Source organism: Desulfovibrio sp. 3_1_syn3, from assembly GCF_000145315.2.
Taxonomy (GTDB): domain Bacteria; phylum Desulfobacterota; class Desulfovibrionia; order Desulfovibrionales; family Desulfovibrionaceae; genus Desulfovibrio; species Desulfovibrio fairfieldensis.
In genome coordinates this window covers 1540093-1597763 of the sequence record NZ_ADDR02000001.1, presented here as the reverse complement: position 1 = coordinate 1597763, position 57671 = coordinate 1540093, and the positions used below count along the sequence as shown (strand labels likewise).

At 61.8% G+C, this 57671-nt stretch carries 43 protein-coding genes and 1 pseudogene (2 of these 44 only partly in view); 29 read left to right on the top strand and 15 right to left on the bottom strand.

All coding sequences use genetic code 11. The features are described from left to right. On the top strand, positions 1 to 882 hold the 3' portion of the coding sequence (locus tag HMPREF0326_RS06765; RefSeq protein WP_020990350.1) for a lysophospholipid acyltransferase family protein. Its footprint begins 873 nt before the window's first position; the window shows 882 of its 1755 coding nt (coding positions 874–1755); its start codon lies off the left edge, out of view; the stop codon is at positions 880 to 882. A gap of 123 nt (positions 883 to 1005) precedes the next feature. On the opposite strand, the gene HMPREF0326_RS06760 is transcribed toward HMPREF0326_RS06765, so the two are convergent. Next, positions 1006 to 1926 carry an SPL family radical SAM protein gene (locus HMPREF0326_RS06760; protein WP_035072843.1) on the bottom strand — a complete coding sequence of 307 codons (921 nt, stop codon included), beginning with the start codon at positions 1924 to 1926 and terminating at the stop codon, positions 1006 to 1008. 471 nt (positions 1927 to 2397) lie between these two features. Beyond that, positions 2398 to 4074: a bacteriohemerythrin gene (locus HMPREF0326_RS06755; protein WP_008685296.1), complete on the bottom strand. Its 1677-nt coding sequence runs from the start codon at positions 4072 to 4074 to the stop codon at positions 2398 to 2400. A gap of 107 nt (positions 4075 to 4181) precedes the next feature. Between HMPREF0326_RS06755 and yedF the strand changes: the two genes are divergently transcribed. Beyond that, on the top strand, positions 4182 to 4790 hold the full coding sequence (yedF, locus tag HMPREF0326_RS06750; RefSeq protein WP_020990348.1) for a sulfurtransferase-like selenium metabolism protein YedF: 609 nt from the start codon (positions 4182 to 4184) through the stop codon (positions 4788 to 4790). Positions 4791 to 4890: 100 nt separating this feature from the next. Here yedF and HMPREF0326_RS06745 read toward each other — a convergent pair whose 3' ends face one another. The 3 genes from HMPREF0326_RS06745 to hydG (HMPREF0326_RS06735) all read right to left on the bottom strand — a co-directional run bounded on the left by HMPREF0326_RS06745 (position 4891) and on the right by hydG (HMPREF0326_RS06735) (position 11999). Continuing rightward, positions 4891 to 6090: an iron-containing alcohol dehydrogenase gene (locus tag HMPREF0326_RS06745; RefSeq protein WP_008685294.1), complete on the bottom strand. Its 1200-nt coding sequence runs from the start codon at positions 6088 to 6090 to the stop codon at positions 4891 to 4893. Between the two features lie 316 nt (positions 6091 to 6406). Then, complete coding sequence (locus tag HMPREF0326_RS06740; RefSeq protein ID WP_008685293.1) at positions 6407 to 9412, bottom strand: hypothetical protein; 3006 nt, start codon at positions 9410 to 9412, stop codon at positions 6407 to 6409. A gap of 1195 nt (positions 9413 to 10607) precedes the next feature. Further along, the gene (hydG, locus tag HMPREF0326_RS06735) at positions 10608 to 11999 is read right to left on the bottom strand and encodes a [FeFe] hydrogenase H-cluster radical SAM maturase HydG (protein WP_008685292.1); all 1392 of its coding nucleotides are present in this window, start codon (positions 11997 to 11999) and stop codon (positions 10608 to 10610) included. A gap of 259 nt (positions 12000 to 12258) precedes the next feature. Between hydG (HMPREF0326_RS06735) and HMPREF0326_RS06730 the strand changes: the two genes are divergently transcribed. The 11 genes from HMPREF0326_RS06730 (at position 12259) to HMPREF0326_RS06680 (ending at position 25743) form a co-directional block, all read left to right on the top strand. After that, positions 12259 to 13353: a BMP family lipoprotein gene (locus tag HMPREF0326_RS06730; RefSeq protein ID WP_020990347.1), complete on the top strand. Its 1095-nt coding sequence runs from the start codon at positions 12259 to 12261 to the stop codon at positions 13351 to 13353. A 728-nt stretch (positions 13354 to 14081) separates the two neighbouring features. Further along, positions 14082 to 15458, top strand: coding sequence for a taurine--pyruvate aminotransferase (tpa, locus tag HMPREF0326_RS06725; protein WP_008685288.1), 1377 nt, complete (start codon positions 14082 to 14084; stop codon positions 15456 to 15458). A gap of 288 nt (positions 15459 to 15746) precedes the next feature. Further along, on the top strand, positions 15747 to 16916 hold the full coding sequence (locus HMPREF0326_RS06720) for an NAD(P) transhydrogenase subunit alpha (RefSeq protein ID WP_008685286.1): 1170 nt from the start codon (positions 15747 to 15749) through the stop codon (positions 16914 to 16916). A 94-nt stretch (positions 16917 to 17010) separates the two neighbouring features. Further along, positions 17011 to 17286, top strand: a complete 276-nt coding sequence (locus HMPREF0326_RS06715; RefSeq protein ID WP_020990346.1) for an NAD(P) transhydrogenase subunit alpha — start codon at positions 17011 to 17013, stop codon at positions 17284 to 17286. Positions 17287 to 17344: 58 nt separating this feature from the next. Next, positions 17345 to 20431 carry an NAD(P)(+) transhydrogenase (Re/Si-specific) subunit beta gene (locus tag HMPREF0326_RS06710; protein WP_020990345.1) on the top strand — a complete coding sequence of 1029 codons (3087 nt, stop codon included), beginning with the start codon at positions 17345 to 17347 and terminating at the stop codon, positions 20429 to 20431. Positions 20432 to 20802: 371 nt separating this feature from the next. Then, complete coding sequence (locus HMPREF0326_RS06705) at positions 20803 to 21558, top strand: ABC transporter ATP-binding protein (protein WP_008685278.1); 756 nt, start codon at positions 20803 to 20805, stop codon at positions 21556 to 21558. A gap of 40 nt (positions 21559 to 21598) precedes the next feature. After that, positions 21599 to 22393 (top strand): ABC transporter permease, encoded by a 795-nt coding sequence (locus tag HMPREF0326_RS06700; RefSeq protein WP_008685277.1) that lies wholly within the window; start codon positions 21599 to 21601, stop codon positions 22391 to 22393. A gap of 3 nt (positions 22394 to 22396) precedes the next feature. Further along, positions 22397 to 23242: an ABC transporter permease gene (locus tag HMPREF0326_RS06695; RefSeq protein WP_008685276.1), complete on the top strand. Its 846-nt coding sequence runs from the start codon at positions 22397 to 22399 to the stop codon at positions 23240 to 23242. Between the two features lie 19 nt (positions 23243 to 23261). Beyond that, a complete protein-coding gene (locus HMPREF0326_RS06690; RefSeq protein WP_008685275.1) occupies positions 23262 to 24047 on the top strand; it encodes an ABC transporter ATP-binding protein in 786 nt (261 codons plus the stop codon). A gap of 10 nt (positions 24048 to 24057) precedes the next feature. Further along, the gene (locus HMPREF0326_RS06685; protein ID WP_020990344.1) at positions 24058 to 24576 is read left to right on the top strand and encodes a hypothetical protein; all 519 of its coding nucleotides are present in this window, start codon (positions 24058 to 24060) and stop codon (positions 24574 to 24576) included. 87 nt (positions 24577 to 24663) lie between these two features. Continuing rightward, positions 24664 to 25743 carry an ABC transporter substrate-binding protein gene (locus HMPREF0326_RS06680; protein ID WP_008685273.1) on the top strand — a complete coding sequence of 360 codons (1080 nt, stop codon included), beginning with the start codon at positions 24664 to 24666 and terminating at the stop codon, positions 25741 to 25743. A gap of 347 nt (positions 25744 to 26090) precedes the next feature. Here the strand turns inward: HMPREF0326_RS06680 and brnA are convergent, their stop codons facing one another. Together brnA and HMPREF0326_RS15930 are read right to left on the bottom strand one after the other, a co-directional pair. Next, entirely contained in the window at positions 26091 to 26378 is a 288-nt protein-coding gene (gene brnA / locus HMPREF0326_RS15935; RefSeq protein WP_020990343.1) for a type II toxin-antitoxin system BrnA family antitoxin, read from the bottom strand. Beyond that, the gene (locus HMPREF0326_RS15930; RefSeq protein ID WP_232221613.1) at positions 26365 to 26661 is read right to left on the bottom strand and encodes a BrnT family toxin; all 297 of its coding nucleotides are present in this window, start codon (positions 26659 to 26661) and stop codon (positions 26365 to 26367) included. The genes brnA and HMPREF0326_RS15930 overlap by 14 nt, the downstream gene beginning before the upstream one ends. A 1468-nt stretch (positions 26662 to 28129) precedes the next feature. Here HMPREF0326_RS15930 and HMPREF0326_RS06665 point away from each other — a divergent pair. After that, complete coding sequence (locus tag HMPREF0326_RS06665) at positions 28130 to 28342, top strand: hypothetical protein (RefSeq protein ID WP_232224914.1); 213 nt, start codon at positions 28130 to 28132, stop codon at positions 28340 to 28342. Positions 28343 to 28428: 86 nt separating this feature from the next. Here the strand turns inward: HMPREF0326_RS06665 and HMPREF0326_RS06660 are convergent, their stop codons facing one another. Further along, on the bottom strand, positions 28429 to 29469 hold the full coding sequence (locus HMPREF0326_RS06660; RefSeq protein WP_020990342.1) for a bifunctional methionine sulfoxide reductase B/A protein: 1041 nt from the start codon (positions 29467 to 29469) through the stop codon (positions 28429 to 28431). Positions 29470 to 30105: 636 nt separating this feature from the next. Between HMPREF0326_RS06660 and HMPREF0326_RS06650 the strand changes: the two genes are divergently transcribed. The 10 genes from HMPREF0326_RS06650 (at position 30106) to hydF (ending at position 43773) form a co-directional block, all read left to right on the top strand. After that, on the top strand, positions 30106 to 31416 hold the full coding sequence (locus tag HMPREF0326_RS06650) for an MFS transporter (RefSeq protein ID WP_020990340.1): 1311 nt from the start codon (positions 30106 to 30108) through the stop codon (positions 31414 to 31416). A 41-nt stretch (positions 31417 to 31457) separates the two neighbouring features. Beyond that, entirely contained in the window at positions 31458 to 32609 is a 1152-nt protein-coding gene (locus HMPREF0326_RS06645; RefSeq protein WP_008685265.1) for an iron-containing alcohol dehydrogenase, read from the top strand. 69 nt (positions 32610 to 32678) lie between these two features. Then, a complete protein-coding gene (locus HMPREF0326_RS06640) occupies positions 32679 to 34211 on the top strand; it encodes an aldehyde dehydrogenase family protein (RefSeq protein ID WP_008685264.1) in 1533 nt (510 codons plus the stop codon). A 232-nt stretch (positions 34212 to 34443) separates the two neighbouring features. Continuing rightward, positions 34444 to 35145, top strand: coding sequence for a Crp/Fnr family transcriptional regulator (locus HMPREF0326_RS06635; protein WP_020990339.1), 702 nt, complete (start codon positions 34444 to 34446; stop codon positions 35143 to 35145). A gap of 513 nt (positions 35146 to 35658) precedes the next feature. Further along, a complete protein-coding gene (locus HMPREF0326_RS06630; RefSeq protein ID WP_008685262.1) occupies positions 35659 to 37731 on the top strand; it encodes a methyl-accepting chemotaxis protein in 2073 nt (690 codons plus the stop codon). 507 nt (positions 37732 to 38238) lie between these two features. Then, positions 38239 to 39648 (top strand): [FeFe] hydrogenase H-cluster radical SAM maturase HydG, encoded by a 1410-nt coding sequence (gene hydG / locus HMPREF0326_RS06625; protein ID WP_008685260.1) that lies wholly within the window; start codon positions 38239 to 38241, stop codon positions 39646 to 39648. Positions 39649 to 39650: 2 nt separating this feature from the next. Beyond that, positions 39651 to 40709 carry a [FeFe] hydrogenase H-cluster radical SAM maturase HydE gene (gene hydE, locus HMPREF0326_RS06620; RefSeq protein WP_020990338.1) on the top strand — a complete coding sequence of 353 codons (1059 nt, stop codon included), beginning with the start codon at positions 39651 to 39653 and terminating at the stop codon, positions 40707 to 40709. A 27-nt stretch (positions 40710 to 40736) separates the two neighbouring features. Then, on the top strand, positions 40737 to 41993 hold the full coding sequence (locus tag HMPREF0326_RS06615) for a [FeFe] hydrogenase, group A (protein WP_008685258.1): 1257 nt from the start codon (positions 40737 to 40739) through the stop codon (positions 41991 to 41993). 8 nt (positions 41994 to 42001) lie between these two features. Further along, positions 42002 to 42376, top strand: a complete 375-nt coding sequence (locus HMPREF0326_RS06610; protein WP_008685257.1) for an iron hydrogenase small subunit — start codon at positions 42002 to 42004, stop codon at positions 42374 to 42376. A 146-nt stretch (positions 42377 to 42522) separates the two neighbouring features. Next, positions 42523 to 43773: a [FeFe] hydrogenase H-cluster maturation GTPase HydF gene (gene hydF / locus HMPREF0326_RS06605; RefSeq protein ID WP_008685256.1), complete on the top strand. Its 1251-nt coding sequence runs from the start codon at positions 42523 to 42525 to the stop codon at positions 43771 to 43773. 1 nt (position 43774) lies between these two features. On the opposite strand, the gene galE is transcribed toward hydF, so the two are convergent. The 4 genes from galE to HMPREF0326_RS06585 form a co-directional block, all read right to left on the bottom strand. Then, entirely contained in the window at positions 43775 to 44761 is a 987-nt protein-coding gene (gene galE / locus HMPREF0326_RS06600; RefSeq protein WP_009303525.1) for a UDP-glucose 4-epimerase GalE, read from the bottom strand. 401 nt (positions 44762 to 45162) lie between these two features. Further along, on the bottom strand, positions 45163 to 47484 hold the full coding sequence (locus HMPREF0326_RS06595) for a sensor domain-containing diguanylate cyclase (protein WP_009303524.1): 2322 nt from the start codon (positions 47482 to 47484) through the stop codon (positions 45163 to 45165). 267 nt (positions 47485 to 47751) lie between these two features. Then, on the bottom strand, positions 47752 to 48423 hold the full coding sequence (locus HMPREF0326_RS06590) for an adenylate kinase (RefSeq protein WP_008685253.1): 672 nt from the start codon (positions 48421 to 48423) through the stop codon (positions 47752 to 47754). Positions 48424 to 48758: 335 nt separating this feature from the next. Beyond that, positions 48759 to 51953 (bottom strand): AsmA family protein, encoded by a 3195-nt coding sequence (locus HMPREF0326_RS06585; protein ID WP_009303523.1) that lies wholly within the window; start codon positions 51951 to 51953, stop codon positions 48759 to 48761. 168 nt (positions 51954 to 52121) lie between these two features. On the opposite strand from HMPREF0326_RS06585, the gene HMPREF0326_RS06580 reads away from it, so the two are divergent. Beyond that, complete coding sequence (locus HMPREF0326_RS06580) at positions 52122 to 53171, top strand: glycosyltransferase (RefSeq protein ID WP_008685251.1); 1050 nt, start codon at positions 52122 to 52124, stop codon at positions 53169 to 53171. A gap of 37 nt (positions 53172 to 53208) precedes the next feature. Here HMPREF0326_RS06580 and HMPREF0326_RS06575 read toward each other — a convergent pair whose 3' ends face one another. After that, positions 53209 to 53562 carry a hypothetical protein gene (locus tag HMPREF0326_RS06575; RefSeq protein WP_232224913.1) on the bottom strand — a complete coding sequence of 118 codons (354 nt, stop codon included), beginning with the start codon at positions 53560 to 53562 and terminating at the stop codon, positions 53209 to 53211. A gap of 119 nt (positions 53563 to 53681) precedes the next feature. Here HMPREF0326_RS06575 and HMPREF0326_RS06570 point away from each other — a divergent pair, with 119 nt between their 5' ends. The 3 genes and pseudogenes from HMPREF0326_RS06570 (at position 53682) to HMPREF0326_RS17585 (ending at position 55823) form a co-directional block, all read left to right on the top strand. Then, a complete protein-coding gene (locus HMPREF0326_RS06570) occupies positions 53682 to 55082 on the top strand; it encodes a radical SAM protein (protein ID WP_008685249.1) in 1401 nt (466 codons plus the stop codon). A gap of 185 nt (positions 55083 to 55267) precedes the next feature. Next, positions 55268 to 55636 (top strand): annotated as a pseudogene (locus HMPREF0326_RS17590) (AraC family transcriptional regulator); the annotation flags it as partial. A 13-nt stretch (positions 55637 to 55649) separates the two neighbouring features. After that, complete coding sequence (locus HMPREF0326_RS17585) at positions 55650 to 55823, top strand: helix-turn-helix domain-containing protein (protein WP_083823316.1); 174 nt, start codon at positions 55650 to 55652, stop codon at positions 55821 to 55823. Here the strand turns inward: HMPREF0326_RS17585 and HMPREF0326_RS06560 are convergent. Beyond that, the gene (locus tag HMPREF0326_RS06560; RefSeq protein WP_020990337.1) at positions 55807 to 56196 is read right to left on the bottom strand and encodes a cupin domain-containing protein; all 390 of its coding nucleotides are present in this window, start codon (positions 56194 to 56196) and stop codon (positions 55807 to 55809) included. The two genes, HMPREF0326_RS17585 and HMPREF0326_RS06560, sit on opposite strands and share 17 nt — an antisense overlap. A gap of 211 nt (positions 56197 to 56407) precedes the next feature. Here HMPREF0326_RS06560 and HMPREF0326_RS06555 point away from each other — a divergent pair, with 211 nt between their 5' ends. Further along, a complete protein-coding gene (locus HMPREF0326_RS06555) occupies positions 56408 to 56854 on the top strand; it encodes a flavodoxin (RefSeq protein ID WP_008685247.1) in 447 nt (148 codons plus the stop codon). A 487-nt stretch (positions 56855 to 57341) separates the two neighbouring features. Here HMPREF0326_RS06555 and tnpA read toward each other — a convergent pair whose 3' ends face one another. Further along, positions 57342 to 57671: the 3' portion of an IS200/IS605 family transposase gene (gene tnpA / locus HMPREF0326_RS06545; protein ID WP_008686514.1), read on the bottom strand. 126 nt of this gene lie beyond the right edge of the window; 330 of the gene's 456 nt are visible here — the last part of the coding sequence; its start codon lies beyond the right edge, outside the window — the gene reads right to left on this strand; the stop codon is at positions 57342 to 57344.

The following is a 57671-nucleotide window of genomic DNA, read 5'->3' as shown; positions in this document are numbered from 1 at the left end:
GGCCCGGCGGCATTCATGGCCGCATTGGCCGCCCTGCCCTCCAACCGCCGACTGACGGACGACGGGCGCTACGGCGTATATCTTTTGCAGGGACACGAATCGCCGCCGCTCCTGGACGTTCTGACCCGGCGGCGCGAGGAAGCCTTCCGCGCTCTGGGCGAAGGCTGCGGCCGGGAGCGGGATCAGGACCGCTACGATGCTCAATACGAGCATCTTCTGCTGGTGGACGAGAAGAGGCAGGCTCTGGCCGGAGCTTACCGCACGCGCCTGGTGCGGCCGGAGCAAGCGCGGACCTGCACGCAAGACACGCTCTACACGGCCTCGCTTTTCCGCTTCAAAGCGGAATTTTTCCGCCAGTGCGGCACTGCCCTGGAATTGGGCCGGGCCTTTGTGAGCAATGAATATCAGCGCGACTACGCGCCCCTGCTTCTGCTCTGGAAAGGCATCGGACAGCTGGTCCTGCGCTACGGCGTGCGGACGCTCTTCGGGCCGTCCAGCATAGGCCTCAACTACCGGCCCCAATCCGTGGACCTGCTCTGGCGGCATCTGCGCCTGCGCCACTGGCACGCCCCACTAGCGGACCTGGTGGAGGGACGGCGGCCCCGCGCCCTGCGTGAAGAGCTGCCCTTCGCGCGCGGCCTGGACTACGCCGCGGTGAACAACCTGGTGCGCCAGATGGAGGGCGGACGCGCCCTGCCCATTCTCTTCAAACACTATCTTCAACTCGGCGGGCGCATCGCGGCCTTTCATGAAGACCGGCGCTTCGGCACTCTGGACGCCCTGTTGGTGGTGGATCTGCTCAACGCCCCGGACAAACTGCTGCGCCGCTACGTGGGCGATGAGGGCCTGCAACGCCTGCGTGACCGCATGTGGTACGCATAAGCGGCGATTCTCCGGCAGACCGCCATGCCCCGGCGGTCTGCCGGGCCGCGCGAAAAAATCGCCTTGCCGAAAATGCGAGCCTGCCTGCGGCCGGATTGGGAGAGCCGCCCGTGCAGGACGTTTTTATTTCCCTCCGGTGGGCAAGGCCGTACCCGGGAAAGTCGCGTTCAGCATACTGTACAGGCTTAGTTGCGCATTGCCTTGTTTTTCCTCAAACGCATTCAGATATTCAAATATCTTCTTATTATCATGCACAATGCCGTTTTTTTCGCAAACCTGATGAAACAATTGCATCAGAATTTTACTATCAGGGCTGGTAAGTACATATCGCGTGCCGTACTCCTGTATATATTTTTCTTTCATACACGGAAACAGCCGGTCCAATTGACTGTAAAAATATTCCCGGCTTCCCTCACGGAGCGTCATCCCCATACCAAAGCAAATAATGCCGTAAACCTTTGCCTCGATACAATACTCTAAAATACCTGTTATATTTTCTTCAGTGTCATTGATGAAGGGAAGAACAGGGCAAAGCCATACAACCGTCGGGATACCAGCATTGCGTAGCCGCTTTAGCACTTCAAAGCGTTCTCGCGTCGTACTGACGTTTGGTTCAAGTTTTTTGCACAATTCCTCATCATAGGTAGTTAAGGTCATCTGAACAACGCATTTTGTTCTTTCATTTATACCTGTCAGCAGGTCTAAATCTCTCAAAACGCGATTTGATTTTGTTATCAGTGTGAATCCGAAACCATATTGATAGGCCAATGACAAGGCTTCTCTGACATTTCCGAGTTCATTTTCAAGCGGAATATAGGGGTCTGTCATGGAGCCGGTAGCCAGCATGCATTTTGAACGTTTCCGTTTAAGAGAATTTTCTAATAATTCAAGGGCATTTGACTTGACTTCAATATCTGCAAAATCATGTTCCAGATGGTAGCATTTGCTCCTTGAGTCGCAGTATATGCAGCCATGAGAGCAACCACGATACAGATTCATCCCGTTTTTTGCCGACAGAATCCCCTTGGCAGCAACAAAATGCATTGCGTATCCCCAGCTGATGAATATTCCGCAAAACACGTAACAGCTTGTTAAGACAGACTTTTTCCATTTAGAGCATTTCAATTTTGAAATGCTCCAACACCGAACAAGGTGAGGTGCGCCGCGAAGACCGACCCGACGGGCGGCCCGCAGGGCCGTGCCTGTAGCCCAAAGAGCGTACAGGCATCGAGAGCAACGCGGCGTGGATTCCGGCGATAACCGCGTTTTTCGCCGGAATGAACCTTTTGAGGCGCATGGCGTTTCAAAGGTAATTTGCTCTAGCCGACGGTATTCAGCTCTGCCTGTCCGTGACAATTTTCGATATGTTTCAGGCCCGCTTACCGGCAATCCGCCTCCCTTTTCTTACAAGAATCAGGCGCGGTAACAACCGCGCCTGCCGACACGTCGAAGCGCCCGAATCCATATCCGGGCGCTTCGACGTGTTCCTGAAAGATTCCGAGGGGGCGCAGGCGCCTAGCTGTCCTTTTCGACCATATCCTGAATATAGGGCAGATAGGTGGGATCCGTGCCCGCGATGTGGTTGATGAGCCAGTCCTTGAGGAAACTCAGCAGATCCATGCTCACCGTGGCGGTGCCGTTCTTGAGCTGGGCCTCGAACTCGTCCAGCTTTGCCACGAACTTCCGGTGGATGGCCTTGTGTTCCTTGGTGCCGGGGTACTGCGAAGGCACGAAAATCTTTTCCTCGTCGCTGAAATGCGACGCCGTGTAGTCCCGCAATTTCTTTACAATGGCCTGAAGCTCCACGCCGGTGCGGTTGTTCTTCATGGCCCGGTACAAATCATTGATGTAGTCGCAGAGGCGGCGGTGCTGGCGGTCAATGGCCGGTACGCGCAGATCCAGCTTGGGCGTCCACTGCACGAATTTGTCCGAGGCGGCGGCCTGGGCGTAATCGCCCGTTACCAGGGCATTGACGATCATATCCAGCTCTTCCATGCCGCTCTTGAAAGAAAGCAGGGCCGCCGTGAATGTTTCCATGTTGGCCGCCGTGCGTTCGGCCACGTGGCGGATCTCTTCCAGGGCCTCGTTGGTTTGGGTGCTGCTTTCGGACTGTTCAGCCGCGCCCTGGGCGATGATTTTCAGATGTCCGGCGGTCTCTTCCATGCCGCCCACGATCTCGCGCATGAAATCCCCGGCGCGGGAGGCCCGCTCCGCGCTCTCTACGGTCAGCCGGGCGGCCTCGTCCACGGTTTCCACATTGAGGCGGGTTTCTTCCTGAATGGCGTGGACCGCCTCTTCCACTTCCTTGGTGGCGCCCATGGTCTTTTCGGCCAGCTTGCGCACCTCGTCAGCCACCACGGCAAAGCCGCGCCCGGCCTCGCCCGCGCGGGCGGCCTCAATGGCCGCATTGAGCGCCAGAAGGTTGGTCTGGTCCGCCACTTCGTTGATGACGTTCATGACCTGGCCGATGTCACGGGCCTTTTCGCCCAGTCCGGCCATGGCCTCCTTGAGATGCAGAATGGTGCCCTTGACCGTTTCGATGGAATCCACGGCGCCGTGCACTTCCTTTTCACCGGTGACGGCCTGGCCGCGCGAGGTCTCGGCATTGTCGGAGACTTCGCGCACGCGGCTGGAGGATTCCCGCGCGGCTTCGGCCACGCGCTCCATGGCGCCGCCGGTTTCGCCCAAACGCACGCGTTGCACTTCCACGCCCTTGTCCACATCGGAAACCAGTTGCGAAAGATGCCCCACATCCGTGGACAATTTGGCGCAGACGCTGTGGGCCTTGTCCAGCACAGGAGCGCTCTGGGCCAGCTGGTCGGCCAGTTCGCGCTCATGCCCGCGCGCGGCATCCAGCTCGGCCCGCAGGGCCTCCGCTGCCTCGCCCAAGGTCCGGGCCTCGCTTGCCGCGGCTTCCCGCTCCTTGTGGCGGGCCTCGTTCATCTCCTCCAAGGCCCGGTGCACGCGTTCCAGGTCGTTTCCTTGCGGCACCGGGCTTCCCGCGTCGCGCAGGCTGTCGGCAAACGCGGACAAAGCGGCCTGTTTTCGCCCGGCGGCCAGCCAGAGCCCCAGGTCCGCCGCGGCGCATGCGGCCAGAATCGCCAGCAATATCCAGAACAATGCGCCTTCCGGCCGCGCAGCGGCCAGCCCCCCCGCCAGCAGAAGAATCACGGCTTGCAGCAGAATCCCCATACGCCCACCATCCTCTCCAAGTTTACCTTGCTTATCGACTGCTTTGAAAATAGGCTTAGCCTTATTTTTCTTAAATGGCAATAATTCCCAACAATATGGAGAACGCTATGAAATTGCTGAATTGCCGGGGCATGGCCTGCCCGCAGCCGGTCATCCGCAGCCGGGAGCTTGTGGATGCCGGGACAGCGGAACTGGAAGTTCTGGTGGACAACGAACCGGCCGCGGAAAACGTGGAACGTTTTCTGCGCGGCCGGGGTTATGCCGTGGACCGGGCGAAAGAAGGCGACGGCCTCTGGCGGCTTACGGCCCGCGCCGGAGAGGGAACCGCTGTGGGAGCGAATCCCGTAAGGGCGGAAACGGCTTCCGGCTTGGGGCGCGAGGCCGGAACTCTGGTACTGATCACCACGGAAAGCCTGGGGCGGGGCGACGAGGGCCTGGGGGAAAAATTGATGACCAATTTCCTCGCCACCCTGCCGGAACTGGGATCGCGCCTCTGGCGTCTGGTCCTGCTCAACGGCGGCGTAAAGCTGGCGGCGCGGCCGGGCCCGGCCCTGGAGGCGCTGCAAAGCCTGGCCCAAAGCGGCGTTTCGGTGCTGGTCTGCGGTACCTGCCTGGCCCACTACGGCCTGCTGGAGGCCAAGGCCGTGGGCGAAACCTCCAATATGCTGGATATCGTCACCAGCCTGGACCTGGCGGACAAGATCATCCGGCCCTGAGCACTCCTTTTGCGGCGCGGGGCGCGGGTACGAAAAAACGGCATAGCTCACAGAGCTATGCCGTTTTGTTATTCAAGGTCAGGCGTTACCGCCGGAAACGCTACAGGGCGGCCTTGTAAATGGCGGCCACAGCCTCGTCGGTCATGATGCGCGGGTTGGTCAGGGTGCAGGCGTCCTTCTGCGCGTTGCCGGTCATGATCGGGATATCTTCCTCGCGCACGTCCTTGCCGTATTTCTTGCCCAAAGCCACGAGGCCTTCGGGAATGCCCACGTCCTTGGACAGGATGTTGATGGCGGTGATGGCTTTCTGCGAAGCGTCCGTGGAACTGAGGCCGTCGGTGCGCTCGCCCAGCAGGCGCGCCACACGCGCGAAACGGCGGCGGCTGGAGATCAGGTTGTACTGGCAGACATGGGGCAGCAGAATGGCGTTGCATTCGCCGTGCGGCAGGTCGTAGAAACCGCCCAGCTGGTGGGCCATGGCATGCACATGGCCGAGACTGGCGTTGTTGAAGGCCATACCGGCCAGATACTGGGCATAACACATGCCTTCGCGGGCTTCCTTGTCTCTGCCGTTGGCCACGGCGCGGCGCAGATAGCGGTTGATGTATTCAATGGCTTTTTCCGCGCAGGCGTCGGTCATGGGCGTGGCGGCGGTGGAGACGTAGGCTTCCACGGCGTGGGTCAGCGCGTCCATGCCGGTGGAGGCGGTCAGGGCCGGGGGCATGCCCATCATCAGCAGCGGGTCGTCAATGGCGACGCTGGGGGTGCAGCGCCAGTCGACGATGCACATTTTCACCTTGCGGGAGGTATCGGTAATAATGCAGAAGCGCGTCATTTCCGAAGCCGTTCCGGCGGTGGTGTTCACGGCCACATAGGGGGGGAAGGGCTTGGTGGATTTGTCCACGCCTTCATAGTCATGGATTCTGCCGCCATTGCCGGCCAGGAAGCCCACGCCCTTGCCGCAGTCGTGCGAGCTGCCGCCGCCCAGGGTGATCAGGCTGTCGCACTTTTCCTTTTTATACACTTCAAAGGCCGCATCCACGTTTTTATCCTGCGGATTCGGCACGGTCTGGTCGAAAACGGCGTAGGGCATCTTCGCATTGTCAAGAATATCCGTGATCTGCTTCAGAATACCGGCTTTAACGATGCCCTGGTCAGTGACGATCAGCGGTTTGGTACCGCCGATGCTTTTCAGGCGCGCGGGAATTTCCTTGGAACAGCCTTCGCCCACCAGGGTGACGTTAGGGATGAAGAAGGAGGTAATCTGCCCCATGTGCATGCTTTTGACATCGGTGCTCATCTACGACTCCTTAATGTTGCGCGGCTCTCCCACACTGGGAAAACCTGTAATAATAAGAAAGATATCTTGTAAGAAGAATACCTCATGCAAAACAACGTGGCAAGGCGTCTCTTGCGAAAAAGTCGTGTTCTTTTTGGTACAAGCATGGAATGTTCAAACAAACAATAAATTGTTTCAACAAAGCTGACGTGTTGGCGTAACAGGGAGAAAGAATTTTTTTTCACGTAAAAGCCGGAGACCGGAACAAAGCGTCCCGGTCTCCGGCCGAGTAACGTCCGCGCGCCGTTGCGGCGCCGCGCGATTCAGGCGGATGTAATCAATGGAAGCAGCCGGGCTCGCGCATCCTGCCCGGACGGCAGAGCCTGGTCAGGCTGCGCAGATACTGCTTGCGTTTGTCCAGAAAAAAGGCCAAAGGCCGCGAAAAATTGCGTCCCAACAGGCCGTCCACCAGCATCTGGCTGATCTCGCGCTCACGGGTGAGCACCAGTTGGGCGCGGGCCAGCACATTGCGGTCGGCTTCGGGCATATTGCGCACCATCAGGCGGAAGGCGTCCTGCGCGCGCGGCTGGTAAAACCAGAAATACATGAGATCCAGGGCATTGATGATGAAAGCCCTCTCCAGCTCCCTGCCTCTCGCCCCGCCGCGCCCCTCAAGGCCGCCGGGCCGGGCCAGCTTGATCAGGGCCTCTTCCTGGGGAAAGAGCAGCTCCAGCCGGGTATAGCAGGCAAAGACATTGCTCACCTTGCTCTTGTAGTCCCAGCGGCGCATGCGCAGGTTGACCTGACTGTCGGCATAGCCTTCGATCAGTGCCGCCACCGTATCCGAAGCCATCTTGGAAATCACGGCCGCGCTGGGCACCAGATAGAGTTCGGGATTTTCCACCCCGATGCCCAGCATGCCTTCATACATCAGAAAGTCGTAAAGCGAGGAAACCGGAATGGCCAGAGCGCTGCGGAACAGATTGCCGATGGCCGCTTCCTTGGGGAAGCCCCGGAACACATTATGGGCAAAGATATAAAAGCCGTTGACGATGTTCAGCACGGTGAAGACCAGGGTGGGATTGCCGTCCACGGTCACGCCCAGACCGTCCTCCAGCAGCCAGACGCGCACCATCACTTCCAGCAGCAGCACGGAAATGCCGGTATACATCAGCGAATCACACAAGCGGCTGATGCTGACCTGCTCCTTCCAGTGGATGAGCGTGCCGCGCGTGGCCCCCTTGGCCGCCAGGACCATCTGGACCACATTGCGCACGCCGGTGATGCCGAACCAGATGAAGGTGCCGAACCAGGCCAGAAACCACCAGTCCTGGGTATAGAGAAAGGAAAAAAACGCCGGAATGAAGCCCAGCAGCACCTTGAGCCAATTGCTGACCGCGCTGTTCAGATAGGCGAATCCGGGCCGGGCCGTATCGCAGGCCCCGTTTTTACCCAGCAGGTTGTTGCCCGTGACCAGGTTCAGGCCGCCCAGATTGGCAACATTGCCGTTGGCGCAGACCCGGCAGTCCTCGCTGGCGGTCTTCCACTCACGGCGCCGTTCCATGCCCAGGTGGCGGCAGCCCGGCAGACGGCGCAGGCGCGCGCCCAGGCGCTGCCAGAACGTGGGGTTCTCCGGCGCGCGGAAGGTCAGGCGCTCCTCCACCGGCGAACAGATGGGAATGGGCCGCGTGTGCCGCTGTTTGCGTTTCAGTTCGGCCAGCGAGCGCCGGGGCAGGGTTTCCTTGAGCACCAGGCCCATGCCGAAGGAGCGGCGGCTGGCCGAACTGGTGCCCAGGCGCGACTTGAGCGGGTTATGGCGGTAGTGCTCCCACAGCTTGGGCAGATTGCGCAGAATCTCCCGGAGTTTCACGGCGCGGGCGTCGTCGCCCCGCTGCTCCGTATGCCGGATCATCTGGCGCACCATCTGCTTGACGCGCGGCCCCAGACCCAGATTAAGGGCCCGCTGCAATTCGCCGATGGCCCCGATGTCGGTCATCTTGCCTTCCATCCAGCCCTTCATATTGAAGATTTCCAGATGGGTGACGGCACCCCGGCAATCCCAGAGCAGTTCGGCCACATCCTCGACGTTCAGACCGGCGGTGCCGAGCACCAGGCGGTAGCCGGGATTGAGCTCCTGAAGTTCGCGCGTCAGCTCATAGGGCGAAAGACGCAGCAGCGCGGGCATCTCCTCCGGCGGCGCGGGCCGGTTCAGGTCCGGCAGCTCCGGATGCTTGGCGGGCGAGAGCCAGTTGTCGGTAATCGCGTCCGGGCCCAGGTTTTCCAGAGTCTCCAGTTCGGCGCGGACGACTTCGCCCTCCTGCCCGGCCAGCTTGGCGGCGCGCTCTCTGGCCGAGGGCAGCACATGCCGGTGCAGGCATTCGGCCAGATGCAGGGCGGACGGCTGGCCCCGGCCCACAAAATGCAGGAAATCCTCCACCGTGAGTTCCGGCACGGGCACGCCCCAGGCCTCGGCCAGTTGGGGACGCTGGAGCTCGTTCCAGGCGGCCAGCACCCGCAGCACACGCTCCCGCCGCCAGCGCAGCACTTCCCGCCCCTGCGCCATCATGGCGGCCACCTTGGGACTGTGCAGGAATTCCAGAAAGTCCTCATTGGAACTGAAGCCGCGCGGAATCCAGAACAGGCTGGCGAAGCGGTCGTAAAACGGCACCTGGAATTCCAGGCCGATACGCACGGCAATGCCGGTGATTTCCGCCGCACGCAGGATTTCCCTGGCCGCCTCCGGGTCCACCCAGTACTCATAGGCCACGGTGAGGGTCCGCAGGCCCTTGATCCAGGCGTCCATGATCAGGTGGGTAGGGGTTTTGCGGCCCTTGGTGTTGGCGTCGTAAACGTGGTCGTCAAAAGCGAGCTGGTTCCAGGTTTCGGGCATTTCCGGCAAATGGTAGCGGGCCAGCATGCGCCGCACCACCCGGGGCGTGCCCTGAACCACGCGGCGGAAATCATGCGCCAGCTTGAGCTGGGCCAGCCGCTGGCCGTGAGCGCGCACCATGCTTTTCATGATCTGCATGAGCACGCGGGCCGTATTGCGGCGCAGGGCCGAATGCGCGCTGTTGAGCACCTCGTCATAGAGGGTCTGCAAGGCCAGCAGACGATCCCTGGCCTGGGTGCCCCCGGCCTCCAGGTTGCGTAGCAGGTTGATGACCGCGTAGGCCATGCGCGACACCGGCGTGGCGACCATTTCCTTGATGCCGTGCGGATGCAGATTGGGATCAAACAGGCAATCCTCGGAAGCTCCGCAATGGGATTCCAGAATCCGGTTGACCAGAGCCAGGATATCCCTGTCCTGTTTGTCGAAATATATGTCGCTCCATCGTTCCGCCACGCGTTGCTCCCTTCAGGCTGGTGTCGCTTGACGCGACACATGTCGCAAACCCGCAAGGGGTTGCGCGCCGCCGCAGGCGGCGTAAGCACAGCAAAAACCACGTTTTTTGCTGTGTTATCTTCACGCTGAACCGACAGGTGAGGCGTGATATCTCACCAGGGGGCTGTTTCTAAATTGTCCTTTCACCCTCTGCCTGTGTCAGGCTCGCCCCGTGCGAAGGTCGAATATGTTGAATATACTCCCTCCGCCCAAGACTCGCCTTGCCTTAGTCGTTGCGACGAAGGAGCTTTAGCCGTAGGCGAACCTTGTGAGCCGTACGGATCAAGCAAGCCGCCAGCGCGCCAACGGCCAGCGCCCTTGGCAGAGGATGAAAATCCTAATTTAGAAACAGCCCCCAGGGCATTTCCACTGAAATGCTCGTTTACGGCGGGCAAAGCCCGCCTGCCCGCATTTCGCGGCAAGGATTTGTCTGCAAACTCTTGCAGAGCGGTTGACGCATTTCATGCGTGAACCGCTCCAGGTCAATGCTGTGACCCCACATCCGCAACGCTGACGCTCGGCGGGCCCGCCCCGGCCGGAGACGCGGAAGCGGCACTCCACTGTTGCACGGCACCGCTCCAACCCCTCTCGGCCATGTAAGATCTTCCCCCGCGCGGGTCATTTTTCTGGGAGTTACCCCGCGCGCGGCCCGGCGTCAAATCCCCCGGCGTCCTCTCCCGGAAATCCGGATATCGCCGTTTCTCCGAACGTCGCCGCCGCCGCGGCTCCGGACGAATTTTCCGTGGAGGCAGCGGCGGCGGTTGTCGAAAGCAGTGTGAAAAGCTCCAGGGAAGCGCTGAGCAATACGTTTTTTGTCGTTGCCGAGGGCGCCGACCGATGCCGCGCCTATGGCTGACGCCCCTTCGTGAACCGCCCCAGAGCAGATTACGTTTGAAGCGCGACCCGTTTCAAAGGGGTCATTCCGGTAAAAAACGCGGTTCTCGCTGCTGTCGATCCCCGTATGGCTCCGTTGTCGCCAACGGGGACGGCCCTCCGGGCTTCCTTTGGTCGCTTTGCCGGAATCCACGCCGCGTTGCTCTCGATACCCTTACGCCCTTTGGACTACAGGCACGGCCCTAAGGGCCGCCCGTCGGGTCGGTCTTCGCGGCGCGCCGCATTGTGTGCGGCGTTAGAGCAATTTCACTTTGAAATTACTCTAAATAAACTCGTCCATGCGTCCGGACCTGACCTTCTGCAACAGGCGTTCCGCAGCGCCGCGCTCATGCTCCGGCAGGCCGTCCAGCTTTTCGGAAATCAGCTTTTCCCCCATCCGGCGGGTATAGGGCGTGGCGTAATTGAGCAGGAACTCCATGAACGAGGCCATGGAATTGGGCCCGCACTGGCTCTTCATGCCGCATTCCTGCACCATGGAGAGGAATTCATGGCCGCTGCGGCCCAGACGCGGACAGGCCGTACAGAAGGAAGGCAGGTGCCGGGCCTCTTCCAGCAGGAAGCGCACCACCTCGTCCACATGGCAATCCTCGCCGATGGGAAAGGGCGTTTTTTCGCCCGGCGCTTCAACCCAGCTCTCATACGGGTTGGCCACGCTGCCGGTGAGCAGTTGCGAGCAACCCGCGTTGCAGCCGTCGCGCCAGAGCCCGGCGGGCTCCTTGGTGGTCAACACGATGCCGGTATACGGCACGGCCAGACGGGTGATGGCCACGCAACGCAGATATTCCCCGTCGCTGAGCGGATAGGGCGTCTTGAACCGGCCGCCGGGCGTGGGGCGCAGGCGGTGCATGCTCACGGTGCGGCTGCCCGCGTCATAGACCCGCGTGAGATGCGCGGCGTGCAGCATGACGGCCAGCAGGTCGTACCGCCAGGGCCCCAGGCCCAGCAACAGGCCCAGGCCGACATCCCCTACCCCGGCCTGAAAAGCCGTGTCCGGGGCGTGCAGGCGGGCCAGGTAATCGCTCTTGGGGCCGCTCACATGCGCGGCGCGATAACTCGCCTCATGGTAGGTGTCCTGATAAATCAGCACCGTGCCCACGTCCGCGGCCTGCAGGAGGGCATACTCCTCAGCCTTCAGCGGGCCCACATTGATGTTGACCCGGCGGATCTCGCCCACGCCGTCAAAGGCGGTGTACAGCACGCTGACGGCTTCCTCAAGATATTCAACGTCCGCATTGGGCAGCTGGCCGCTGACCAGAAAAACCCGCTTGTGTCCCTGGCGGATCAGCTTGCGCCCGGCCTCGCGCATTTCCGGCGGGGTCATATATTTGCGCTCCACCGCCGTATTGCCGCGACGGTTGGCGCAATAGAGACACTCGCTGCCGCAGTAGTTGGAAATGTGCAGCGGCGCGGAAAGCACAATGCGGTCGCCGTAGACTTTCTGTTTGACCTGATCCGCCGTATGCAGCAGCAGCGCCAGATGTTCGGCGTCGCTGACCCGCATCAGGGCGACGGCTTCCTGGATGCCCAGGGACTCCAGGGCCAGCGATTTATCCAGGATATCCCGCAGCTCGGCGCTGTCCGGCGCGCTTTCTCGGCTCAGGGCTTTTTCAATCGCTTGTGTGTCCAACCAGGGGGGCAACGTATCCGTGGGCATGCTGACCATCCTTACAGGCAGAAATAACAACAGGCGGCGCGGCCTTTATGGCCGGCCTTCCTCGCGTACGATGATATCTAGCATGGGGCGGGAAAAAATACTAGTTATTTATTTCACAGCCCATGCCCTCTGCATCTGGAGGCTTGCCGGACGCGCCGCGCGGTCCTACACTACATCCGTTGCCATAGGGCGCGCCGGGCGGCACGTCCGGCACGATGCCGCCGTGCCCGCTATTTCCGGCCGCCGAGGAGAATAGACTATGCCGCGTTTTTACCAGCACCGGACCGTTGCCCACCTGTTCGGACTGTTGCTTGCCGTCCTTGTTTTTGCCGCCGGAACGGCCCTGGCCGGGGCGCCCGCGCAACCTGCGCAGTCCGGCGAGAACGCGTCCGCGGCCTCTCCCCTGCGCGTGACCCTGCTGCTGGAACACGACGGCGGCCAACCCTGGACGGATTTGCTGCGCGCCGGTCTGGCCAAAGCGGAGCGTGATTTCCCTCTCCGGACCAAGGTGCTTGTCGCCCCGCCGGAAAGCGACCAGCAGGAAACCTTCCGCCAGGCCGCGCGGGAGTCGGATCTGGTCCTGGTGGCGTCCGACCGACTGCACGAAATTCTGCGTAACAATGCCGCCAACTTCCGCAAGACCATGTTCGGCTGCATTGACGCGGGCATACGCGCGCCCAACATCATGTCCGTCACCTTTGCCGACGAGCAGGCAGCCTATCTGGCAGGGGCCGCGGCGGCCATGCTGACCGGCCGGACCGGCCTGCCCGGCATCAATCGGGACAAGACCGTGGGCTGGCTTTCCGGCGAGGACACGCCCGCGCTGCGCTCCCTGTTCAGCGGCTTCAGCGGGGGCGCGCAACTCATTGATCCGGAAATCCGGGTCATCAACGCCCTGGCCGGTTCCTTCACCGATGCCGGGACCGCCCGCAGGGAGGCGCGCCGCCTGCTGGACCAGGGCGCGGACGTGCTGGCGCTGGCCGCCGGCGCGGGCAACGAGGGGGCGCTGGCGGAAGCGCGGGAGCGCGGCATATATATTGTAGGCCTGGATACGGACCAGGCCCAAGTTCTGCCCGGCCATGTGCTGACCTCCATCCTGAAACGGGCGGACAGGGCCGTGTACGAAATCGTGGCCGCCGCGTCCCGTGGCAACTTTCAGGGCAAAAAAATCATCACCTACGACCTGAGCAACGATGGCGTGGGAATTACGGACCCGCGCGCCTTCACTGCCGCGGCGGGCCAGAACGCGCCGCCAGACCTGGAACGCCGCCTCAAGGAATTGCGCGCGGAGCTGCTGAGCGGCTCCATCCGCCTCAAATCCCTGCGGGCCCGCACCCTCTGCGATTGCCTCTGAAAATACGGGGCGGCGCTTTGGGAAAAAAGCCACACACGCCAGGCACAGGCCCGCCCATCGCGAGAAGAGGAGCGGACAGAGCCGTAACGCCAGGCCATATCACGACCGACGTATTTCCAAAGCCGCTATAGGGGCACACGGACGAAGAAAAAAACGTCTGGTGCGGCTTTCTGGGCGTATTTATAGACATCCCTCCCCAGGCCGCCCCCGGTAACAAGTCACTTATGCATCATAAGTCGATATGGACTTACATGAAAACGGGAGGTTGAACGGACACAAGTCACAATCGACTTACTCTTGACTGAAGAACTTTGCGCGCCGCGCGGGCCCGGCGGAATAACCCGCTGCTATTGCACGGCATCCGGTTCACGTTCGATTTGGCACAAGGATTGCTTATATAGAAATGCAAGTGGCCGCCGTCAGACCCTCATTGCCAGTTCCGGCAGCATTCCGGGAGGTCGCCATGAGTTCCGGCCCTGCCAAAGAAAACGAAAAAACCGAATGCCGCGCGAGGCGCATGCCCGCCGGCTTCAGGGTTCTTCCCGGCCGCGGGAGCACGAAGACCGGCGCAAGCGGTTTCGGCCCCGGCGGCACAGCCGCGCGGATATTCCCGCAAGCGGCGTCCCCGGTCGCATGGCCGCCGGGGTGTTGAGCTGACCGTCGCCCTTCTTCGCCGCGTCGCGGAGGGGAAGGCAACCATTCCGGAAACCTTTTCTTTGGAGGAAATCATGGCCCAGTCCTTTAATGCCGCTGAACTGATCGCCGACGACAAAAAATACGTCTGGCATCACCTCACCCAGCACAAAGTCTTTGAAAAATCCGATCCCACTGTTTTTGTCGAAGGCAAGGGCATGCGGATCAAGGACATCTACGGCAAAGAGTATCTGGATGCCGTTTCCGGCGGCGTCTGGACGGTCAACCTCGGTTACGGCAACGAAACCCTGGTCAAGGCCGTGAGCGACCAGCTCATGCAGCTCTGCTACTTTGCCAACGGCTTCGGCAACATCCCCACCATCCAGTTCTCCAAAAAACTGATTGAGAAGATGCCCGGCATGAGCCGCGTGTATCTTTCCAACTCCGGTTCCGAAGCCAATGAAAAGGCCTTCAAGATCGTCCGCCAGATTTCCCAGCTCAAGCACGGCGGCAAGAAATACAAGATCGTCTACCGCAACCGCGACTACCACGGCACCACCATCACCACGCTGAGCGCCTGCGGCCAGGAAGAACGCAAGAACCAGTACGGCCCCTTCACCCCCGGCTTCGTGGAATTCCCGGCCTGCTCCGAATACCGTTCGCCCTACCCCGCCGGCACCACCAACCTGGGCGAAAAATTCGCCCGCGAGCTTGAAGCCGTGGTGCAGAAGGAAGATCCGGACACCGTGGGTGCCGTGATCATCGAGCCCATCACCGCTGGCGGCGGCGTCATCGTGCCGCCCGAAGGCTACTACGAAACCCTGACCGAAATCTGCAAGAAGTACGGCCTGCTGCTGATCATCGACGAAGTGGTCTGCGGCCTCGGCAGAACCGGCAAATGGTTCGGCTACCAGCACTTCAACGTCCAGCCCGACATCGTGACCATGGCCAAGGGCGTGGCCGCCGGTTACGCGCCCATTTCCTGCACCGTGACCACCGAGCAGGTCTTCCAGGACTTCCTGGCCGACCCCTCCGACCGCGACAGCTACTTCCGCGACATCAGCACCTTCGGCGGCTGCACCGCCGGTCCCGCCGCCGGTTACGCCAACATCAACTACATGGAAGAGCACAAGGTTCTCGAGAACGTCGTCAAGATGGGCGACTACCTCATGGACGGCCTGAAGGCTCTGGAAAAGAAGTACGAAATCATCGGCGACGTGCGCGGCAAGGGCCTGTTCTGCGGGCTCGAACTGGTCAAGAGCCGCACCACCAAGGAGCCCGTGTCCGAAGCCACGGCCGGAGCCGTGGTGGGCGAATGCATGAAGCAGGGCGTGATCATCGGCAAGACCAGCCGCTGCTTCCGCGAACTGAACAACACCCTTTGCCTGGCCCCGGCGCTGATCGCCGGCACGGCCGAGATCGACGAAATCCTGAAGGCTCTGGACAAGGCCTTCCAGGTGGTGAAGGCCTAACACGGATCATCGCATGTCCGCCGCGTTCCTCACGGAGCGCGGAGCAGCGTAGAAGGCCGTTCCCGCCGCCAGGCGCGGAACCGTCCTGAAACGGGGGACATGCCCGGGAGTTCATCCCCGCCCGGCATGTCCCCTTTTTGCAACATCGGCAACAAGCCGGCGATTCGCCCGGTTGTCTTGCGGCGGCCTCCACAGGTTCAGGCGGAAGTGTGCCCCGCCCTGGCCCGAGGCGGCCTGTAGGGAAGCTCCATACCATCAGCACTTCCAACGTATTAAGGAGTAGCATCCATGAAATTTCAAGGTATGACCATCGGTGTTCCCAAAGAAATCATGCCCGGCGAAGGCCGCGTTTCCTCCACCCCCGAGACTGTGAAAAAGATGGTCGCCGAAGGCGCCACCGTGCTCGTGCAGAAAACGGCCGGCGACGGCTCGTTCTTCTCCGATGACGAATATGTGGCCGCCGGCGCGACCATGGTTGACGGCGCGGAAGAAGTCTTCGCCAAAGCCGACGTCATCCTCAAGGTGAAGGAGCCCCTGTTCAACAAGGACGTGAACAAGCACGAAAGCGACATGCTGCGCGACGGGCAGTACCTGATCACCTTCCTGCATCCCGCCGCCCCGGTGAACCGCGAGCCCATGAAAAAGCTCCGCGACACCGGCTGCATCAGCCTGACCCTCGACGGCATTCCGCGTATTTCCCGCGCCCAGAGCATGGACGCCCTGACCTCCATGAGCACCGTGGCCGGATATAAGAGCGTGCTCATGGCCGCCAACTACATGAGCAAGTTCATGCCCATGGTCGGCACCGCCGTGGGCGTGATCAAGCCCGCCAACGTCGTGGTCATCGGCACCGGCGTGGCCGGCCTGCAGGCCGTGGCCACCGCCAAACGCCTGGGCGCCGTGGTCACCGCCATCGACATCCGTCCCGACGCCGCCGAACAGGCCAAGTCGCTGGGCGCCAAGGCTTTCGACACCGGCGTGCCCGCCAACGTGGCCGTCGGCGAGGGCGGCTACGCCCAGCGCCTGCCCGACGAATGGCTGGCCAAGGAAATCGAGGCCATCAAACCGGTCATCAAGGACGCCGACATGGTGATCCTCACCGCGCTGATTCCCGGCAAGCTCGCTCCGGTGCTGATCACCGAGGAAATGGTCAAATCCATGGCCCCCGGTTCCGTCATCGTGGACGTGGCCATCGACCAGGGCGGCAACTGCGCCCTGACCAAGGCCGGCGAGGAAATCACGGCCTACGGCGTGACCATCAGCGGCATCAAGAACATCCCCGGCATGATGCCCACCAGCTCCACCTGGATGTTCGCCCACAACATCTACAACCTGCTTGCCTTCCTGGCCAAGGACGGCAAGATCGTGCTGGATCGCAACGATCCCATCGTGGCTTCCTCGCTGACCACGATCAACAAGGAAATCGTCCACGCCGGCGCCAAAGAAGCCGGTCTGTAGGCATTGCGGAGGAGCGCGCGGCCCCTTGGCCGCGCGCTCCCCTCATCCGCGTTTACGGTGAGATTTTTAACTTGCGGAGGCAGCCCTCTTGAGCATGTTCATTCTTTTACTGGTCTTTGTCGCCGCGCTGGTCATCGGCTACAAGGTACTCAGCCATATTCCCAGCCTTTTGCATACGCCGTTGATGTCCAGCATGAATGCGCTCGACGGGGTCATCATTCTGGGCGCCCTGACGGCCACCCATCTTGCCACCACCCCCCTGGGCGCGTTCCTGGGCGGCTGCGGCATCGCGCTGGCCGTCACCAACGTTTTTGGCGGCTTCGACATCACCCACAAGATGTTGAAGATGATCGCGGGGAAAAAGCGCTAGCGGACTCTTTTCGCCGCCGTCCCGAATGACCCCTGAAAAATAGAGAGTTGTCTGCGAAATGAGCACCTTACTTTACAACGTCATTGCCGCCGTACTTGCTCTGGCCATCCTGTACGGCCTGAACCTGATGAGCAACGTCAAGACGGCCGTGCGCGGCAATATCCTCAGCGCCGCGGCCATGGCCTGCGCCATTCTCATCACCATGTACAAGGACAATTCGCTCGGCTCTCCGACCCTCTGGGTGGCGATAGCATTGGGCACGGCCTTCGGCCTGTTCCTGTCCAACAAGGTCAAGATGATCCAGATGCCCCAGCTGGTGGCCTTCCTGCACGGCTTCGGCGGCGGCGCCGCGGCCCTGGTGGGCCTGATCATGCTGACGGACGTGGGCACGCCCTCCGCATTCCATCGCATTGACGCCTGTCTCGCTCTCTGCTCGGGCATGACGACCATCGCGGGCTCCTTTGTGGCGGCGGGCAAACTGCACCAGCTGCTGCCGCAACGGCCCATCGTGCTCTCCAACCACAGTCGGATCATCAACATCCTGCTGGGCATCATGCTCGTTGCCCTGTGCATTTACAACATTGCGCCGACGTTCCTTCCCTGGTTCTTCATCTTTGTGATGTTCGCCACCGGCGCGCTGTTCGGCATCGTCTTCACCATCCGGGTGGGCGGCGCGGACATGCCCATCACCATTTCCCTGCTCAACTCCATGGGCGGCATTTCCTGCGCCATCGCCGGTTTCGCTGTGTCCGACCCGCTGCTCATCGCCGTGGGCGGCATTGTGGGTTCCGCCGGTCTGATGCTCACCCGCGTCATGTGCAAGGCCATGAACCGCAAGCTGATGCCCATCCTGCTGGGCCAATCCTCCGTGGCCGGCAAATCCGGCGTCCGGACGGCAGCCGCCGCCAAAGCGCCCGCGTCCCAGGCCCCCAAGGCCGCGCAGCCCGCTCAGGCCGCCGCGCAGAAGGACGCTGAAATCGCCAAGCTGCTGACCACGGCCAAGAACGTGATCATCGTGCCCGGCTACGGCATGGCCCTGGCCCAGGCCCAGCACAAGGTCAAACAGCTGGCCGACGCCCTGGAAGCCAGAGGCGCCAAGGTCAATTACGCCATTCATCCCGTGGCGGGCCGCATGCCCGGCCACATGAATGTGCTTCTGGCCGAAGCCAATGTGGATTACGAGCACCTGCTGGAAATGGACACGGTCAATCCCATGTTCGCGGACGCCGATCTGGTCGTGGTGGTGGGCGCCAACGACGTGGTCAACCCGGCGGCCAACACCGCCGAAGGCACCCCCATTTACGGCATGCCCATTCTGGAAGCGGACAAGGCCAAGGCCGTGATCATCTGCAACTATGATGAAAAGCCCGGCTACGCCGGGGTGCCCAACCCGCTTTACACCAAGCCCGGCGTTTACATGCTGCTGGGCGACGCGGCCAAGACCGTGGGCGCGCTGGCCGGTTACGCCGCCGGACAGGCTCCCGCTTCCGCTGCCGCCGCTCCGGCCGAAACGGGCGCTGCGGATACCGCCGCCGAGGCCGCCCGCCTGCTGACCACGGCCAAGAACGTGATCATTGTGCCCGGCTACGGCATGGCCCTGGCCCAGGCCCAGCACAAGGTCAAGCAGCTGGCCGACGCCCTGGAGGCCAGAGGCGCCAAGGTCAATTACGCCATCCATCCCGTGGCGGGCCGCATGCCCGGCCATATGAACGTGCTCCTGGCCGAAGCCAATGTGGATTACGAGCACCTGCTGGAAATGGACACGGTCAATCCCATGTTCCCGGATGCCGATCTGGCCATCATCATCGGCGCCAACGACGTGGTCAACCCGGCGGCCAACACCGCCGAAGGCACCCCCATTTACGGCATGCCCATTCTGGAAGTGGACAAGGCCAAGGCCGTGATCGTCTGCAACTACGATGAAAAGCCCGGTTACGCCGGTGTGGACAACCCGCTTTACACCAAGCCCGGCGTAATCATGATGCTGGGCGACGCCGCCCAGACCGTGGGCGCGCTGGCCGGTTACGCCGCCGGGCAGGTTCCCGCTTCCGCTGCCGCCGCCCAGGCCGAGCCCGCCAAAGACGCCGACTCGGAGGCCGCCCGCCTGCTGACCTCGGCCAAGAAGGTGATCATCGTGCCCGGCTACGGCATGGCCCTGGCCCAGGCCCAGCACAAGGTCAAGCAACTGGCCGACGCGCTGGAAGAACGCGGCGCCGAAGTCGACTACGCCATCCATCCCGTGGCGGGCCGCATGCCCGGCCACATGAATGTGCTCCTGGCCGAGGCCAACGTGGATTACGAGCACCTGCTGGAGATGGACACGGTCAATCCCATGTTCGTGGACGCGGACCTGGTGGTCATCGTGGGCGCCAACGACGTGGTCAATCCGGCGGCCAACACCGCCGAAGGCACCCCCATTTACGGCATGCCCATTCTGGAAGCGGACAAGGCCAAGGCCGTGATCATCTGCAACTATGATGAAAAGCCCGGCTACGCCGGTGTGGACAACCCCCTCTATACCAAGCCCGGCGTAATCATGATGCTGGGCGACGCCGCCCAGACCGTGGGCAACCTGGTCAAGCTCGCATCGGGCGCGGCGCCCGCCGCGTCTGCCGAGGCGGCGCCGGAAAAGGCGGAAGCCCAGGACGCCACACAGGCGCTCAAGACCGCCAAGAACGTGATCATCGTGCCCGGCTACGGCATGGCCCTGGCCCAGGCCCAGCACAAGGTCAAGCAACTGGCCGATGTGCTGGAGGAACGTGGCGCCACGGTCAATTACGCCATCCATCCCGTGGCGGGCCGCATGCCCGGCCACATGAACGTGCTTCTGGCCGAAGCCAACGTGGATTACGAGCATCTGCTGGAAATGGACACGGTCAATCCCATGTTCGCGGACGCGGACCTGGTGATCATCGTGGGCGCCAACGACGTGGTCAACCCGGCGGCCAACACCGCCGAAGGCACCCCCATTTACGGCATGCCCATTCTGGAAGCGGACAGGGCCAAGGCCGTGATCATCTGCAACTATGACGAAAAGCCCGGTTACGCGGGCGTGGACAACCCCCTCTATACCAAGCCCGGCGTCACCTTGCTGCTGGGCGACGCCGGAGCCAGCCTGGACAAGCTGCTGGCCATGGCGCGCTGACACAAACAGGATCAATGGCGGAGCGGCATCTGCCGCTCCGCCCTCGCGGCTGGCACGGCCGCAATGGCGTCATAAAACATGTGCCATCTTTCACAAATTTTTCGGCAAAAACCCAAAGGGAGGTGACAATGCTCAAATAAACCCGTATGTTGTTCCCATCTGACAAGGGAAATAAAGGCATCGCCGCGTTGCAACGGGCACTTCCGCGCCCGTCGCGCCCCCCTATGCCGGGGATATGGACGCGGTAGAAGTACGTATAGTGAAATTTTACTCTTTCTTTAGTTTACAGCTTACCGGTTTGAGGCAAAACCCCAACCGGGGTTCACAAAGGAGTCCCACGGAGTCCCTCACGTCAACGCAAGGAGCTGCCAGTGCCCTGTCAGGAAGAAGCTGACGTCAAAATCCGGGTGAATAATCTCACCAAACGTTTTGGCGCTCTCACCGTTCTTGATGGCATCAACTTCACCATCAAAAAAGGGGAGTTACTGGCCATCGTCGGTCCCACCGGTTGCGGCAAGACCACATTTCTGAACTGCCTGTCCAAGCTGATGCCCGCCACGGAGGGTGATATCCTCATCGACGGGCAGGAAGCCAATCCCAAAAAACACAACATCGCCTACGTCTTTCAGGAACCCACCTGCCTGCCTTGGCGCACCGTGCGCGAAAATGTGGCTTACGGCATGGAAGTCAAAGGGGTTCCCAAAGCCGAGCGCGAACAGCGCGCCTCGGACATCATGGATCTTGTCGGCCTTTCCTCCTGCGCCGACCTCTATCCCAACCAGGTTTCAGCCAGCATGATGCAGCGCATCGCGGTGTCGCGCGCTTTCGCCGTGAACCCCGATCTGCTGCTCATGGACGAGCCATACGGACAGTTGGACGTGAAGCTGCGTTTCTACCTTGAAGACGAGCTGGTCAATCTCTGGCAAAAGCTGAACAGCACCATCCTCTTCGTCACGCACAATATCGAGGAGGCCGTGTACGTGGCCGAGCGCATTCTGGTGCTGACCAACAAGCCCACCAAGGTCAAGGCGGAAATCCAGGTGGACCTGCCCCGCCCCCGCAAACTTATTGATCCCAGATTTGTGGAGCTGCGCAGGCAGGTCACGGAACTTATCCGCTGGTGGTGAGGCGCGCGCCTGACCATACCAACGCAGCCCGGAGGATGTTATGGCTTATCAGACTGTCGTTGTAAAAGAACCGCCTCTGCTTCGAGCGCTCCCCTATATCAGCATTATCGCCTTTTTCCTTATCTGGGAAACCGCGGTGCGCTCGGGCATGATTCCCCAGACTCTGCTGGCCGCCCCCAGCCAGGTTTTCGACGCCTTCATAGACAAACTGACCAACCCCAACCCCGACGGCGCCGTGATGGCGACCCACTTCAAGACCAGCTTGCAGGAAGCCGCCATCGGCTACGTGCTGGCGCTGCTGGTGGGCCTGCCCCTGGGCCTGGCCATGGGCTGGTTCAAAGTGGCCGAAGGCCTGTTCCGCCCCATTTTCGAACTCATCCGGCCCATCCCGCCCATCGCGTGGATTCCCCTCACCGTGTTCTGGTTCGGCATCGGTCTGACCGGCAAGGTGTTCATCATCTGGATCGCGGGCATTGTGCCCTGCGTGATCAACGCCTACGTGGGCGTGCGCATGACCAGCCCGGTGCTGATCCAGATGGCCAGAACCTACGGGGCCAATGACTGGCAGATTTTCACCCAGTTGTGCATCCCGTCCTCGCTGCCCATGGTTTTCGGCGCGCTCCAGCTTGCTCTGGCCTACTGCTGGACCAACCTGGTGGGCGCGGAACTGCTGGCCGCCGACTCCGGCCTGGGCTTCCTCATCACCATGGGCGGACGCGTGGCCCGGCCTGACCTGATCGTGCTCGGCATGATCTGCGTGGGCGTTTCCGGCGCCATCATCGGGATCATCATCGACTATATCGAAAAGAGGCTGCTGGCCGGCATCAGGAGGTAATTCATGGCGTCTTCATCCATTGCCAACGAAACCGTCGACCATGCGGCTGAACGCGGACGGTTTACGCTCTATAAACTGATTACCAACACGTACTTCCTGTATTGCGTGTCCATTGTGGCCTTTTTCTCGCTCTGGCACTGGACCGCGGCTGAAAAAATCTTCCGCGACTCCTTGGCCACGCCCGCCCAGGTGCTGGATCAGATGATCCGCCTGACCGGCATGAAATTCGCGGGCACCAACCTCTGGGGCCACATCTGGGCCAGCTTCCAGCGCGTCATCATCGGCTTTATCCTGGCCAGCGTCGTGGCCGTGCCTCTGGGCCTGTTCATGGCTTTGAACAAAACAGTCCACGGCATCGTCAAGCCGCTCTTCGACCTGTTCAAGCCCATGCCGCCCATCGCCTGGGTGTCCATCGCCATTTTGTGGTTCGGCATCGGCGAATTCTCCAAGGTCTTCATCATCATCATCGGCACCTTCGTGCCCTGCCTGCTGAACGCTTACAACGGCGTGCGCCTGGTGGACCCGGACCTGTACGACGTCATCCGCGTGCTCGGCGGCAAGCGCCGGGACGAAATCTTCCACGTCTGCTTCCCGGCCTCCTTCCCGGCGGTTTTCGCAGGCCTGCAGATCTCGCTCAGCGCGGCCTGGACCTGCGTGCTGGCCGCCGAACTGATGAACTCCCGCGACGGTCTGGGCTTCCTGATCAAGCGCGGCATGGACACGCACAATCCCTCCCTGGTCCTCAGCGGCATGCTGCTCATCGCGGCGGCGGCCTGGATCAGCTCTCTGGGCGTCTCCCTTCTCGAGCGCAAGCTCTGCCCCTGGAAGCGCAGCATCGACAACGTCTAAGCGACAGAAGGATAGACACATGAGCCAACAGAACGCCAAATGTCCTCCGGTTCTGAAAATCCACTGCGAGGACATCAGCAAGACCTTCATCCAGAAGGGCAACCAGGAAGTGCCGGTCATCAAGGACATTACCCTGGACGTCTATGAAAACGAGTTCCTGGTGGTGCTCGGCCCCGGCCAGAGCGGCAAGTCCACCCTGCTGAAGATCATCGCGGGCCTGGAAATCCCGGACAAGGGCTACGTCACCCTGGACGGCGAGCCGATCACCGGCCCCGGGCCGGACCGCGGCATCGTCTTCCAGAGCTACATGCTCTTCGCCTGGAAAACCGTGCGCGACAACGTGGAGCTGGGCCTCAAGCTGCGCAAAGTGCCCGCGGCCGAGCGCCACAACATCGCGAACCACTACATCAAGATGGTGGGCCTGGAAGGATTTGAAAACCACTACCCCCACCAGTTGTCGGGCGGCATGAAGCAGCGCGTGGGCATCGCACGGGCCTATGCCAACTCGCCCAAGGTCATGCTGCTGGACGAACCCTTCGGCCAGCTCGACGCCCAGACCCGCATGTACATGCAGGTGGAAACCGCCCGCATCTGGGAACAGGACAAACGCACGGTGCTCTTCGTCACCAACAACATCGACGAAGCACTCTTCCTGGGCGACCGCATCGTGCTGATGGAAGGCAAGCTGCCCGGCACCATCAAGACGGAGTACACCGTCAATCTGCCCCGTCCGCGCGAGCACACTTCCATGGAACTGCTGGAACTACGCGAAGAGATCATCGCCAACACCGAACTGATTCTCTGAGGAAACAGGCATGAGCACAGCCACCCTGATGTTCAATCTGCTGGCGGGCACCGTGGGTGCCGTTGCCGTCTGGCTGGCGGTGCGCGCGCTCTGCGCGCGGCTCGCCGGGCGCGGCAAAACGCCCGCCTCGGGCCCGGCCCGGACGGGCGGGCGGACGGACAAGCAGACGGATGCACAGGCGGACAGCCCCGAAGCCGTCGCACGCATCTACCGCCGCGTGCTTGCGCGGCGGCTGGGCGGCCTGCTGCTCTGCCTGGCGGCTTTCGGCGCGTGGCTGGCCGGAGCCCACTGGATTGTAAGCCTGCTTCTGGCCGGAGCCGGCTGCCTGCTGCAATATCTTGCCTACCGCCTGCGCACCTGCTATGCTTTAGCCATAACTAGGCAGAGACAGGCCGCCGCGGAACAGGCTTTGGGGCATGCCCCGGCGGACGGCGAAAGCGAAAACGCGCCCCGGCCCGACCAGAAAACAGCACGCCTTACGGACGGAAGCTCTTCGGAGCTGCTACATAGCATGGGTAAAGGGTTATAGCCGTAGCCGTAGACGGCCCGTGTCCGGACTGTACGGAACGCGCGCGAGTGCGACCACCCGGATTAACCGTTATTCTGGAGGACGAGTATGTTGAAAAAATGGATTGCCCTGGCAATGGCCGCCGTGTTTGTTCTGAGCATCTCCGGCGCCGCCATGGCCGCCGGGAAACTGGTGAAAGTGCCCACCGCGTGGATGGACGAGCACGAAACCTTCCTGATGTGGTATGCCAAGGAAAAAGGCTGGGATAAAGAAGCCGGTCTGGACGTTGAAATCAAATACTTCAACTCCGGCGCCGACATTCTGAACGCTCTGCCTTCCGGCGAATGGGTCTTCGCGGGCATGGGCGCCGTGCCGGCCATGCTGGGCAACCTGCGTTACGACACCATCATCATTGCCAACGGCAACGATGAATCCATGACCAACGGCGTGGTGGTCCGCAAGGACAGCCCCATCTCCAAAGTCAAGGGCTGGAACAAAGACTACCCCGACGTGCTGGGCAGCCCCGAGACCGTGAAGGGCAAGACCTTCCTGGTCACCACCGTGAGCTCCGCCCACTACGCCCTTTCCTCCTGGCTGAACGTGCTGGGTCTCAAGGACAGCGACGTGGTCATCAAGAACATGGACCAAGCCCAGGCCGTGGGCGCGTTTGAAAACAACATCGGCGACGGCGTGGCCCTGTGGGCGCCGCACCTCTTCCTGGCCATGGACAAGGGCGGCGTGCTGGCCGCCGACCTCAAGATGTGCAAAAAGGGCAACCCCATCGTGCTGATTGCCGATGCCAAGTATGCCAATGCCCATCCTGAGATCACCGCCAAGTTCCTGGGCATTTACCTGCGCGCCGTGAACATGCTCCAGAAGGAAAGCGCCGAAAGCTTGGTGCCCGAATACCGTCGTTTCTTCCTGGAATGGGCCGGCAAGGACTATGCCAAGGAGCTGGCCCTGAAGGACATCCAGAAGCACCCCGTGTACAACCTGGAAGAACAGCTGGTCATGTTTGACGACTCCAAGGGCCAGAGCCCGGCTCAGAAGTGGCAGGGCGAAATCGCCGAATTCTTCACCACCGTGGGCCGCATCACCCCCGAGGAAGCCAAGAAGGTTCACGACGGCAAGTACGCCACCAACAAGTTCCTGAAGATGGTTCAGACCCCCATCCCTTCCTACAAGTAAACGAAACGCCGTAATCCGCTGTTGCGGATGATCAAAGAGCCCTTCTTCCCCGGAAGAAGGGCTCGCTTTTTTACTTACAGTGTTTTGTGAAAATGCCTGTCGGGTGCGTAACCGGACCAAAGCGCGGAAGCTTGCCGCGCGACGTGACACCGCCATAACGCTGCCGCGCGGTCAAGGCTTGCAGAATATAGCGGAAGCGATTGAGGTACTCGGAGAAAACAGAAATCAAGCCTTGCTTCTCGCCGGATTCAATAGCATTGAATGACTCTGAAAGTGGCGGGAACGGTGGACAACGCAACGCCCATATCAAAACAAGGGCACACCAAAAACAATTATCAAGAAGATTGTCATCGCAGGTTATTTGCCGTGGCTTCACCACTCCCGGCAAGGGCGTCATGCTGCCGCATGCTGTGCGAATCCCGCGCCAAGCAGTTAGCGATCCAGACTTTGACCAACGCTTGGCGGCTGATTCCAAGATGGGCGGCTTCACGATCAAGAGAATTTACCATCCAGGTGGGGAAGTCCACATTGACCTTCTGGGTTTTCCGATTGGGGCGTGTCGCCTTGGACAGATCAGCATAGGGCATGACGCTATCCCCTTCATCAAACAATTTATCAAACTCACTCGCTTTCATAGGCAGCAACCTCGTCTTTTCGCGCACGGCGAACCGAAATAAGCCTGACCGATGTATGACGACAAGTTATGATGGCAGTCCAGCATTTACCACCAAGAACGCCCACACAGGCTTTTCGGGGTTCATCTTCAAAGTTCAAAGGCATAACAAGCAGGTCTTCATCAGACCAGAGCCCTTTGGCTTCCTCAAAATCCAAGCCATGCTTGACTTTGTTGGAAGAACTTTTGGCGGGGTCATATTCAAACTTCATATAAAATAGTATGAAAAATATATCTTTTGTCAAGATGGTTCGCGCCCCTGCAGGGTCATTCCGTTCTCCGTCCACCGGCAGGATTATTCTGTATTTATAATAAGTTACCTTTCAAAGGCAATTCTTCTATGGGCATTCCGCCCTGATGGGGTTTAGCGCGCCCTGCGGGCACAGGGCAAAATAAAACAGCGAGTGGAGAACGGAATGCCCCTGGGGGGCAGGGCAGACGCATCTAGAGCAGATTAACTTTGAAATTTTACAAATTTCAAAGTCGGCATTCTGGCGAAAAACATGGTTTTCGCCAGAATCCACGCCGCTTCGCGGCGCGCCTCACCGTGTTCGGCGTTAGAGCATTTCAAAGTTGAAATGCTCTAAAAAGTCTTTATTCCCCGATAGATTGGGGAACGAACAAAAAAGAGACGAAGCCACCTTTGCTCTGCCGGAGCGAAGCGCAGGCGGATGGCTGGTGCCGGGAGAATCCTAAAACATGCGCAAGCCGTTGCCGCGTCAGCGGCTTGCTTGAGCCGTTCACGGCGAAGCCGTGTTACGGCTCACAAGTTCGCCTACGGCTAAAGCTCCTGCGTCGCAACGGCTGGAGCATGGGGCTGCGCGGCATTTGCTGCGGGAGCTTCCTTCGCAACGCTCAGGCGATATCGCTGCTGTCTTCATCCGTAAGGCGGCCTTGCCGCCAACGGCTGAAGCCTCCCTCCGCGCCGCGCAATACCATCTACTGACGGTCGTTGAGAAGGAGATGTTCAGCCGTTGGATATTGGCACGCGGCGATTTCGGGGCGCCGCGAGCCACACGAGCAAGACCCGTGGGACGCCGCGTCAGCGTGTTACGACAATCACGCGGGGGGCAGGGGTTGCAAGGGGCCTGGGGGGGCCGCGTAGGCCCCCCGGCCCCTGCCCACGCCGGAGGCGGCCCAAACGCCGGGAGGCGTAAAGTCTCCGTGCCCGGAGGGCAAAATAAAACAACGGATGGAGAACAGAATGCCCCTGAGAGGCTACGCACTTGACGGCTATTTTTTCTATGTCTAAGCTGTGTCTAGGTGATTCGTACCCACCTTCCACGAGCGGCTACCATCCCGACAGTATGGCTTTTTTGCGCCCTTTGGTTGGCGCTACAGGCTATCTATTGCCGGGTGCTATGGTTATGTCCAGGCCGAAAGGCTAAAAGCCATAAACCGCTCTCGTGGGCGGGTACGACACCCGGCATTACTATTGTAGGCAATGCCAATCGTACAAATCACGAGGTGCCTTATGCCCCATCATTTTCCGAGCGCTGCTCCGCAGCCGCAGTCGCCAACGCCCCCTTCTCAGAGTCATTCCGAACTGGCGGAACGGATCGCAAGATTCCAGACCGCCGCCCAGGACCTGTTGGCCATGTATGAACCGGCAGGACAGGGCAGCGGGCTCACCCCGCGTCCCGGCCCGATTCGGACGGCGAAACCCGCTGCTACTACCTTTCAGCGGGAGCGGTGCAGCACGAGCGTAACCTTTTGAAACAATACAGCACGAAAGATTTTCGCGACCTGCTGGCGGAAACCTATATGCTCCTGGTGGGCGTGGTCAAAATAATGAAAAGCACGCACCATGACGTGCGCGTGAAAGGCTATGTCATTGCCAGCCTGGGCTGCCTCCTTGAGCAGGCGTCCAATCTGGTGTTGCGAATGCGGAATGTCTACGAGAAGATGGAAAGGGTCAACCGGTAATCAGCTCCCGATCTCTTTTAGTGTCGCCATTTTTTCATGCCAAAAAGCCCTCGCGATGACGGATCGCGAGGGCTTCAATGTTTCAGCTATTCCGCCGGACTGCCGTCGGCACGGCGCTCAAAACGCGGCACCGCCAGATGACAGGCTCCTCTGCCGGTGCGCTCCGCGAAGCGCTGGTGGTAGGCTTCCGCCTCATAAAAAGCCCCGGCCGGGCGTAATTGCGTCACCACCTTGTAGCCCAGCTCCCTGAGCCGGGTCATGAGCTTTTCGGCCACGGCCTTCTGTTCCTCATCCAGATAAAAAACGGCCGAGCGGTATTGCTCGCCCACATCCGGACCCTGGCGGTTAAGCTGGGTGGGATCGTGGATCTCGAAAAAACGGCGCAGAACCTGCTCATAGGTGACTTTCGACGGGTCGAAGGTCACCCGCACGGCCTCGGCGTGCCCGGTGTCGCCCCGGCTGACGTCCTCATAGCCGGGCGCCGGGACATGTCCGCCCGTATAGCCGGAAACCGCCTCACAGACGCCGGGCAGTTTGTGGAAGGCATCCTCCACCCCCCAGAAGCACCCCCCGGCCACAATGGCCGTGCCCGTGCAGGCCGCAACGGCCTTGGCGCGGGCAAAGGCCGCCTTTTCCTCCTCGCTGCCCGCGGGCGCGAAACTCATGGACAGGGAATTGACGCAATGGCGGGTATTCTTGTCCGTGAAGCCTTCGCCTTCAAAAACATGCCCCAGATGCCCGCCGCAATGCGCGCAGAGAATTTCCACCCGCTGCCCGTCGGCATCGGGCACGCGGCGCACCGCGCCGGGCACGGCGTCGTCAAAACTGGGCCAGCCGCAGCCGGATTCAAATTTGTCCTCGGAGTGGTAGAGCGGCATGCCGCACTGGCGGCAGATATAGGTGCCCGCCGCGTGATTGTTGAGATAACGGCCCGTATAGGGGGCCTCCGTGGCCTTGCGCAACAAAACGTCAGCCTCCCGCTCGCTGAGCGGGGGCATGGGATGTCCGGTATTCATGGCTGCCTCGTCGGACGCGGCCGCTGCGGCCGCCATGGCCGGGACAACCAGCCAGAGCAGCAGAAAAAGCGTGGGCGCGCGCCGGGATATGCTGAAGATGAGATAGGGCATGTATTTTCCTTGCGGCTTTGGCAGTCTGCCAGGCCGCGCATAGAAGGTCTCGTCCGGGCGGCGCAATGCGCCGTCCATGTATCACAGAATATATCCGCTCCGGCAGCGAGGCAATGCCCCTGGGTGGAAGCAGGCCGAGGGCAAGCCGCTTGTGCAAAAAACAGGGTTATATGGCCCGGTCGCGAAAACATCGAAAGCCGCAAGGGCATCAGCTCACGCCTGAAAACGTCGGCGTTCGATAACATTCGCGAAAAAAACACTCACTTTTTCACGCCACCTCCCTTTTCCGCGTCCGGCCGGGACAGCTTGCGACAATTCGCGCCGGACTTACTCTAACGGCTGACGTAACCCCAGTTTCCGCGAGTTCAAAGCCGGTCTTCCGGCGCCTCCCGGCAACATTTCCGTCCTTTCTTTTGAAAAAAGGTGTCATGTCGCATTTGCGATAGAAAAAACGCCCGCAAAAGGAAAAGGATGACGGAAACTACCAGGAGGTACATTCCATGTCGTTCCCCAATCGTTTTCTTTTGCCCCCGGAAGCCCGCGCGTCCAGCGTCCGGCGGGCAAAGGATTCCGCCCCGGCGACCGAGGCCCGGCCCCTTGCCCATCCCCTACTCCCCGCAATCACGGAGTCGCGCCATGAGCCAGACAAACACGCCTGACCACGCCTCCCAACAACTCAAACGTGCCGTCCTGTCCTCCTTTGTGGGGGCCGTGCTCGAATGGTACGATTTCTTTCTCTACGGAGCCGTGGCCGGGCTTGTTTTCGGCACGCTCTACTTCCCCAATTTCGATCCGGTGGTCGCCACCATCCTTTCTTACGCCACCTTTGCCGTGGGCTATGTGGGCCGCGCGCTGGGCGGGATCATCTTCGGCCACTTCGGCGACAAGCTCGGCCGCAAGAAGATGCTCGTGCTCACCCTCTACATCATGGGCGTCGGCACCTGCGCCATCGGCCTTATCCCCACCTTTGACCAGATCGGCATCTGGGCTCCCATCCTCTTGATCATCTGCCGTCTGGCCCAGGGGCTCGGACTGGGCGGCGAATGGGGCGGGGCCATCCTCATGTCTGTGGAGTCCGCCCCCCGGCACAAGCGCGCCTTTTACGGCACCCTGCCCCAGTTGGGCCTGGCCGTGGGCCTGCTGATGGCCTCCGGCGTTATCGGCCTTCTGTCCATGACGCTCACCAATGAGCAATTCATGTCCTGGGGCTGGCGGGCGGCCTTCATCACCAGTATCGTGCTGCTCTTCGTGGGCAGCTACATCCGCAGCAAGGTCACGGAAACGGAAGACTTCGCCGAAGTGAAGGCCAACAACGCGGAAGTCAAGGCTCCGCTGCTGACCGCCTTCAAAAAATATCCCCAGATGATGATCGCGGCCATGGGCGCGCGCTGCATTGACGGCGTGGCCTTTGCCACCTTCAGCGTCTATTCCCTGACCTTTCTGACCACCCACGGCATGGAACGCTCCACGGCCCTGATGGTGGTCACCGCGGCCTCCCTGATCATGGGCATCTGTATGCCGTTCTGGGGCATCGTGGCCGACCGTATCGGCAAGACGCGCACCTTCGGGCAGAACGCCTTCATGCTGGCCTTCCTGTCCTTCCTGGCCTTCTGGTTGTTCCAGAATTTCGCCCACTCCTTCATCATGGCCACCGTCGGACTGGGTCTGACCTTCGGTGTGGTCTATTCCGGCATCTTCGGAGTCATGTCCTCCATGTTCGCCGAAAGTTTCCCCCCGGCGGTGCGCTATTCGGGCATGAGCTTTGTGTACCAGGTTTCGGGCATCCCCACGGCCGGTTTCGCGCCCATGATCGCCACGGCCCTGGTGGAATGGAACGGCGGGTCCCCCTGGTATCTGTGCGCCTACATCTGCGGCGTGGGCCTGATGAGCGCCCTGTGCTGCATATGGATGCACCGTCTGCTGCGGCGCGGTTACTGCGACCGCTGAGCCTTTACCACACATTCCAGCACTGCAAGGAGAATACAAATATGTTTTCGAGTTTCCAAACTGTTGAGCGGGTGGTGTACGGCCGTGGCGTTGCGGCGAAACTGGGCGACGAGGCTCTGCGCCTCGGCTGCCGCACGGTGGCAGTGATCACGGACAAAGGCCTGGTGGACGCGGGCATCCATACGCCGCTGATGGCTTCCCTCAAGGGCGCGGGCGTGGAAGCCCTGCTCTATGACCAGGCCGAGCTGGACCCCACCCCGGCGTCCATTGAAAAGGCCGCCGCCTGGGTCAGGCAGAACAAGGTGGAACTGCTGGTGGGCCTGGGCGGGGGCAGCGCCCTGGACAGCACCAAGGCCACGGCCCTGCTGGCCGTGCACGAAGGCCCCATGAGCCGCTATTTCGGCCTGCACAAGGTGCCCTCGGCCTGCATGCCCACCATCCTGATTCCCACCACGGCGGGCACGGGCAGCGAAATGACCTCCAACGCGGTACTCAATGACCCGATCACCGATTCCAAACAGGGCACGGTCAGCGACTATCTCTACGCCAAGGTGGTTCTGCTGGACCCCGAGCTGACCGCGGGCCTGCCGCCCTTTTACACGGCCATCACCGGCCTGGACGCCCTGGTGCACTGCATCGAGTCCTACGTGAGCCTGCACGCCACGCCCTTTACGGACGCCCTGAACCTCCAGGCCATGCGCATGATCTCCGACAATATCCGCAAGGTCTACGCCAACGGCGGCAATATGGAAGCGCGCGAGCAGATGCTCTACGGCGCGGCCATCAGCGGCATGGGCTTTTCCAACACCCAGAACGGCATCATCCACGCCCTGGGCATGTCCGTGCCCTCGGAGCACCACATCCCCCACGGCCTGATGATGGCGGTGTGCGCGCCCATGGGCATGAGCTTCAACGCCCTGGCCGCGCCCGAAAAATTCGCGGTCATCGCCGAAATCCTGGGCAGCGCCCCGGCCGGGGCCTCAGTGCGCGAAAAAGCCAAAAGCGCCGCCGCGGGCTTCGTAAGCCTCATGGACGACCTGGGCATCAAGCAGGGCCTGTCCAATTACGGCATCCGCCGGGAAGAACTGCGCGGCGTGGCCGAACTGGGCGCGGCCTACAAGCGGCTGATGGACAGCAATCCGCGCAAGGGCACTGCCGACGTGCTGGAGAAGCTGCTGGAGCAATTTTACTGAGAACACCCGACGCGGCACACCCTCTCCGCGCACAACACGCAACCGCCCTCAGGGGCACAGGAGCAGATCATGTCCGACTTTCCCTACGTCAAGATCAAAAACTTCATCAACGGCCAGTGGCGTGAAGAAGCAGGCACGCCAGTCAAGCCTTTGTACAACCCCTCCACCGGCGAACAGATCGGCGAAGTGCCCATGTCCGGGGCGGATGCCTGCGAAGCGGCCATCGCCACGGCCTGGGAGGCCTACCAGACCTGGCGTGAAGTTCCGGTGGCCAAGCGCGTGGCCTATATCTTCAAGCTGCGCGAGGCCATGATCCGCAATCACGAAAAACTGGCCCAGGGCATTGCCTGGGACCAGGCCAAGCACATCTCCGAAGCGCGCGGCGAAGTACAGCGCGTCATTGAGATTCTGGAATCCGCCTGCGGCACGCCTTCCCTGATCCAGGGCGACATTCTGGACCAGGTCTCGGGCAGCATTTCCGTCAAGGTCGTGCGGCAGTCCCTGGGCGTGTTCGGCGGCGTGGCCCCCTTCAACTTCCCGGCCCTGGTCTTCGGCTGGTTCATCCCCTACGCCATCGCGGCGGGCAATACCTTCATCTTCAAGCCTTCCACCCAGTCGCCCTACTTTATGCAGCTCATCTGCGAGCTCTTCCAGGAAATCGGCCTGCCCGCGGGCGTGGTCAACGTGATCCACGGCGACCGCTCCATTCCCGGCACATGGTATGAAGACCCGCGCATGGCCGGGGTCTGCCTGGTGGGTTCCACGCCCACGGCCAAAAAAATGGCCGAGGGCTGCGCCAGGGGGGCCAAGCGTTCCATGCTCCTGGGCGGGGCCAAGAATATGCTTCTGGTCATGGAAGACGCCAATCTGGACATCTTTGTGAACAACTTCCTCAACTCCTGCTACGGCTCGGCCGGGCAGCGCTGCCTGGCCGGGTCCATCGTGGCCGCCGTGCCTGAAATCTACGACACGGTCATGGAGCGCATTCTGGAAGCCTCCAAAACCGTCAAGGTGGGCGACGCCTTTGATCCCGACGTCTACATGGGACCGCTGATCTCCCGCGCAGCCGCCGACAATGTCGCTAAGTACGTGGACATCGCCCTTGCCCACGGCAATTGCGAACTTATTCTTGATGGGCGCAATCCCGTCCTGCCCGAAAAGAACAAAAACGGCTTCTTCGTGGGGCCCACCATCATCAGGGACGTGACTCCCTGCAACCCCCTGTTCACCACCGAAGTCTTCGGGCCGCTGGTAGCCACCATCAAGGTGGCGGACATGGACGACGCCCTCAACCTGATCCGGGCTTCGGAATTCGGCAACGGCGCGTGCATCTTCACCCAGAACGCCTATTACATTGAGCGCTTCAGCCGTCTGGCCGACGTGGGCATGGTGGGCGTGAACGTGGGCATCTGCGCGCCGCATCCCTATGTGCCCTTCGGCGGCATCAAGGGCTCGCTGCTGGGCACGGACAAGGTTCAGGGCAAGGACGGCCTGAACTTCTTCACCCAGAACAAAGTCACCACCGTGCGCACACATCATCCCAAGGGGCAGGCGTCCAAGCCCGCCGCCAATACATCAATACGATCCTGCGTGGCATCGTAACAGCGCATCGCGCTTAAACCTGTCGCCTGACGGCGCGGCACACCGCCGGCCGTCAGCCGCCGGTCTTCCCGGCAACCGGAAGTTGACGGCAATGCACCCCGCGACAGGTTCACGGCGCGGATTCGATGGGGAATCCGCGCGGAGCGACGGGACATTCCCAGAACCCGAACGCTTCAGGCCGCGCCATACGCGGCGGGAGGGGTTTTCCCCTCCCGCCGTTCCGGAGCAGTCTATGACAATCCCCGCTCAGACCCCGCCCGTCGGCTCGACCGATGGGGAAATGGCCCGCATCGGGCATGTGGCCGACCTCAACAAGCCCTGGGAGGACGTGCTGCGCTACGCCGTCAGATCCGTCTATCCCAAGGACGCCGTTATTCCACACCAGAAGACCAGGGGCATGTACTACCTGTCCCGTGGCTCGGTGGGCATTTTCTACACCTCTTCCTGCGGCCGCGAACGGCTCACCTTGTGCATCGAACCGGGCTGCCTGTTCAATGAAGCGCGCACCCTGGCCGGATACAATCCCGAGGGACGCTTTGTCTGCACCTCGGAGTCCGAAATCTGGCGTTTCCCGGAAAATCTGCTGGAGGACGCCGCCTTTATCCGCGAGCACCCCGTCCAGATCGCCAATCTGCTGCGCTCCATGGGCATCAAGATGCTCATCCACTATACCTTTCTGGCGGACATGGGCACCGGCCGCCACGAAATCCACCTCTGCCGCTTCATCCTCAGCCTGGCCCGCAAAAACAACAGTCAAAGCGCCTTTCCCTGCCACATGACCCAGCAGGAAGTGGCCGATCTGCTGGGCATCCACCGGGCCACCCTGGCCCGCGCCCTGCAACGCCTCAAACAGCACGGCGTGATCTCCTCCTTTACCGCCCGCAAAGTCCGGATCAGCGACTGGAATCTGCTGCTCTCCCTGGCAAGCCGCTGAGACGGGCCGCCTCCGCGCGGCCCGCTTCACCCGCCGGGCGCGGATCAGGGCGGCGGCTGCGCATTGCCGTAGATAAATCTATACGTATATGCAGCAGTATCTTCAGGGTACAGGCTGAAAGATTACTACACATAAAATGTGCGATAGATTGAAAGCCAAAAAGATGCATTCAAGACTATCTTTCAGCGATATAGAAAACCATGTATACCATATACAGTGCGATTGATATATTTATAAATAATGATTGATACATTTTTTAGATTCATCTTGCAACGACACATATTTTCTTATACGTTCCATAAACGTACATAATGTACATATACCTATGCTGCGGGCCCCCCCCCGGCACGGGCCCGCGCAATGCGCGGCGCGCCTGAGCCGCCGGGAGGCGCCCGGTTCCCGCATTTTTTTCATCCCGACATCAGAGCCGGAACAGGTCCCGCGCCGGAACGCCCGCGCGCCGGGCCGACGTCATTACGACGCCCCGGCGACAGCGCCTTACAGGAGCAGACAGTGACCATACGCGCCAAACTCATCAGCCTTATGGCTTCCTTCATCGCGGCCATCGTGCTCGTGGTGTCCTTCATGGCCTACTACGCCTATAAGGACAGTTACCAGATCGCGGTAAGCGGCTCAAAAACGACCGTCCAGAGCGTCACAAACTATGTTTCGCTCTTCTTCAACACCGCCGAGGACAACAGCGCCTTTCTGGCCGGGCTGCCGCAGACGGCCGAAGCGGCCGGGCACCTTCCCTCCCATGTCGGACTGAACGCGTCCAAGACCCACACGCGCCGGGAAATGAGCCCCCAGGCCCTGGAGCTGGACAAGATACTGGAACAGCTCGCCGAATCCAGCGCTTCCTACCTGGCCGTGGGCCTGGGCTCCACGGACGGAGGTTTTCTGGAGTATCCTCCCATTGCCTATCCCGCAGGTTTCGATCCGCGCAAACGTCCCTGGTACCAGTCCGCCGAGGACAGCGGCACGGGCGCGGCCTATTCCGTTTATCTGAACGCGGCGGGCACGCCCGTGTGTTCCTTTGTGCATACGGTCAAGGACGGCGGCGGGATCACAGGCGTCTCCTACATCGAGGTGAGTCTCGCCACGCTTTCAAAAAGCATTTCCGCCATGGAGATCGGCCGCACCGGCCGTCTGACCCTTATTGATCCCAGCGGCATCATCGTGGCGACCCGCAACGCCGAAGCTCTGTTCAGCAAGGTGGCGGACAAAAAAATGCCCGGCCTCGACACGATCTACGCCATGCCCAACGGCGTGCACATGGCCGAGGTCAACGGCCGGGACGTGCTGGTCAACATCTTCAGCGACCAACGCGGCTGGAAATACGTCTACGCCATCGACGCGGATGAGGTTTTTGCAGGCACCTACGCCATGCTGCGGCTCAGCGTGATCTTCTCCCTGGTCATGGCCGTGGCGGTCTTCATTCTGGGCGCGCTCATCCTGCGCAGCATCAACCGCCCCCTGGGACTGCTCAGCAGCACTTCCGAAACTATTGCCGACGGCGACATACAGGCCGCGCTGCCCGACAGGGCGCTGTTTTCCGGCGAACTGCTGAGTCTGTACGAAAGTTTTGCGAAAATGCTCGCCCATATCAACGAGACGCTGCGCCGTTCCCAGGAAAGCGAACAAAAAGCCCACAGTGAGGAAGAAAAGGCCCGCGCCTCCATGTTGCGGGCGGAAGAGGCGGGCGCGGCGGCCCAGGCCAAGACCACAGCCATGCTGGGCGTGGCCGAAAGCCTGGATAAGGCCATCCGGGTCATTTCCGACGCTTCCGGCGCGCTTTCGGTCCAGATCGAGCAATCCGACCGGATCGCTTCCGAATCGGCCCGAAGCCTGACCGAAGCCGCCACGGCCATCAATGAGATGAACGCCACAGTGCAGGAAGTGGCCCGCAATGCCTCCACCACGTCCCGGTTCTCCGGCGAAACCAGGGCCAAGGCCGAAAGCGGCGCGCAGGTCGTGCATCAGTCGCTGCAAAGCATTGAGCGGGTGCACGCGGTTTCGCTGGAATTGCGCACGGACATGGAGCGACTCAACGAGCATGCCGGGGCCATCAGCCGGATCATGACCGTGATTTCCGACATTGCGGACCAAACCAACCTGCTGGCCCTGAATGCGGCCATTGAGGCCGCCCGCGCGGGCGACGCCGGGCGCGGCTTTGCCGTGGTGGCTGACGAGGTGCGCAAACTGGCCGAAAAAACCATGGCTTCCACCCACGACGTGAGCAGCGCCATCCAGGCCATTCAGGAAAGCACCAACAAAAGCATGGCCTCGGTGGAAAACGCCGTGCTCCAGATTGACAAGGCCACGGGCTTTGCCAATGACTCCGGCCACGCCCTGACCGACATCGTAAGCACCGCAGAGGCCACGGCCGACCAGATTCAGGCCATTGCCGCGGCCAGCGAGCAGCAGTCCGCCGCCTCGGAGGAGATCAACGCCAATATCGAACGGGTCAACAACATGGTCGGCCAGACCGCCGAAAGCATGACGGAAGCCGCCGGGGCCGTGGCCGGGCTCGCGGCCCAGACCGAGGGCTTGCGGGCTCTGGTGGCCCGGATGCAACAGCAGTAGCCATCCCCCTGTTCCCTGACACCCTCCGGCCCGGAGCGGGCATGCGCAGGCCCATGCCCGCTCCGGGCAATACTTTCCCATAATTTCCCTGGCCCATACCGTAATCGGACGTGGGAAGCATAAAATTTGTAACACGTAATTGACAAAAGTAACACGAGATGGCATATCTGCAAGGGAGCAACCGTATGCATGCCCCGCCGCCCGGAGGCGGCCTGCCCGCAGAGAATTTTTTTAAACCAATGGTGTTACTTTTTTAAAAAAGATAACACAACAGTATAAGGGTTCCTGTCGCCTGTCCGGTATTTGACGGCAGGTTCCGCACAGCATCTTTCCGGGTATTGCGAGACGTCGCTTTCGCGGGGGCGTGAGCGTAACGGCGGCTGCTCGCATATCGTAACACGAAATTTTAAAATGTAATACAAAAAAACAAACCGCCTGAGCGTCAGGCCGCTTGTCCTGAAACCCACTAATCGGCGGTTCAGCGACCGCTGCCAGCAAGGGGATGCCATGACGGGGAATATTGCGGATACCAGGGCCACATGGTTGGACGACGCTACGATAGAACGCGTGCTTGCCTCCTCCTGTAGCCGCGAGGACCCGGCGCGGGCGCGCGAGGTCCTTGCCAAGGCCAGGGAACTGAAGGGGCTCTCGCTTACGGACGTGGCCGTGCTGATGGGCCTTTCCTCTCCGGAATTGACGACGGAGCTGTACCACACCGCCAAGGCGGTCAAGGAAGAAATTTACGGCAACCGCATCGTGCTGTTCGCTCCGCTGTATATCTCCAATCTCTGCTCCAACGAATGCCTGTACTGCGCCTTCCGGAAATCCAATACCGAAGTGACCCGCCGCGCCCTGAGCCGGGACGAGATACTTGAGGAAACCAGGATCATCCTGCGCCAGGGGCACAAGCGGGTTCTGATGGTGGCGGGAGAGGCCTATCCCGGCAGCGGCATCGACTATGTACTGGACGCCATTGACGCCATTTACGAGGCGCGCGAGGGCGGCGGCAATATCCGCCGGGTCAATGTCAATCTCGCCCCGCTTTCGGTGGAGGACTTCCGCCGTCTCAAGGAACGGCATATCGGAACCTTCCAGCTTTTCCAGGAGACCTATCACCGGCCCACCTACGAAAGCGTGCACTTGGCGGGCCCCAAGCGCGACCTGGACTGGCGGGCCTCTTCCTTTGACCGCGCCATGCTGGCGGGCATCGACGACGTGGGCATGGGGCTGCTCTACGGTCTCTATGACTGGCGTTACGAAACCCTGGCCCTGATGATGCACATCGCCCATCTGGAAGAGCGCTTCGGTGTGGGCTGCCATACCATCAGCGTGCCGCGCATCGAGCCCGCCGTCGGTTCCGACCTTGCGTCCCGGCCGCCGCATGCCGTCAGCGATCAGGATTTCCTGAAGCTGGTGGCGATTCTGCGCCTGGCGGTTCCCTATACGGGCCTGATCATGTCCACGCGCGAAAATGCCGCCATACGCGGCCTCACCCTGGAACTCGGCGTTTCGCAGATCTCGGCGGGCAGCCGCACCAATCCCGGCGGCTACAAGGAAGACAGTCAATTTGAGGCGGCCCAGTTTCAGCTCGGCGACCACAGAAGCCTGGCCGAGGTGGTGAAGGATCTCGGGGACCACGGTTTCATCCCCTCCTTCTGCACGGGCTGTTACCGCCTGGGGCGCACGGGCAAGGATTTCATGGATCTCGCCAAACCCGGCCTCATCAAGGCCAAGTGCGCGCCCAATGCCCTCTCCACCTTTGAGGAATATCTGCTGGACTACGCGGGGGAGGAAGAGCGCCTGGCCGGTGAATGCGCCATTGCCGCCTCTCTGGACGGCATGGAGGAGCGCACCCGCCGCGTCTCGGAAAAGCTGCTTTCCAAGGTGCGTTCCGGCCAGCGGGACGTCTACTGCTGAGCATGGACAAGGATGCGTCTGTGCGCCGCGAGGACATCCTCAAGCTCCTGTTTGCAACGCCCTATGCCGAATTGCGGCACCGCGCCGCGCGGATAACGGCACGGGAAAAAGGCTCGCATGTTTTCGTGCGCGGGCTTGTGGAATTCTCCAACGTCTGCCGTCGCAATTGCCGCTACTGCGGCCTGCGGGCGGCCAACAGGCAACTCGTGCGCTATACGCTTTCCAAAGACGAAATAATGGAGACCGCAACCGAAGCCGTGACCGCGGGCGCGGACACCATTGTGCTGCAAGCGGGCGAATATGCGGTGCCGCCGCAATGGCTGGCCGGGGTAGTGGACGCCATACGCCGCGACCTGCGCGTGCCGGTGACCCTCAGCGTGGGGGAACAGCCCCGGACGGCCTGCGCCCTGTGGAAGGAAGCCGGTGCCGCGCGCTTTCTGCTCAAGCATGAGACCGCCGACCCACGGCTGTATGCGCGCCTGCACCCGGGCCACACGCTGGCGGAACGCCTCGCAAGCCTGCGTATGCTGCGGGAGCTGGGCTATGAAACGGGTTCGGGTTTCATGGTGGGCCTGCCGGGGCAAAAGCCCGAATCCCTGGCCGACGACATTCTGCTGGCGCGGGAGTTGCGCGTGTCCATGTGCGGGGTGGGGCCGTTCATTCCCCAGGCGGATACGCCTTTGGGAACCCGGCCCGGAGGCACGGCGGCACTGACCCTGCGGGTCATGGCCGTGCTGCGCATCGCGCTGCCCCGGGCCAACATTCCCGCCACCACGGCCCTGGCTACGGTGGATGCGGTCGCGGGCCAGAAGGAAGGCCTGCTGGCCGGGGGCAATGTGCTCATGCCCGGCTTCACGCCGCCGGGATACCGTGAGCACTACCGCATTTACGACAATAAAAACCGCGTGGATACGGCAGCCGCACGCATGGCCGTCGAGGCCGCCGGGCGCACGCATACGCTCGCATCGCCGCCGGAAAGCGAGGAAAACCCGGCGGCCGCCGGAAGAAGCATGAACTGTTCATCGCCGCCCGTGCGGGCGCGACTGACGGATGGAGTCTGATTCACCTGTTACCGCCAGGAGGTTGGAATGCCGCGTATCGTCATGGAGCATATCCAGTATGAGCCCAATGTGCCGCCACAGGGGGCCGACGGCGACAAGATGTTTTTTGTGCAGGTTGATGCGGAAAAATGCATCGGCTGCGACACCTGTCAGGAATATTGCCCCTCAGGGGCGATCTACGGGGAAACCGGCGCGGCGCACGAGGTCGCCTACCCCGAAGCCTGCATCAACTGCGGGCAGTGCCTGACCCATTGTCCGGAATTCGCCGTTTATGAAGTGCAGACCTGGGTGCCGGAACTGCAAAAGAAGCTTCAGGACAAGAGCGTCAAGTGCATTGCCATGCCCGCTCCGTCGGTGCGCTACGCCTTGGGCGAGGCTTTCGGGCTCGCGCCCGGCAGCGTGACCACCGGCAAGATGCTCTCGGCCCTCAAAGCCCTGGGATTCGCCCATTGCTGGGACACTGAATTCACCGCCGACGTGACCATCTGGGAAGAAGCCTCGGAATTTGTACAACGCCTGGGCGAAAAAAAGCATCTGCCCCAATTCACATCCTGCTGTCCGGGCTGGCAGAAGTATGCGGAAACCTTTCACCCCGACCTGCTGCCGCACTTTTCCTCCTGCAAATCGCCCGTGGGCATGAACGGCAGGCTGGCCAAAACCTACGGCGCGGAAAAGCTGAACTATGCTCCCGAACAGATCTACACCGTGTCCATCATGCCCTGCATTGCCAAAAAATATGAAGGCCTGCGTCCCGAGCTGGCCGCCGACGGCCTGCGCGACATCGACGCCACGCTGACCACCCGCGAACTGGCCTACATGATCCGGCAGGCGGGCATAGACTTCAGCAAGCTGCCCGAGGGGCAGCGCGACAGCCTGATGGGAGAATCCTCCGGCGGCGCTACCATTTTCGGGGTGTCCGGGGGCGTCATGGAAGCGGCTTTGCGCTTCGCCTACCAGGCGGTGACCGGCCAGCGTCCGGAATCCTGGGATTTCAAACAGGTGCGCGGCCTCAAGGGGATGAAGGAATACACGGTGACCATCAACGGCATTGAGCTGCGTCTGGCCGTTGTGCATGGGGCCAAACGCTTTGACGCGGTCTGTGAGGAAGTCCGCGCCGGGAAGTCCCCGTATCATTTCATCGAGTTCATGGCCTGTCCCGGCGGCTGCGTCTGCGGCGGCGGCCAGCCCCTGATGCCGACCCTGCTGGAATACGCGGAGCGCAAGGCCTCCAGCCTCTACGGCAGTCTCAGGAAACGCCTTGCCGATATGAACACCAACGCCTAGGGGGCCATATGTCCATACTGACGAGCACAAGACGGGGATTTTTAAAAGGCGCGTGCATTCTGTCCGGCGGCCTCTTGCTGGGTGTGCGCATGGTCAACAAGGCCTATGCGGGAGCCAGAGAAATCAAGGACTACATGCGCGACCGCGTCAACGCCGTATACGGCGCCGACAAGACCTTTCCCAAGCGGGCCTCCCAGGACAACGCACAGGTCAAGGCCCTTTATGATTCCTGGCTCGGCAAGCCGCTGGGCCATAAATCGGAAGAACTGCTTCACACCAAATGGTTCGACAAATCGGAAGGCCTCAAGAAGCTTACGGCTTCAGGCGCGTACCCCAATCCTCGCCACAAGGATTTCGCGGGCAACGCCTATCCGTATGAATAAGCGCCGGGCTCTTCCGCCCAAGGGCTGATACGCACAGCCCCACCCAGACCCCGGCCGGCGCGGTTTTGCCCAATCGCGCCGGCCGTCCCGGTTTTCCCGGTCGCTCGCCGCCGCGCAACCGGTCCCTTTTCGCAAGGAGTCCACCCATGACCGAAGCGCCCAAGGGCCTTCGCCTGCACATTGCGCTTTTCGGACGCCGCAATGCGGGCAAGTCTTCATTGCTCAACGCCCTGTCCGGACAGCCGGTGTCCATTGTTTCGGATACGCCCGGCACAACGACAGACCCTGTTGAAAAAACGCTGGAAATGGCCCCGCTGGGGCCGGTGGTCTTTCTGGACACCGCCGGTCTGGACGACGACGGCGAATTGGGCAGATTGCGCGCGGAGCGCAGCCTGGAGATCATGCGCCGGACCGACGTGGCCCTGCTGGTGACGGACGGGCGGATCTGGGGGCGGACCGAGGCGGCTGCGGCCGCCCGGCTGCGTTCCCTGGCGATTCCCTTTGTGGTGGTGCGGAACAAGGCGGACGCCGATTCCGGCGCGAAGGAAACAACGGATGCCCCCGACAGGCCGGAAGGCCTGGACGCCGCCGTGCCCGTCATACGCGCCTCGGCCCGCAGCGGTCTCGGCCTGGACGAGATACGCGCGGCCATCGAACGCGTCGCGCCGGAAAGCGCCCTGCGCCAGCCCCCGCTGCTCAGCGATCTGCTGCCGGAACAGGGCGTTCTGCTGCTCGTCGTGCCGCTTGATACGGGCGCGCCTCGGGGGCGGCTCATTCTGCCCCAGGTGCAGGCCATTCGCGACAGCCTGGACGGACGCAAAATCTGCCTGGCGACGACGGACAAAGACCTGCCTGCAGCGCTGCTGCGCCTCAAAGAAGCCCCGGATCTTGTGGTCTGCGATTCCCAAGTGGTCCATGCGGTGGACCGGGAGACGCCTTCGGACATCCCCATGACCACCTTTTCCGTGCTCATGGCCCGTTTCAAGGGGGATCTGCCAGCTCTGGCCCGTGGGGCCGCCGCACTCGGACGACTTCACCCCGGTGACAGCGTGCTGATTCAGGAGGCCTGCTCCCACCATCCGCAGCACGACGATATAGGTCGCGTCAAGCTGCCGCGCCTGTTGCGCGGGCTGGCCGGGGGCGAGCTGCATTTCAGGATGGCCGCGGGCAAGGAATTTCCGGACTCCGCCGGAGACTGCGCGGCCGTCGTGCACTGCGGCGGCTGCGTCATCACGCGCGGGCAGATGCTGGCCCGGCTGCGCGCCGCGACCGAGGCGGGCTGCCCTATGACCAATTACGGTCTGGCCATTTCCCTGGCGCAAGGCGTGCTGGCCAGAGTGCTTTCTCCCTTTCCGGACGCTTTGCGCGCTTACCGGAAGGCCCGCGCGCAAGCCTGACTCAGTCGTCGAAGCCGTGGGGATGCGTGCAATGCCATTCCCAGGCCGAGGCGATGATGCCCTCAATGTCCACCCTGGGCTCCCAGCCCAGTATCTCCCGCGCGCGCTGCGCAGAGGCCACCAGCCGGGCCGGATCGCCCGCCCGGCGCGCCCCCGCGCGCACCGGAACAGCGTGGCCCGTGACCCGCCGCGCGGCCTCAATCATCTCCCGCACGGAAAAGCCCCGGCCGTTGCCCAGATTGCAGATGACGCTTTCGCCGCCGCGCCGCAGGTAATCCAGGGCGCGCATATGGGCGTCGGCCAGGTCCATGACGTCCAGGTAGTCCCGAATGCAGGTGCCGTCGGGCGTGGGATAGTCCTCGCCGAACACCGTGATATGTTCGCGCAGGCCCAGGGGCACCTGGAGGATCAGGGGAATGAGATGGCTTTCCGGCCGGTGGTCCTCGCCGATGGCTCCGCCGGGCAGCGCCCCGGCCACATTGAAATAGCGCAGTACCACGGAGCGCATGCCGTGCGCCAACCCCACCCAGCGCATGATGTTTTCCATCATCAGCTTGCTTTCGCCGTAGGGGTTGGCGGGCCGGGTGGGGTCGCTCTCCTCGATGGGCACGCGCCGCGGCTCGCCGTAGACCGCCGCCGTGGAGGAAAAGACGATCTTGTCCACGCCATGCCGCCGCATGGCTTCCAGCAGCATCTGCATGCCGTGGACATTGTTGTTGAAATAGGCCAGCGGCTTTTCCATGCTCTCGCCCACCAGAGAACTGGCCGCGAAGTGGAGCACCGCGTCGATGCGGTTTTCGCTGAAGACCCTGTCCAGGGCCTCGGGATCGCGAATGTCGCCTTCATGAAGGCGCACGCCCGCAGGCACGGCCCGGCGATGGCCGGTCAGGAAATTGTCGATGACCACGGCTTCCTCGCCGCGGGCCAGCAGGGCGCGTACATTATGCGAGCCGATGTACCCGGCTCCGCCGCAGACCAGAATCGCCATGCTTCTTCTCCCTCTTTATCAGGCTTGCGTCAGTTGCCGCGCGCTGTCGTCAAATAATCCACCCCATAAAAATCCCGCTGAAGGCCGCTGCGGGCCTTCGCTCATACGCGGGTCCGCCACACAGTGCTGGACCCGCTGCAATTTTGGCCCGTAACGTCCTCTTTGGCAAGACGGAGCGTGAGATGGAACACGGCGTGTCAAAACAAGGGGGGCGGCCACAGTGTAAACGCCGCCATCGGTGTGGGCGCAGGCCGCGTCAAAGACAGTCGGATATGATGCCAATGAAAAATCTGCTGTGTTTTTTGGATGACGGGCAAGCTGTCGCGCAATCCGGGGGAAATACGGCCGCCCGAGCCGGATGGACCGGCGTCGAATCCGCGCCCCTGTACCACTGTCCGGCCCTATGCTTCGGCGGCATCCCCGCCGTTTTCAACATCCGGCGCGGCGTCGATATTCGCATTGACCACGCTGGCTCCGGCCGGGGGCGGCAATGCGCCCGCCTCGCGCATTTCCGCATAGAAGACACAGCCGTTTTTGCCCATATGCTTGGCCTGATACGTGGCCTCATCGGCATGCTGGTAGAGTTCCGCGAAGCTGCGCCCGTCGCCGGGGGCGCAGGCCACGCCCATGCTGGCGGTCAGCACGCAACGGTTTTCACCCTCGCCCCATTCCGTGCGCAGTTCGCCGCCCAGTTTGGCGGCCCGCTTGCGGATATGAAGCATGCTCAGCCGCTCGGTACAGAAGACCAGAAATTCGTCGCCGCCGATGCGCCCCACAATGTCCGCGGAACGAAAATTCTGACGGATGATCCGGGCCATGGCGCAGATGGCCTGATCTCCCACGGCGTGGCCCAGACGGTCGTTGATGATCTTGAAGTTGTCGAAATCGATCATGAACAGCGCATAGCCGCCCGCCGCCCCGTCCAGGTTGTGACGGTCAAGGAAACGGGCGATGGCCTGTTCCGTGGCCAGCTTGTTGTACATGCCGGTGGCGCTGTCGCGCGCGGCCTGATTGCGCAGGGTGAGCTCCAGGTTCTTCTGGTTGTCGATGTCCGTGATGATTCCGATGACGTAGATGGGCCAGCCGCTGTCGTCCATGATGTTGGAGGCTTCGATCCTGTACCAGCGGTACAGGCCGTCCACGTCGCACAGACGCATTTCCGCCACGCGCTTGGTCTGCTGCAGGGCGTCCTGGAAGTCCCGCAACGCGTCCCGGTCGTCCGGATGCACCGGAATCTGGCTGCCGTCCGGGTCCGGCTCCAGAATGTTAAAGGCCGAACCGAAAAGCTGCATCCAGCGCGTGCTGCAATAAAAGTCGCCGTTGAGCAGGTCCTGCTCAAAAATGCTGATATCGTGCTGCTCAAGAATGAACTGGTAGCGCTCGTCGGAAATACGCTGGGCCTGCTGTATTTCCTTGTTGCGCGTAATATCGAAGACAATGCTTGCGATATAGGGCTGACGCCGTTCGTCATAGGCCAGGGTGCCCTTGTTGTAGAGCCAGACCAGATTGCCGTTTTTGGCCCTGGTGCGGTACTCCACATCAATGGCCTTGCTCTGTTCCAGCTGCCGGGAAATGGTCAGCAGAACCTCGTCGCGGTCTTCCTCGTAAATGGTGTTGGCAAAAGTATTTTCGTAAATGCGCTCGAACTCTTCCCGGCTGTAGCCCAGCAGATCCAGATAATTCCGGCTGAGAAACAGAAACGTGCCGTCCACGCCGCTGACCTTCTGAACTCCGCCGGAAATATTGGCGATAATGGCGCTGTATTCCTCCTGCTGGCTGCGTATCTTGCGGTGGGAACGGCGCTGGCTGTACATGAGATAGAGCAGCAGCAAAACGGCGATGACCGTTACACGCAGCATCAGCGTGCGGGTGACGGCATTCTGCTGGTCGATGCGCTCATTCAGAACGCTTTGCGGCAGAATGGAAACCAGCTGCCAGTCGTTTTGCGCCAGAGGCACGCGGCTCATATAAAAGGAATAGCCGGCGCCTTTGAAATGCAGCACCCTGTCGCCGCTGCGGCGCATGTCCTTGAAGAAATCCTGTACCTGGGAGACCGTATGCGGCGATTGCGTCTGCCTGAAGCGCCTGATCAGGTCGTCCAGATCCCGTCCCTGCGGCAAAGCGCCGAAAAGCACATGGCCCTGGCTGTCGAAAACCAGGTTTGAGGTCCGGCCGTCAAAGGCCCTGGTTTCTATGCTGGCCTGCAAGGCGTCAATATTGATGCCCGCCACCAGCACGGCCCGGACCTTGCCCTCGCGCGTCACAGGTACGGCCAGAGCCAGCACCCGGTTGCGGTCGAAGGTGGCAACCATGTCGGAGGAAACGCCCACGCCGTCGTGCAGGGCGCGCTGGAAGTAGGCGTCCGCGCTGAAGTCGAGCTCTTTGTCCAGAGCGGAAAAGCCCTTGCCGTCCGGCGCCAGAATGCCGAAATTGCGGATGCTCGGTTCCAGCAGCAGGCCGAAATTCTCGGCATTTTCTCTGGTGACCGGATTTTCGCAGGAAGAAAGCAGACGGGCTACTCCCTCCAGATCGCGGAAACGTTCCTTGAGCTGGCGCTGAAAGTTCTCCGCCGCGTAATGCGTGGATTCCTGCAGGCGCTGGGTCAGAGTGGTGGTAATGTCCTGTTTGGTGCTGGCGTTGTAGTCCCGGATGGAATAAAGCAGCCCCCCGAGCAGCGCGGCGAGGAACAGCGCGGAAACTATGGCGGTGGACAATTTGGACATGCGGCCATCCATTACAGGCATTGCCATCCGAAAACCTTCCGCCGCGGCGCGGCACCCGCAAACAGCGAGCCGGTCTTCCCGGGCACGGACGGCATCCTCCCTGAAAACAGGGGGCTCCGGCACGGGCATTTTCGCGGGCAAACTGAGATTGTGAGCAAGAGGATAGCCGCATTGTCGGCAAAAGGGAAGCTGCCGGAACCGGGGTAAAGATAAAAAAAGTGCCCCTTACGAGGCACTTACGACATGCGGTCAGAACGCGGCCGGAATTCAGCTCAATTTGGAGAGCAGGGTCTCCTTGATGGAGTCGATGCTGCCTTCGCCGTTGAGTTCGATGTATTTGGTCTTGCCCTCGTCGGCCAGCTTCTTGAAGAAGTAGGCGGCGGCCAGGGTACCGTCGGTGGTATTGTAATAAATGTCGTGGCGCTTGTTGATGGCGTTCTCGTCCTGGTCGTCGCTGCGCGCGGAAAGCTCGGCCCCGCAGACCCGGCATTTGTCGCCGTCGGGCTTGATGGCGTCAATAAAGATATTGTTGGGGTGGTTGTTGTTTTCCTTGCAGAGACGGCGGCCCATGATCCGGTTTTTCGCCACTTCGCGCGGCAGCAGAATTTCCACCACGTAGTCGAGCTTGAGACCTTCTTTCCGCAGGGCTTCCCAGAGCTTCTGGGCCTGGACCATATTGCGGGGGAAGCCGTCCAGCAGCCAGCCGTCCTTGCCCTTGGTCTTCAGGGTTTCCAGCACCATGGGAATGGTGATGTCGTCGGGCACCAGGTCGCCGCGGTCAATATAGGCCTTGGCTTTTTTGCCCAGCTCCGTGCCGCCGCCGATATGTTCGCGGAAGATGGCGCCGGATTCGATGTGAGCAAGATTGTACTTTTGTTTGATCAGATTGCCCTGGGTGCCCTTGCCGCTGCCGTTGGGTCCGAAAATCAGGATATTCACCGTTGCTCTCCTTGACGGAACCGGATGTTAATTTGTGCAAAAAAGAACACGCTCTTTGCGGTTCTAGCCCGGAAAACCCGCTCTGTCAACGGGGGCGGCGAAGAACGCAGGGTCATTCCGTTCCCTGCCGTTGTTTTGTTCTGCCCTTCGGGCATTAGCGGGATACCTCATCCGTATGCCAAGCCCATAGAATTAAGTACCCTATGAAAAGTAACCTGCTCCAAATACAAAATCACTCTGCCTACGGCAGGAGAACAAAATGGCCCTGGCGAGAAACGGACGGCTCGTGGGATTGTCCGGCGGGCAGCCCAAAAGGCATATCGCGTTCACAGCTGTCAGCGGAACAGCTTCCAGGTTCCCTCCACAATGCCGCCCAACACGTCCACAAATCCCGAGGTAATCCCGCCGATGGTGTTCAGGATCAGCTTGCCCGCGCCGATGGAAGTTTTGCTGTCGTGCAGGCTGCCGTAGAGGCGCAGGGGGAAATCGGGCAGATTTTTCATATTCACGGTAAAGTTGCAGTCCAGGGTTTCCTTGTTGAGATCTATCCAGCCGCCGCCGTGAACCTTGAGCCCCGGTCCCTGCAGGCTGAAGTCGCTGCTGTGGACCACCCCGGACGCGATATCGCCCGAGGCCGAGGCCAGATCAAAACGCGTGGGCTTGCCCTTGAGTTGGCCGTCAGTGCCGCGTTTCTGGTAGGAACCGTCGCGCACGCTAAAACGCCAGAGGCCGTTCAGGGCGGCGGGCAGCTGGCCCGGTCCGGTCAGGGCGCCCCGCACCTCGGAACTGATGCTGCCCCGGCCTCCCAGGGCCGCGCTGCCGCCCCTGTCCCGGCTGGCGGCGGTCAGGTCGAAGTCCGTCACGGAGAGGGAACTTTCAAAACGCAGGCCCTTGGTAAAGTCGATGCCCGCCCGGCTTTGCAGGGGCGCGCCGTAAAAACGGCCTGTATTGGGCCCGCAGTTCAACTGGCCGTTTTCCAGATTGAGCGGCAACTTGAGATCCTGCACCTTGAAACGCCAGCCGGTCAGTTGTTTGACGCGCAGTTCGCCCTTGGCGCTGAAACCGCGCATGAAGCTGAAATCCCAGGCGCCGCCCGCCGGTTTGACCGCGCGCCCCTTGGCCGCTTTGGCATTCTTGTCGTCCAGGTAGCGGTTCAGGTCGACATTGTCCACGGAAAGGGAGAACGTCAGGCCCGGCTGTTTGCGGATAGAGGCGCTCAGCGAGCCGCTGACCGAGCTCTGGTCCACACGGGCGCGGATGTTGCTGAGAGAGAACGTTTCCGGAGTGCCCTTAAAATCCGTCTCCAGAGAGAGCGTGTTCAACCCGGGCGGCAGCTTAGCCGCCGTGCTGAAAGCCTGCCGCAGGGTACGGCTCAGGTCCCGGCTGAACGCGGAAACCGAGCCTTGCCAGGCAAGGCCGCCCTTGCCGCTGTTGACCTGGGCCTGGCCCCGCAGCTCCACGCCCAGCGCATTGGCATGGGCCTTGCCGACTGCGAGCTGGTTGCGCGCGCCCTGGCAGGAAAATTCGCCGCTCAGGTCCGCCTGCAGGCCCTCGGGCAGCGCACTGAGCGCCGGACTCAGGCGCAGCGCCAGGCTGCCAGGCAGGTTCTGAAAGTCCAGATTACCGTTGCCGCCGCCGTCGCCGCTGAACCAAAGTCGGCCGTTCAGATCCGCCCGGCCGTTCAGGTCCACGCTGTCCAGCGCGCCGCTCCACTGGCCGTCCAGGCCCAGACGGCCCTTTTCCCAGGCGGCGGAACGGGCCTTGAGTTCCACATCCATGCCCGTGAAGGCCAGGCTTCCGGACGCGCCGGGCAGGCGCAGGGCCCCCTGCTCGCCGCGCGCGCTCACCGTACCCCGCAGTTTGCCCAGAAAGACGTCCAGTTCCCGGCCCTGGCTCATGATGTCCACATCGGCCCGCAGGCGGCCGCTTTTGATGGGCAGCACGGGCATCGCCTTGCCCAGGAGAGCGCCGTTCACGTCGCGGAAGCGCATCTTGATGGCATAGGGAAGCTCGGGACCGCCGCCCAGAATGCACTCTCCGCGCACGCTGCCGCCGTAGAGCCGCCCCTCCGCCGTGAGCAGGGTGTCTTCCAGGCCGTTTTTGTCCATCTTGCCGGGGCTGATGACCACCTTGGCGTCCTCAATGAGCAGAGGGCCGTAATCCACTTTGGCGGCGGCCAGCCGGATGTCGTAGTCCACGCCGGTTTCGCCGGGTTTGAGAGGCTCGCCGGGCAGCGGCGTCAGCGAATCGTGAAAAAAACGGGGCCCCAGGGGCGGTTTGCCCACGGACTCGGGAATCGCCAGTCCCAGATTGAGGCGCTCGGCCCTGAGATCCAGAGCCACCTCCGGCTTGGCCCAGCTGGCAACCCCGCCCGAACCGGTAAAGCGCGCCCCAGCGCAGCGCACCGCAATGCGCGGCACCGTCAGGCCCAGGCCGTCCAGATGGAAATCCAGATTGCCGTCGGTAAGGTTGTCCAGGGCCAGTTGCAGGCCGGGCGCGAGATTGCGGGCAAAGCCCAGCCACTGGGTCAGGCTCGCGCGGTGCAGCAGCAGGCGGCCGTCCAGGCTGAAGTCCTGTTCCTTGTTTTGCAGCGCGCCGGGCAGGCGCAAGGTCCCGCTGAGCTCCCCGCTGTCCGGCCCGAGCTCCAGCCGGAGCCGCTCCAGGTTGACAATCGGCTCGCTGCCGCGCATGGCCGCCGTGCCCGCCACGGAGAACGGCAGCGACTCCCGGTCCTTGGCCAGTTCCCCGCGCAGATCCGCGCGCGCCGTCCAGCCCGTGGCCCCGCCCTGCAGATCCAGGGCCATGTTGAAGCGCTCAAGAAAAGGCGGCCAGCGCAGCGAGCCGCTGAGCCGCAGCTTGGGCGTGGCCGTGAGCGGCGTCCGCAGGTCGCTTTCCCCTTCGGCCAGAAAATTGTCCAGGCGGATCAGGGGCGCTCCCTGCCGCCGCAGCAGAACCGCGCCCAGATGCACTCTGCCGCTGACAACGGCCGGGGCTTCCGTGTCCAGGCGGCATTGCAGGCCGCTCAATTGCAGGTGCGCGCCGTCCGTGCCGATGAGTTCGGCTTCGCCCTGGACAATGGTCATGCGGCAGCCGTCGGGCAAATCGGGCAGGCCGCCGCCGTTCCCGCGCAGGCGGGCCGCCAGCGCGTCCATGTCCCCCAGGGGCAGGGGCAGCGCACCGCCCAGCTTGGGCCGCAGCAGGGAAATGTTGCGCGGCACGAATTCCCCGCGCAGCAGAGCCAGAAAATCAGGCCGCAGCGTGGCATAGGCCACGGAGAAATGCAGGTCCTTTCCCCGCACCGAGGCGTTGCTCACCGCGATGGAAGGCACGGGCAAAAGCACCACGTCCACGGCTTCCACACAGAAGATCAGGCCCGTGCGCGCGGAAATCCCGTCCAGATAGTGGCGGGTGAGAGCCTCGGGATTACGCTGCAAAAGATAGAAGGCCGTCGCCAGCAGAACCGACAGCACAAGCAGCAGCGCCAGGAAAATGCGCAGAAGAAGACGTAAGCGGCGGGCAGTCAAAAACATGGTTGTTATTCCACGCCTTGACGCCATGGGGCGTCGGGGCTAGTTAGGAAAACGCGGTTAATGGCCTTGTTGTTCCCATTAACCGGCGTTTCCTCAGGAAAAAGTATTTTATCTTGCCGTATTTGGCAACAGCCCGGCGGTCGCGCCGCCAGTCCGTTCCGGGGGGCTATGCAACGTCTGTTATGGATCGGCAGCCCTTTTTTCTGCCAGTCTCTGCGCTCCTGCGGCTGGCAGGATGTGGCCCTGCACAATTTTGAAGACGCCCGCGTATTCTGCTGGGAAGAACTGGTGCGCCTGGCCGGGTTCATCCCGGACGTATTGGTGGTGGCCGACAAAAGCCGCCCGCCCTTTGTGCTGGGCATGGAGCGCTTTCCCTGTTTGACGGTTTTTTACAGCGTGGATTCGCACATCCACAGCTGGCAGCCCCTGTACGCCCAGGGCTTCGACGCCTGCCTGGTTTCCCTGCGCGACGATCTGGAGCTTTTTTCCGGCCCCTTTCTGCCGCCCGAGCGCGTCTGGTGGTCGCCGCCCTTCGCACAGGACGACGACCAGCCCCGCCCCGGCATGCCCAAGCTCTGGGACTGCCTGTTCGTGGGCACGGTCAACGAAAACACGCCCCGGCGCGCCGCCTTTCTGCGGGAACTGACGAGTCGCCTGCCGGGCCTGCACCAGACGCGCGGCAACTACCGCGAGCTCTTTCCGCAGGGGCGCGTGCTGCTCAACCATTGCGAGCACGGGGACCTGAATTTCCGGGTCTTTGAAGCCATGGGCTGCGGCGGCTGCCTGGTGACGCCGCGCGTGGGGCACGGCCTGGCCAAACTTTTCGTGGACGGCGAACACTTGGTGGGCTACACACCGGACGATGCGGGAGACGCGCTGTTCCGCATCGAACTTCTGCTCAAGAATCCCGAGCTGGTGACCTATATCGGGGAAACCGCCCTGGCCGAGACTGACGCCAGGCACCGGGCCAGGCACCGGGCACAGGCCTTCACGGACCATCTCTGCGATCTCTGGATGCAGGATGCCGCCGCGCTGATCGCCGCGCGCCAAGCCAGAGCCGAGGCCATCCGCGAGGAATGCCTGAAAATGCCCTATCTGCTCTGGGCCGAGGAGCTGGCGGAACCGGATCTCAAGGCCGCCTATCTGGCCGCGGCCAGAGGAAATTACGGGCTGGCGGAATCAGAGCATTTTCACAATAAGCGAAAATCTCAAGCGTAATTTGTTCTGGCGGATCACAGACATCCGGCGAAACGATTCAGCGGCGGCCCGCAGGGTCGGCGCCCGCGTCCGCAAGCGGATCAAAATGCAGGTCCAGGGCCGGATCAGGGGCGGGATTGTCCTCACGGCCGAACCGATCAGTCCGGGCGGACGGGGCCGGGTCCTCAAAGCTCAGATGCAGCAGGGGATCGCGGGCCGGAAGGGTTTCGGTGGGCCGGGGTTCGGAACCGGCGCTGCCGTCCAAAGCGTCTAGGCGCGATTCCATGGCCCGTAACAGGACGCGCATCTGGGCGTGTTCGTCACGCAGAACCTGGCAGAGGCGTTCCTGGCTGCGCAGCATATAGAACAGCACGGCCAGCATGCCCAGAAAGCAGAGAAAGATAAACAACATGATGGAAAACATGGCGGGCCTCACAAAAGCGCTGTGCGCGCCGGGCGGGCCGGAAAAGCCCGTCCGCGTCGCGCCTTCCCGCTTATATACGTTAGCCCCGGCTTGGGCAAGGAGGATTTATGGCCGCTCCGCGTCTTGAGCCGCATCTGGTCATGGCCGACCAGAGCGGCAACATCTATGACGATCCGCAATTGCTGATGGTCTGTCGCCGGGGTGCCCAGTGGGGCCTGCCGCGTCCCGACGAACTCATGCCCCTGCCCGAGGAAAGCGAGCTTTTTCTTCTGCCGGGCCGCCGGGCCGTGGGCCTGAATCCGGAAAGCGGCGAAACCGAGGTTCTGGACCAGCTGGCAGTGGCCGCCTTTGCCGCGCCCGCGCACACCCTTTCGGCCCACCCGGCCTATGAAAGCGAAACCGGCGCGCCCCTGCTGCCCCTTTTCGCCTACGGCGCGGTGGGCTTCGCGCACGGCCGCTTTTACGTCTGCGCCCGCAAGGTGGACCAGGACCCGCGCCAGCGGTTCCAGCGCATCCCGCGCGTCCGCATTGAGCAGAACGTGCGGCGCCTGTTGCGCGAGCACCCGGACAACCGCTTGGTCCGCCATATTCTGGACAATTGCGTGCTGCGCTACGACTGTCCGGCGGCGCGCAACTTCGCTCTGGGCCGCTATGAAGCGCCGCTGCCCACCTCGCGCGCCTGCAACGCGCGTTGCGTGGGCTGCATTTCGGCCCAGGACAAGGATTCGCCCGTGGCCGTGACGCCCCAGTGCCGTCTGGCCTTCACTCCCGAAGCCGCCGAAATCGTGGAAGTCATGCGCCTGCACCAGAGCCGGGAAACGGCCACGCCCATCTATTCCTTCGGCCAGGGCTGTGAGGGCGACCCCCTGACCAATGCGGACCTGCTGGTGGAAAGCGTGCGCCTGTTCCGCACCGGCGGCGGCCGGGGCACGGTCAACTGCAATACCAATGCCTCCAATCCCGAGGCTGTGGCCCGTCTGGCCGAGGCCGGGCTGACCAGTATGCGGGTGAGCTGCAACAGCGCCCGCGAGGCGCTCTACCGGCGTTACTACCGGCCCGCCGATTACAGCTTCGCCGACGTGCGCGCTTCCATCCGCGAGGCGCGGCAACGCGGCATCTTCGTCTCGCTCAACCTGCTGTTCTTCCCCGGCGTCACGGATACCGAAGAGGAACTGGAGGCCCTGGCCCGCCTGGTGGGCGAAAACGGCGTGAGCATGATCCAGTGGCGCAATCTGAACATCGACCCGGAATGGTATTTCCGGCTGATGAGCGGCCGGGAGGGAAGCACCTCCCCCGCGGTTCCGGACGCCGCGCTGGACACGGCGCCGAGCATGGGCCTGACCGTGTTCATGAAGCGGCTCAAAAAGCTCTGTCCCTGGCTGCGCTACGGCTACTTCAATCCCTATCTGGGCGACAGAGCGGAAATCACGGCCCCCCTGCCCGGCGCGTGGCGCATGCCCGAGCCCGAGGCCAGGAGCGCCCTCGGCGCCGCGGGGGCCGAGGAATAGGCGCTCCGGCAGGGAAGCATGGTCTCTATCACATACCGACATACGGCTTCCGGCAAGGTTGAATTTGTGGCTTCCCGGAATGCCGCGCAAAGGTATCCCTGGCATCTGCATGCGGCGCATTGGGTAAGCGGCGTCGTGCTGTCCGGCGGCCTTGTGCTGGAAACCCGCGCCGAGGCGCGTTACCTGTGGACCGGCGGCTATTTCAGGATTCCCCGGCGTGTGCCCACAGGCTGTTTCTTGAACCCGGAACAACCCTGCTGGCGGCCTGCCTGCCGACGAATTCCTCCATCCTCCCGTATGACGCCCGGCTTGCCGGGCTGGTACGCGAAGCCTGCGTGCCTCTCGCTCTGGGCGCGCGAGCAGAGCACCTGGGCCGATATCTCCTCCACGCGCAACCGCCGGAAGAAAGCACTGCGGAACCACCAATACAAAGCGTGTGCCGCCTGCTGCTGGACGACCCCGCCACGCCCTGGCCCCTCAAGCGACTGGCCGCCCTGGCGGGTTACAGCCCCTGGCATTTTCTCCGTCGTTTCCGCCGGGAGACCGGCCTGACGCCCCACGCCTTTTATCTGCTCTGCCGCCTGCGCCTGGCGCGCCCTGTTGCGGGCAGATACGGCAGCGGCCGAGGCCGCCGTATCCGCCGGTTTTACGGACCAGAGCCATCTGCACAAGCTGTTCAGGCGACAGCACGGCATGACGTCGGAGCAGTTCCGGCGGGCAAGCCTCAGGCTGGAAGCGTGATGAATTTGGCGAACAACCAGAGGCCGTTTTCGCCCGCGCGGACTTCATGCGGCGTCTTGGCGGGCAGGATCGCCATGCTGCCCGGCAGATAGGCGATCTCTCCCTCCGGCGTCAGGCACACGCCGCTTCCCCCGACAACTTCATGCAGTTCCAGGCTCGTGCCGTGGGCGTGCCTGCCGATCCCGCGCCGGGCTTCAATCCTGACCAGGTGGCAGCTCAGCAAGCCCTCCGTCAGCTCAGGCATGACCAGATTTTTCAGAAACACGCCGGGAAAATCCTTATGCTCCTTCCAGGGTTCCACCGCGAGCACCGGTAGCTGACCGGCAACAGTCAAACGCCCCTTGGCAAAGCAGTCAAACAGCTCCTTCTGCATCTCATCCTCCTTGATTGGCTTTGCCCCTTCCATAGGACGAAACGCGGGCCTTTTATTGTAAAAATTTGCCGTACTCCGTGCTGCCGCCCCCGGGCAAGAGATGCGCAATTTCCACTTGACGAAACAGGGCTGGGTGGCTATTTCCTTTTTGAACGAATTGAAAAAGAATTTCAATTTTATTCCAATACGTCCGAGCCAGAAGGAGAAGGCCATGAGCAAGATTTTAATCGTTTACGGTTCCAGCACCGGCAATACCGAGAGCATCGCCCACAAGCTGGAGCAACAGCTGGCCGCAGCCGGGCATGAAGTGACGGTGCTCAACGCCGCCGATGCCTCGGCCGAACACCTGGCCGATGGTTATGACGCCGTATTGTTCGGCGCTTCGGCCTGGGGCGTGGACGACCTGGAACTGCAGGATGATTTTGCGCCGCTGTTCGAAGAATTCGACGTCATGGACCTCAAGGGGCGCAAGCTGGCCGCCTTTGCCTCGGGCGACCGGGATTACGAACACTTCTGCGGCGCCGTGGACGTTATCGAGGCCCGCAGCAAGGAGCTGGGCGCCGAGATCATGATCGACGGCCTGCGCCTGGAAGGCGACGGCGGCTCCGCGCCCGATGAAATCGAATCTTTTGTCCAGGCCGTACTGAAGAAGCTGTAATCCTCCTCATACAGCCCTCCTGAACGCGAACGCCGGTCAGAAACCGGCCAAGCAGCTGCCATGAGAAAGGCCCGGAACCATCGGGGTTCCGGGCCGCTTGCTTGTCAGGGCGTGGGCGCTTCTCCCATATTGCGGGGCCAAGCCGAGCCGTTTCAGCAGCGCCGGAAGAATTTCCGATCCGGTTTGCCCACGGCGACGGCTGTCGGAAATGGCGGCTTGGCGGGCTCCCATCCCCCGGGCCGGTTCCGCTTGTCCCGCGCAGCCGGTGACGTTCAGGATTCGGACACAAGCATCAGAAAAGGCGGCGTCCATTGTCGCTCTCCTTGCTAAAGCAATGGGAGAGGGACGTTCGCCTGTTTTGAACCAAAAATCAAAACCACCCGCATAGCGGGTGGTTTGCTCCAGCCCTATAAGGGCTTGTTACCGGCCAGCGTCTAAAGGCGCTGGCTTTCACTTTGTTCAAGCCCAGTGCCCTTGCCGCTTTGGCTTACCCCTGGAAGGGGTTTTGGTATTCTCGGGTACTTACTCGATCTTGCAGAATATCATGCTTCTCTTGCTGCTGAATGTATTTTTTGACCGTTACCTCATTGAGTCCTACCGTACTGACGAAATATCCTTCCGCCCAGAATTTCCTATTGCCAAATTTGTACTTCAGGTTTGCATGCTTATCGAAAATCATCAATGAGCTTTTTCCTTTCAGGTACCCCATGAAACTTGATACACTGATTTTTGGAGGAATACTCACCAGCATGTGCACATGATCCGGCATGAGATGGCCCTCGATAATTTCAACACCTTTATATTTGCATAAGTCCTT

What these genes read in the sequence shown, in the direction of transcription:
- HMPREF0326_RS06760 (WP_035072843.1), bottom strand. Translation starts at nt 1,926, where the DNA reads ATGCATTTTGTTGCTGCCAAGGGGATTCTGTCGGCAAAAAACGGGATG.
- HMPREF0326_RS06755 (WP_008685296.1), bottom strand. Translation starts at nt 4,074, where the DNA reads ATGGGGATTCTGCTGCAAGCCGTGATTCTTCTGCTGGCGGGGGGGCTG.
- yedF (WP_020990348.1), top strand. Translation starts at nt 4,182, where the DNA reads ATGAAATTGCTGAATTGCCGGGGCATGGCCTGCCCGCAGCCGGTCATC.
- HMPREF0326_RS06745 (WP_008685294.1), bottom strand. Translation starts at nt 6,090, where the DNA reads ATGAGCACCGATGTCAAAAGCATGCACATGGGGCAGATTACCTCCTTC.
- hydG (WP_008685292.1), bottom strand. Translation starts at nt 11,999, where the DNA reads ATGCCCACGGATACGTTGCCCCCCTGGTTGGACACACAAGCGATTGAA.
- HMPREF0326_RS06730 (WP_020990347.1), top strand. Translation starts at nt 12,259, where the DNA reads ATGCCGCGTTTTTACCAGCACCGGACCGTTGCCCACCTGTTCGGACTG.
- tpa (WP_008685288.1), top strand. Translation starts at nt 14,082, where the DNA reads ATGGCCCAGTCCTTTAATGCCGCTGAACTGATCGCCGACGACAAAAAA.
- HMPREF0326_RS06720 (WP_008685286.1), top strand. Translation starts at nt 15,747, where the DNA reads ATGAAATTTCAAGGTATGACCATCGGTGTTCCCAAAGAAATCATGCCC.
- HMPREF0326_RS06715 (WP_020990346.1), top strand. Translation starts at nt 17,011, where the DNA reads ATGTTCATTCTTTTACTGGTCTTTGTCGCCGCGCTGGTCATCGGCTAC.
- HMPREF0326_RS06710 (WP_020990345.1), top strand. Translation starts at nt 17,345, where the DNA reads ATGAGCACCTTACTTTACAACGTCATTGCCGCCGTACTTGCTCTGGCC.
- HMPREF0326_RS06700 (WP_008685277.1), top strand. Translation starts at nt 21,599, where the DNA reads ATGGCTTATCAGACTGTCGTTGTAAAAGAACCGCCTCTGCTTCGAGCG.
- HMPREF0326_RS06695 (WP_008685276.1), top strand. Translation starts at nt 22,397, where the DNA reads ATGGCGTCTTCATCCATTGCCAACGAAACCGTCGACCATGCGGCTGAA.
- HMPREF0326_RS06690 (WP_008685275.1), top strand. Translation starts at nt 23,262, where the DNA reads ATGAGCCAACAGAACGCCAAATGTCCTCCGGTTCTGAAAATCCACTGC.
- HMPREF0326_RS06685 (WP_020990344.1), top strand. Translation starts at nt 24,058, where the DNA reads ATGAGCACAGCCACCCTGATGTTCAATCTGCTGGCGGGCACCGTGGGT.
- HMPREF0326_RS06680 (WP_008685273.1), top strand. Translation starts at nt 24,664, where the DNA reads ATGTTGAAAAAATGGATTGCCCTGGCAATGGCCGCCGTGTTTGTTCTG.
- brnA (WP_020990343.1), bottom strand. Translation starts at nt 26,378, where the DNA reads ATGAAAGCGAGTGAGTTTGATAAATTGTTTGATGAAGGGGATAGCGTC.
- HMPREF0326_RS06660 (WP_020990342.1), bottom strand. Translation starts at nt 29,469, where the DNA reads ATGCCCTATCTCATCTTCAGCATATCCCGGCGCGCGCCCACGCTTTTT.
- HMPREF0326_RS06650 (WP_020990340.1), top strand. Translation starts at nt 30,106, where the DNA reads ATGAGCCAGACAAACACGCCTGACCACGCCTCCCAACAACTCAAACGT.
- HMPREF0326_RS06645 (WP_008685265.1), top strand. Translation starts at nt 31,458, where the DNA reads ATGTTTTCGAGTTTCCAAACTGTTGAGCGGGTGGTGTACGGCCGTGGC.
- HMPREF0326_RS06640 (WP_008685264.1), top strand. Translation starts at nt 32,679, where the DNA reads ATGTCCGACTTTCCCTACGTCAAGATCAAAAACTTCATCAACGGCCAG.
- HMPREF0326_RS06635 (WP_020990339.1), top strand. Translation starts at nt 34,444, where the DNA reads ATGACAATCCCCGCTCAGACCCCGCCCGTCGGCTCGACCGATGGGGAA.
- hydG (WP_008685260.1), top strand. Translation starts at nt 38,239, where the DNA reads ATGACGGGGAATATTGCGGATACCAGGGCCACATGGTTGGACGACGCT.
- hydE (WP_020990338.1), top strand. Translation starts at nt 39,651, where the DNA reads ATGGACAAGGATGCGTCTGTGCGCCGCGAGGACATCCTCAAGCTCCTG.
- HMPREF0326_RS06615 (WP_008685258.1), top strand. Translation starts at nt 40,737, where the DNA reads ATGCCGCGTATCGTCATGGAGCATATCCAGTATGAGCCCAATGTGCCG.
- HMPREF0326_RS06610 (WP_008685257.1), top strand. Translation starts at nt 42,002, where the DNA reads ATGTCCATACTGACGAGCACAAGACGGGGATTTTTAAAAGGCGCGTGC.
- hydF (WP_008685256.1), top strand. Translation starts at nt 42,523, where the DNA reads ATGACCGAAGCGCCCAAGGGCCTTCGCCTGCACATTGCGCTTTTCGGA.
- galE (WP_009303525.1), bottom strand. Translation starts at nt 44,761, where the DNA reads ATGGCGATTCTGGTCTGCGGCGGAGCCGGGTACATCGGCTCGCATAAT.
- HMPREF0326_RS06595 (WP_009303524.1), bottom strand. Translation starts at nt 47,484, where the DNA reads ATGTCCAAATTGTCCACCGCCATAGTTTCCGCGCTGTTCCTCGCCGCG.
- HMPREF0326_RS06585 (WP_009303523.1), bottom strand. Translation starts at nt 51,953, where the DNA reads ATGTTTTTGACTGCCCGCCGCTTACGTCTTCTTCTGCGCATTTTCCTG.
- HMPREF0326_RS06580 (WP_008685251.1), top strand. Translation starts at nt 52,122, where the DNA reads ATGCAACGTCTGTTATGGATCGGCAGCCCTTTTTTCTGCCAGTCTCTG.
- HMPREF0326_RS06575 (WP_232224913.1), bottom strand. Translation starts at nt 53,562, where the DNA reads ATGTTGTTTATCTTTCTCTGCTTTCTGGGCATGCTGGCCGTGCTGTTC.
- HMPREF0326_RS06570 (WP_008685249.1), top strand. Translation starts at nt 53,682, where the DNA reads ATGGCCGCTCCGCGTCTTGAGCCGCATCTGGTCATGGCCGACCAGAGC.
- HMPREF0326_RS06560 (WP_020990337.1), bottom strand. Translation starts at nt 56,196, where the DNA reads ATGCAGAAGGAGCTGTTTGACTGCTTTGCCAAGGGGCGTTTGACTGTT.
- HMPREF0326_RS06555 (WP_008685247.1), top strand. Translation starts at nt 56,408, where the DNA reads ATGAGCAAGATTTTAATCGTTTACGGTTCCAGCACCGGCAATACCGAG.